Annotated in this window: 37 protein-coding genes and 1 tRNA gene; 16 read left to right on the forward strand and 22 right to left on the reverse strand. The window is 65.7% G+C overall.

Annotation, left to right across the window (positions count from 1 at the left end; all coding sequences use genetic code 11):
* Positions 1 to 129: 129 nt before the first annotated feature.
* From AC1DJN_RS03515 to AC1DJN_RS03525, 3 genes are all read right to left on the reverse strand, one after another.
* Positions 130 to 1,848 (reverse strand): thiamine pyrophosphate-dependent enzyme, encoded by a 1,719-nt coding sequence (locus AC1DJN_RS03515; RefSeq protein WP_025874311.1) that lies wholly within the window; start codon positions 1,846 to 1,848, stop codon positions 130 to 132.
* 109 nt (positions 1,849 to 1,957) lie between these two features.
* Positions 1,958 to 2,818 carry an SH3 domain-containing protein gene (locus tag AC1DJN_RS03520; RefSeq protein WP_442251802.1) on the reverse strand — a complete coding sequence of 287 codons (861 nt, stop codon included), beginning with the start codon at positions 2,816 to 2,818 and terminating at the stop codon, positions 1,958 to 1,960.
* 36 nt (positions 2,819 to 2,854) lie between these two features.
* Positions 2,855 to 3,331 carry a DUF3574 domain-containing protein gene (locus AC1DJN_RS03525; RefSeq protein WP_025874309.1) on the reverse strand — a complete coding sequence of 159 codons (477 nt, stop codon included), beginning with the start codon at positions 3,329 to 3,331 and terminating at the stop codon, positions 2,855 to 2,857.
* A gap of 238 nt (positions 3,332 to 3,569) precedes the next feature.
* On the opposite strand from AC1DJN_RS03525, the gene AC1DJN_RS03530 reads away from it, so the two are divergent.
* The 4 genes from AC1DJN_RS03530 (at position 3,570) to otsA (ending at position 10,108) form a co-directional block, all read left to right on the forward strand.
* Positions 3,570 to 6,002 (forward strand): TonB-dependent receptor plug domain-containing protein, encoded by a 2,433-nt coding sequence (locus AC1DJN_RS03530; RefSeq protein WP_478038881.1) that lies wholly within the window; start codon positions 3,570 to 3,572, stop codon positions 6,000 to 6,002.
* A 166-nt stretch (positions 6,003 to 6,168) separates the two neighbouring features.
* Complete coding sequence (gene otsB, locus AC1DJN_RS03535; RefSeq protein ID WP_032975220.1) at positions 6,169 to 6,927, forward strand: trehalose-phosphatase; 759 nt, start codon at positions 6,169 to 6,171, stop codon at positions 6,925 to 6,927.
* Between the two features lie 38 nt (positions 6,928 to 6,965).
* Entirely contained in the window at positions 6,966 to 8,747 is a 1,782-nt protein-coding gene (locus AC1DJN_RS03540) for a glycoside hydrolase family 15 protein (RefSeq protein WP_478038882.1), read from the forward strand.
* On the forward strand, positions 8,744 to 10,108 hold the full coding sequence (gene otsA, locus AC1DJN_RS03545) for an alpha,alpha-trehalose-phosphate synthase (UDP-forming) (RefSeq protein ID WP_032975160.1): 1,365 nt from the start codon (positions 8,744 to 8,746) through the stop codon (positions 10,106 to 10,108). The genes AC1DJN_RS03540 and otsA overlap by 4 nt, the downstream gene beginning before the upstream one ends.
* Positions 10,109 to 10,179: 71 nt before the next feature.
* On the opposite strand, the gene AC1DJN_RS03550 is transcribed toward otsA, so the two are convergent.
* Genes AC1DJN_RS03550 through rluD form a run of 3 tightly spaced genes read right to left on the reverse strand, consistent with a single transcriptional unit; the run spans position 10,180 to position 12,367 of the window.
* Positions 10,180 to 10,605: a thiol-disulfide oxidoreductase DCC family protein gene (locus tag AC1DJN_RS03550; protein WP_442251805.1), complete on the reverse strand. Its 426-nt coding sequence runs from the start codon at positions 10,603 to 10,605 to the stop codon at positions 10,180 to 10,182.
* Complete coding sequence (pgeF, locus tag AC1DJN_RS03555) at positions 10,605 to 11,378, reverse strand: peptidoglycan editing factor PgeF (protein ID WP_442251806.1); 774 nt, start codon at positions 11,376 to 11,378, stop codon at positions 10,605 to 10,607. Before pgeF ends, AC1DJN_RS03550 begins: the two co-directional genes overlap by 1 nt.
* Positions 11,378 to 12,367: a 23S rRNA pseudouridine(1911/1915/1917) synthase RluD gene (gene rluD / locus AC1DJN_RS03560; protein ID WP_049469884.1), complete on the reverse strand. Its 990-nt coding sequence runs from the start codon at positions 12,365 to 12,367 to the stop codon at positions 11,378 to 11,380. The genes pgeF and rluD overlap by 1 nt, the downstream gene beginning before the upstream one ends.
* 113 nt (positions 12,368 to 12,480) lie before the next feature.
* Between rluD and AC1DJN_RS03565 the strand changes: the two genes are divergently transcribed.
* Both AC1DJN_RS03565 and AC1DJN_RS03570 read left to right on the forward strand, forming a co-directional pair.
* Entirely contained in the window at positions 12,481 to 13,365 is an 885-nt protein-coding gene (locus AC1DJN_RS03565; protein WP_032975164.1) for an outer membrane protein assembly factor BamD, read from the forward strand.
* 152 nt (positions 13,366 to 13,517) lie between these two features.
* Positions 13,518 to 14,717 (forward strand): lipase family protein, encoded by a 1,200-nt coding sequence (locus AC1DJN_RS03570; protein WP_478013544.1) that lies wholly within the window; start codon positions 13,518 to 13,520, stop codon positions 14,715 to 14,717.
* Between the two features lie 110 nt (positions 14,718 to 14,827).
* Here the strand turns inward: AC1DJN_RS03570 and AC1DJN_RS03575 are convergent, their stop codons facing one another.
* The 3 genes from AC1DJN_RS03575 to sucC form a co-directional block, all read right to left on the reverse strand.
* Positions 14,828 to 16,462 carry an NAD+ synthase gene (locus tag AC1DJN_RS03575; protein WP_442251809.1) on the reverse strand — a complete coding sequence of 545 codons (1,635 nt, stop codon included), beginning with the start codon at positions 16,460 to 16,462 and terminating at the stop codon, positions 14,828 to 14,830.
* Positions 16,463 to 16,677: 215 nt separating this feature from the next.
* Positions 16,678 to 17,553 carry a succinate--CoA ligase subunit alpha gene (gene sucD, locus AC1DJN_RS03580; protein WP_478038883.1) on the reverse strand — a complete coding sequence of 292 codons (876 nt, stop codon included), beginning with the start codon at positions 17,551 to 17,553 and terminating at the stop codon, positions 16,678 to 16,680.
* A 21-nt stretch (positions 17,554 to 17,574) separates the two neighbouring features.
* Entirely contained in the window at positions 17,575 to 18,744 is a 1,170-nt protein-coding gene (gene sucC / locus AC1DJN_RS03585) for an ADP-forming succinate--CoA ligase subunit beta (RefSeq protein ID WP_025874298.1), read from the reverse strand.
* A 376-nt stretch (positions 18,745 to 19,120) separates the two neighbouring features.
* On the opposite strand from sucC, the gene AC1DJN_RS03590 reads away from it, so the two are divergent.
* Together AC1DJN_RS03590 and AC1DJN_RS03595 are read left to right on the forward strand one after the other, a co-directional pair.
* A complete protein-coding gene (locus AC1DJN_RS03590) occupies positions 19,121 to 20,734 on the forward strand; it encodes a sensor histidine kinase (protein WP_333623457.1) in 1,614 nt (537 codons plus the stop codon).
* 54 nt (positions 20,735 to 20,788) lie between these two features.
* On the forward strand, positions 20,789 to 22,162 hold the full coding sequence (locus AC1DJN_RS03595; RefSeq protein ID WP_025874296.1) for a sigma-54-dependent transcriptional regulator: 1,374 nt from the start codon (positions 20,789 to 20,791) through the stop codon (positions 22,160 to 22,162).
* A 413-nt stretch (positions 22,163 to 22,575) separates the two neighbouring features.
* Here AC1DJN_RS03595 and pilB read toward each other — a convergent pair whose 3' ends face one another.
* From pilB to AC1DJN_RS03610, 3 genes are all read right to left on the reverse strand, one after another.
* Positions 22,576 to 24,303 (reverse strand): type IV-A pilus assembly ATPase PilB, encoded by a 1,728-nt coding sequence (gene pilB, locus AC1DJN_RS03600; RefSeq protein ID WP_478038884.1) that lies wholly within the window; start codon positions 24,301 to 24,303, stop codon positions 22,576 to 22,578.
* Between the two features lie 219 nt (positions 24,304 to 24,522).
* Entirely contained in the window at positions 24,523 to 24,930 is a 408-nt protein-coding gene (locus AC1DJN_RS03605) for a pilin (RefSeq protein WP_442251811.1), read from the reverse strand.
* An 80-nt stretch (positions 24,931 to 25,010) separates the two neighbouring features.
* Positions 25,011 to 25,424, reverse strand: coding sequence for a pilin (locus AC1DJN_RS03610; RefSeq protein ID WP_442251812.1), 414 nt, complete (start codon positions 25,422 to 25,424; stop codon positions 25,011 to 25,013).
* A gap of 355 nt (positions 25,425 to 25,779) precedes the next feature.
* On the opposite strand from AC1DJN_RS03610, the gene AC1DJN_RS03615 reads away from it, so the two are divergent.
* The 4 genes from AC1DJN_RS03615 to AC1DJN_RS03630 all read left to right on the forward strand — a co-directional run bounded on the left by AC1DJN_RS03615 (position 25,780) and on the right by AC1DJN_RS03630 (position 29,494).
* A complete protein-coding gene (locus AC1DJN_RS03615; protein WP_478038885.1) occupies positions 25,780 to 27,039 on the forward strand; it encodes a type II secretion system F family protein in 1,260 nt (419 codons plus the stop codon).
* A 7-nt stretch (positions 27,040 to 27,046) separates the two neighbouring features.
* A complete protein-coding gene (locus AC1DJN_RS03620) occupies positions 27,047 to 27,910 on the forward strand; it encodes a prepilin peptidase (RefSeq protein WP_025874291.1) in 864 nt (287 codons plus the stop codon).
* Positions 27,911 to 27,921: 11 nt separating this feature from the next.
* On the forward strand, positions 27,922 to 28,533 hold the full coding sequence (coaE, locus tag AC1DJN_RS03625; RefSeq protein WP_442251814.1) for a dephospho-CoA kinase: 612 nt from the start codon (positions 27,922 to 27,924) through the stop codon (positions 28,531 to 28,533).
* Positions 28,534 to 28,969: 436 nt separating this feature from the next.
* Positions 28,970 to 29,494: a tetratricopeptide repeat protein gene (locus AC1DJN_RS03630; RefSeq protein ID WP_442251815.1), complete on the forward strand. Its 525-nt coding sequence runs from the start codon at positions 28,970 to 28,972 to the stop codon at positions 29,492 to 29,494.
* A 162-nt stretch (positions 29,495 to 29,656) separates the two neighbouring features.
* On the opposite strand, the gene AC1DJN_RS03635 is transcribed toward AC1DJN_RS03630, so the two are convergent.
* The 10 genes from AC1DJN_RS03635 to AC1DJN_RS03680 form a co-directional block, all read right to left on the reverse strand.
* Entirely contained in the window at positions 29,657 to 30,043 is a 387-nt protein-coding gene (locus AC1DJN_RS03635; protein WP_025874288.1) for a hypothetical protein, read from the reverse strand.
* 513 nt (positions 30,044 to 30,556) lie between these two features.
* Positions 30,557 to 31,927, reverse strand: a complete 1,371-nt coding sequence (locus tag AC1DJN_RS03640) for a sensor histidine kinase (RefSeq protein WP_032975180.1) — start codon at positions 31,925 to 31,927, stop codon at positions 30,557 to 30,559.
* Positions 31,890 to 32,567 carry a response regulator transcription factor gene (locus tag AC1DJN_RS03645; protein WP_478038886.1) on the reverse strand — a complete coding sequence of 226 codons (678 nt, stop codon included), beginning with the start codon at positions 32,565 to 32,567 and terminating at the stop codon, positions 31,890 to 31,892. Before AC1DJN_RS03645 ends, AC1DJN_RS03640 begins: the two co-directional genes overlap by 38 nt.
* A gap of 8 nt (positions 32,568 to 32,575) precedes the next feature.
* Entirely contained in the window at positions 32,576 to 33,049 is a 474-nt protein-coding gene (locus AC1DJN_RS03650) for a hypothetical protein (RefSeq protein ID WP_025874285.1), read from the reverse strand.
* Positions 33,050 to 33,138: 89 nt separating this feature from the next.
* Entirely contained in the window at positions 33,139 to 33,615 is a 477-nt protein-coding gene (locus tag AC1DJN_RS03655; protein ID WP_312963795.1) for a hypothetical protein, read from the reverse strand.
* 255 nt (positions 33,616 to 33,870) lie between these two features.
* Positions 33,871 to 34,749, reverse strand: a complete 879-nt coding sequence (rimK, locus tag AC1DJN_RS03660) for a 30S ribosomal protein S6--L-glutamate ligase (protein ID WP_025874283.1) — start codon at positions 34,747 to 34,749, stop codon at positions 33,871 to 33,873.
* 96 nt (positions 34,750 to 34,845) lie between these two features.
* The gene (locus AC1DJN_RS03665; protein WP_105164563.1) at positions 34,846 to 35,076 is read right to left on the reverse strand and encodes a hypothetical protein; all 231 of its coding nucleotides are present in this window, start codon (positions 35,074 to 35,076) and stop codon (positions 34,846 to 34,848) included.
* A 142-nt stretch (positions 35,077 to 35,218) separates the two neighbouring features.
* Positions 35,219 to 35,623 (reverse strand): DUF805 domain-containing protein, encoded by a 405-nt coding sequence (locus tag AC1DJN_RS03670; RefSeq protein WP_032975183.1) that lies wholly within the window; start codon positions 35,621 to 35,623, stop codon positions 35,219 to 35,221.
* A gap of 291 nt (positions 35,624 to 35,914) precedes the next feature.
* A tRNA-Gly gene (locus tag AC1DJN_RS03675) sits at positions 35,915 to 35,988 on the reverse strand.
* Between the two features lie 112 nt (positions 35,989 to 36,100).
* Positions 36,101 to 37,933, reverse strand: coding sequence for an autotransporter outer membrane beta-barrel domain-containing protein (locus tag AC1DJN_RS03680; RefSeq protein ID WP_442251816.1), 1,833 nt, complete (start codon positions 37,931 to 37,933; stop codon positions 36,101 to 36,103).
* 207 nt (positions 37,934 to 38,140) lie between these two features.
* Between AC1DJN_RS03680 and thiS the strand changes: the two genes are divergently transcribed.
* From thiS to AC1DJN_RS03700, 4 genes are read left to right on the forward strand one after another with little or no spacing between them, the layout of a single operon-like run.
* Complete coding sequence (gene thiS / locus AC1DJN_RS03685) at positions 38,141 to 38,341, forward strand: sulfur carrier protein ThiS (protein WP_033832224.1); 201 nt, start codon at positions 38,141 to 38,143, stop codon at positions 38,339 to 38,341.
* Between the two features lie 50 nt (positions 38,342 to 38,391).
* On the forward strand, positions 38,392 to 39,207 hold the full coding sequence (locus AC1DJN_RS03690; protein WP_478038888.1) for a thiazole synthase: 816 nt from the start codon (positions 38,392 to 38,394) through the stop codon (positions 39,205 to 39,207).
* Complete coding sequence (trmB, locus tag AC1DJN_RS03695) at positions 39,207 to 39,941, forward strand: tRNA (guanosine(46)-N7)-methyltransferase TrmB (protein WP_442251817.1); 735 nt, start codon at positions 39,207 to 39,209, stop codon at positions 39,939 to 39,941. The genes AC1DJN_RS03690 and trmB overlap by 1 nt, the downstream gene beginning before the upstream one ends.
* Positions 39,942 to 39,968: 27 nt before the next feature.
* The gene (locus tag AC1DJN_RS03700; RefSeq protein ID WP_478038887.1) at positions 39,969 to 41,816 is read left to right on the forward strand and encodes an SLC13 family permease; all 1,848 of its coding nucleotides are present in this window, start codon (positions 39,969 to 39,971) and stop codon (positions 41,814 to 41,816) included.
* The last annotated feature ends 170 nt before the right edge of the window (positions 41,817 to 41,986 follow it).

A 41,986-nucleotide genomic window follows, 5' to 3' on the forward strand; every position in this document is an offset into this window, starting at 1 on the left:
CCCCCCCCCCCCCCGCACCCCGCCCGGCCCCTGACAGTTTCCTGCGGACGCCAACCACGGAAGAAAGATCAAAAGTTGATTCGGCGGGTGCAGGGTGCAGGGCGCAGCCCTGCATCAAACCCCCAACCCTCACTTTTTCAGGAAGTTGTCCACCAGCAGATGCTTCACGTCGTCGATGCGACCGCTCAGTACCGCCTTGGCCGCATACAACGCCGTGCCTGCCACCTGCTTGGCCTCGATCTGCGGCGGCATCACCAGCTCCGCGCGACTGGTGTGTACATCCAGCAGCGCCGGCCCACGCTGGGCCAGGAAATCCTGCACCGCTTCTTCCAGGTCCTCGCTGCGGGTCACCGTGCGGCCATGGAAGCCGATCACCTCGGCCAACCGCCCGAAATCCGGATTCTTCAGGTCGGTGTAGTTGTCCAGCAGCCCTTCCACCTTCTGCTCCAGCTCGACGAAATTCAGCGAGCCGTTGTTGAACACCACCACCTTGATCGGAAGATTCTCCTGCACCGCGGTCAGCAGGTCGCCCAGCAACATCGCCAACCCACCATCGCCGGACAACGAAATCACCTGCCGCCCCGGGAAGGCCTTCTGCAGACCCAGCGCCTGCGGCATCGCGTTCGCCATCGTGCCGTGCAGCAGGCTGGTCAGCGTGCGGCGCCGGCCATTCACCCGGATGTGCCGCAGCACCCACACCATCGGCGAGCCACCATCCGCGGTGAACAGCGCATCGTCGGTAGCGTACTTCGACAGCAGCGCGGTCAGGTGCTGCGGATGGATCAGTTCGCCTTCGCCGGGTTGTTCCTCCTGCTCGCGCTTCTTCAGCGCCTTGTCGCGGTGCTCGATGCATTCGTCCAGGAAACTGCTGTCTTCGCGCGGGGGCAGCATCGGCAGCAGCGCGTCCAGCGTCGGTGCGATATCACCGACCACGCCCAGGTTCACCGGATGGCGGCGACCGAGGTGGCTGCCGTCGCGGTCGACCTGGATGATCGTGGCCTTGTCCGGATAGAACTGGCCCCAGGCGAAATCCGCGCCGAGCAGCAGCAGCGTGTCGCACTCCATCAACGTGTGGAACCCGGATTCGATGCCGAAGACTCCGGTCATGCCCATGTTGTACGGGTTGTCCGGTTCGACGAAGTCCTTCGCACGCGATGTGTGYGCCACCGGTGCCTGCAGGCGCCGCGCCAGTTCCAGCAGCTGCGCATGTGCCCCCTGGCAACCGGCGCCGGCATAGATGCCGATGCGCTTGCCCTGCCCCAGCAGTTCGGCGATGTGCTGCAGCTCGGCCTCGGAGGGGCGCAGCACCGGCTGGGTGTAATGCACCGAGAACGGCACATCGTGCTTCACTTCCGCTTCGCTGATGTCGGCCGGCAGGATCACCACCGCCACACCGCGGCGGCTGATCGCCGCCTGGCAGGCCAGCGCCACCACGCGCCGTGCCTGGGCCGGGCTGTGCACCTGCTCGCAGAACACGGTGCAGCTGCCGTACACCGCCTTGAAATCCACTTCCTGCGGGAACTCCATGCCCAGTTCGCTGGTGACCACCTGGCTGGCGATCAGCACCATCGGCGCGCGGTTGCGGTTGCTCTCGAAGATGCCGTTGATGAAGTGCAGACCGCCAGGACCGCACGAACCCGCGCAGGCGGTCAGCTGGCCACTGATCAATGAATCGGCACCGGCCGCGAACGCCGCGACCTCTTCATGGCGGACATGCACCCACTCGATCTCACTGCGATGCAGTGCGTCGGTGACATGGTTCAGGGTGTCGCCGACGATGCCATAACAACGGCGGACGCCCGCCTGCTGCAGGGTATCGACGACGATCTCGGCAACGCGCTTGCTCATGGGACTACAGCCTTGCAAGGGGGAACCCCGAGGCTAGTCCCGGTGAAGTGATGCTCCCGTGGGCAAGAGGCCGATCGCCTTGTCGTGCAAACTCCGGGCAGGGCTGCCGTCAATCGTTGACGTTGATCCACCCCGTCACCGCGCCGCGCTTCGGGTTGCGATAACGCAGCTTCACCCAACCATCCTGCTCATCCAGCATCTCCACGCGATCACCCTGCACCAGGTAGCGCTGCGTGCTGGACGCACCGGGATGATCGAACAGGAACAGGCGCGCAGGCAGCACGCTCGCCATCAGCCCCACCAGCGGCGCACCGCTTGCTGGTGCGCCGAGCCCGTCGCCGATGGCGCTTTCCAGCACCTTGCCGGAGGGATCGTAGGTACGCCACACCGCCAGTGGCCCCTGGTTCTCGGTCTCTTCCCAGTGCAGCGCCCGGTTCAGCGTATCGCCCAGCATCAACACGCTCTCACCGCGGTACAGATAGAGCTGCGGTCCGTTGAAGCGATACACGTCGGTGTACCACATCGGCCCGCTGCGGCAGCTGGCGGTCAGCGTGCGCGTGGCGGCGTCGGCGGTAAGGCCCATCAGGTCACCGCACTGGTCGTTTCCATGGGTCACCGCCTTCAGTGCGCGGAACTCACCGCTGCCCACGTCGAAGCGATAGACCGCAACGGCCTCATTGACCATGCCCACCGCCGCGCGCGCAACCAGCTCGGGACGCCCGTCGAAATCGAGGTCCTCTGCGCTCAGGCGCGAATGTCCCTCGGCGTCCGGCGCGCCAGGCAGGCGCTGCCGTTTCCCTGCCGGCTGCAGGAGCACGGCTAGCATGCCGTCCTCCTGTACCTCCACCGACGCCTGCACGCCCGCYGCCGGCGAAAACCGCAGCAGGCCCCGGTCCTCGTCCTGCGCCTGTGCCGCCGGCGCCAACAGACCGGCCAGCATCACCGCCATCAGCACTTCCCTGGGTGCCATCGTCATTCCCTGCAGCGCCACAGTGGCGCGTCCAGGTCAGAACGATACGTCAACCGCCTGCCGCGACCACAGCACCGACTGGTGTTTGGTCTGCTGCTTCCACGCCAGACGGATCGCTTCGATGTCGGCGCGGCGCTGCGGGCTGTCCTCGTGCAGCACCACCAGCACCTTGGTGCGCAGGCGGTTCGGGGAGGCATCGCCACGGAACAGCCACTGGCCGTAGGCATCGAACACGGTCAGGCCGTCCGGGAAGCGCGGCGTCACTTCCTTGTCCAGGAACGCGCGCCACTGCGCATCACTGATGGTGTCGGCCTGCGGGCGGTCACCGGCGCCCTGCTCTTCGCCCACGCCGAAATAAAGCTCGCTGCGCACCCAGCCGTGGCCGCTGGACGGACGCGCGGCGTCGCCCTGCAGGTCGGCGGTGGTGGCATAGGCGCTGGGCGCCTTGGAGGACAGGCTGGCGCAGCCACTGGTGGCCAGCAGCACGGCGAAGACAAGGCCAAGGTGTTTCATCGGGAACAGCACTCCGGGAAGGGAAAAAAGCACGACGAAGGGGCACGGAGGGTACACCTGCGCCTCGGTTGCGGCTGCAACCAATGCCCTCATGCCGGCAAGGCATGAAGTAATGCAATGGGAGACGGGACTTGCATCGCACCGCCTCCTCACGCCAAGATAATATATCGCTTCATCCGGATGGATGTAAGTGAAACTATCTCCCCCCCTTCCCCACGTTGTTGCTGCTGGAGTCCGCATGTCCCCCCGCCTGTCCGCGTCGCCGCTCGGCCTCGCCATCGCGCTCGCCCTGTCCCCCGCCCTGGCTTCGGCCCAGGACGCCGCCACCAACCTGGACACGGTGATCGTCACCGGCACCCGCGCCGCCGACCGCACCGTGCTTGAATCCACCTCGCCGGTGGACGTGCTGACCGCCGAGGACATCCGCAAGGCCGGCGTGGTCAATGGCGAGCTGGGCAGCGCCCTGCAGGCCCTGCTGCCCTCGTTCAACTTCCCCCGCCAGTCCAACTCCGGCGGCGCCGACCACGTGCGCGCCGCGCAGCTGCGCGGGCTGTCGCCGGACCAGGTRCTGGTGCTGGTSAACGGCAAGCGCCGCCACMRCASCGCGCTGGTCAACACCGACAGCAAGATCGGCAAGGGCACCACGCCGGTSGACTTCAACGCMATYCCGRTCAGCGCSATCAAGCGCATCGAAGTRCTGCGCGAYGGCGCCGGYGCGCTGTACGGSTCYGACGCSGTGGCCGGSGTSATCAACGTGATCCTCGACAACGGCGGCGACGGCGGCGAGATCGAAGCCAGCTACGGCGCCAACCACACCGACCTCAAGCCGATCGGCCGCACCCTCACCGACGGCCAGACGGGCAACCTCAGTGCCAAGGTCGGCACCTCGCTGGGCGAAGACGGCGGCTTCCTGCGCGTCGGCCTGGAATACAAGAAGCGCAACGGCACCAACCGCGCCGGCTTCGACCAGATTCCGCCGTGGGACCAGACCGAGGCCAATCTTGCACTGCAGGGCAAGCGCAACTACGTGCTCGGCGATGGCGCCAGCAAGGACATCAATCTGTGGCTGAACACCGAGATTCCGGTGGGCAAGACCGCGACGTTCTATGCGTTCGGTACCTTCAACCAGCGTGATACCGAAGGCGCGAACTACTTCCGCTATCCCGATGGCGATGCCAACTGGAAGGAGGTCTACCCCAATGGCTACCGGCCGATCTCCGAAGGCGAGAACCGCGATGTGCAGGCGGTGGCCGGTATCCGTGGGCAGTGGGGTGAATGGAGTTATGACGGCAGCCTGGATTACGGCCAGAACGACTTCACCTATCGTCTGCGCGATTCGCTGAATGCCTCGCTGGGCCCGACCAGCCCGACCCGCTTCAAGACCGCGGACTACGAGTACGCGCAGACCGTGGGCAACTTCGACCTGAGCCGCGTGTTCTCGCAGAGCGACAGCATCAGCCACACCCTGGGCCTGGGCGCCGAAGCCCGCCACGAGCGCTACCAGACCCGTCCAGGCGACCCGGCCAGCTACGCCGCCGGCCCGTACACCGATCGTCCGACCGGCTCGCAGGCAGGCGGTGGCCTGACTCCGCAGGACGCGGCGACCTTGTCGCGCGATGTGGCCAGCGTCTACGCCAGCCTGTCCAGCCAGTTCGGCGAAAAATTCTCCACCGACCTGGCCGCGCGCTACGAGCACAGCGATGACTTCGGCGGCGAACTGACCGGCAAGCTCGGACTGCGCTACGAGTTCACCCCGGCATTCGCCCTGCGCGGCGCGATCTCCAACAATTTCCGCGCACCGTCGCTGGCGCAGATCGGCTACGAATCCACCTCCACCGGTTACAACGCCGGCGGCCAGCTGGTGCAGGGCCGCCTGCTCTCGGTCAACAACCCCATCGCCCGTGGCCTGGGTGCGCAGGACCTGAAGCCGGAGAAGTCGCTGAACACCTCGCTCGGCTTCACCAGCCGCATCGGCGAGCACTTCGACCTGTCGCTGGACTTCTTCCAGATCGACATCGACGACCGCATCGCACTGTCCGAGAGCATCACCGGCGATGCGCTGACCGATTACGTGGCCACCAACTACGGCGTCGGCGGCCTGCAGAGCGCCAGCTTCTTCGTCAACGCCGCCGACACGCGCACCCGCGGCGCCGAGCTGGTGAGCAACTGGCGGCAGTCGCTGGGCGATGGCCAGCTGCTGTTGACCGGCACCTACGCCTACACCAAGACCACGCTGAAGAACGTGCTGGCCACACCGGCGCAGCTGCAGGCGCTGGACCCGGACTACGTGCTGTTCGGCATCGAAGAGACCAATACGCTGACCGACGCCACCCCGCGCACCCGTGGCAGTTTCTCAGCCGCTTGGAGCAACGACCACTGGTCGCTGAGCAGCCGGGTGAACCGCTACGGCAGCGCGACCCGCGTATTCAACTTCGGTGATGGCTACATTCCCCGCCAGACCTACCAGGCCGAGTGGCAGCTGGATGCGGAAGTGGAATACCGCATCACCCCGCAGTGGAGCGTGGCCATCGGTGGGCAGAACCTGACCGACAACTACCCGGATCGCTCCAACGAGGACATCCACTACTTCGGCAACCTGCCCTACGACGTGCTGTCGCCGATCGGCAGCAACGGTGCGTACTACTACGGTCGCGTGCGCTACACGTTCTGATTGCTGCGAACAACGTGCCGACCAACGGTCGGCACCCACCGGGACGCGATGGCTCGCTGCGGGTGGGTGCGCCGGCACCCATCGGGTGGGTGCGGACCGTTGGTCCGCACCAGCCGTAGCCTGACCTCGACCCCGCGTACACGCCGCCGCTGGCATGGTGGTCGCCATGGCTGAACCGCTCCCCCTGCGTCCGCCACCTCCATTGCTGGACGACGCCTGCGCGTTGTTCCTCGATGTGGATGGCACCTTGATCGAATTCGCTGCACGCCCCGACGCCGTGCAGCTTCTCCCCGATGTGCGTGAAGCCATCGGCCGCATCAGCGATCGCCTGGAAGGTGCGGTGGCACTGGTCAGTGGTCGCCCGCTTGAACAGCTGGACCAGTTGTTCGCGCCGCTCAAGCTTCCCGCTGCGGGCCTGCATGGCCACGAACTGCGTGCGCAGGACGGGCACGTGATACGCGATGAGCATGGTGACGACACCGCCGACTGGCTGCATGCGCTTCATCAACAAGCCATGCGTTTCGCCCATGGCCACCCCGGCGTGCTGGTCGAGAACAAGGGCGTAGGCCTGGCCCTGCACTGGCGTGGCGCGCCGCATGCAGCCAACGATGTGCGCGCCTTCGCCGAGCGCCATGTTCGCGGCCGTGCCAGCTATCGCCTGCAGCCGGGCGACCATGTCGTCGAATTCGTCCCGGTGGCTACCAACAAAGGCCGAGCCGTACGTCGGCTGATGCAGTACCTGCCGTTCCGTGGTCGTCTGCCGGTGTTCCTCGGCGATGACCTGACCGATGAATTCGGCTTCGATGCGGCCAATGGCCTGCATGGCTGGAGCGTGCTGATCGGCGAACGTGAACCCAGCGCGGCGGTGTTCGCGCTGCCCGACATACGCAGCGTGCACGCCTGGCTGCGTGAGAATGCGTATTGACCCCGGCCCCCACGGCCGCAACCGAGATGTACCGCGTGATGACCCAACCCGATCTTGATCTGGGCGTGGTCGGCAACGGCAGCTTCGGCGCCTTGGTCGACAAACACGCCCGTGTTGTATGGAGTTGCCTGCCGACCTTCGACGGCGACCCGACCTTCTGTGCCCTGCTCAGCCCCAACCAGCAGACCGGCGGCGACTTCGCCATCGAGCTGGAGGACTTCGCCGGCAGCGAACAGGAATACCTCACCAATACCGCGATCCTGCGCACCGTGCTGCGCGATGCGCATGGCGGCGCGCTGGAAATCCTCGATTTCGCCCCGCGCTGGCGCCAGAACGACCGTTTCTACCGGCCGGTCAGCCTCATTCGCCAGGTGCGACCGTTGTCCGGCAGCCCGCGCATCGTGATCCGCGCACGACCTCTGACCGACTGGGGCGCGCGCGTGCCCGAGTCCACCTGGGGCAGCAACCACGTGCGCTGGATCCTGCCCGAGCATGTGCTGCGCCTGACCACCGACGTTCCTGTGCGCTTCGTGCGTGATGGCCTGCCGTTCGTGCTCAACCATCCCATCCACCTGATTCTGGGCGTGGATGAATCGCTCAACCGCTCCATCAGCGGCTACGTGCAGGAAGCCTTCCAGCGCACCCGCGACTACTGGCGCGAATGGGTGCGGTACCTGTCCATCCCGCTGGAATGGCAGGACGCGGTGATCCGCAGTGCGATCACCCTCAAACTCTGCCAGTACGAGGACAGCGGCGCGATCATCGCGGCGATGACCACCTCGATTCCGGAAGCGCCCGGCAGCGTGCGCAACTGGGACTACCGCTACTGCTGGCTGYGCGATGCCGCCTTCGTGGTGCGCGCGTTGAACCGTCTGGGCGCCACCCGCACGATGGAGCAGTTCCTCGGCTACATCTTCAACCTGGCCACCACCGACGGCACCCTGCAGCCGCTGTACGGCATCGGCTTCGAAGCCAAGCTGGACGAGGACGAAGTGCCCAGCCTGTCCGGCTACCGCGGCATGGGCCCGGTGCGGCGCGGCAACCTGGCCTGGGTGCAGCGCCAGCACGATGTATACGGCAGCGTGGTGCTGGCCTCCACCCAGCTGTTCTTCGACCGTCGCCTGCAGGATCCGGGTGACAGCCACACCTTTGCCCGGCTCGAACCGCTGGGTGAACAGGCGTTCGCACTGCACGACGTGCCCGATGCCGGCCTGTGGGAATTCCGCGGCCGCACCGAAGTGCATACCTACACCAGCGCGATGTGCTGGGCGGCGTGTGATCGCCTGTGCAAGATCGCCGTGCGCCTGAAGCGTGATGACCGTGCACAGTACTGGCGCGAGCGTGCCGATACCATCCACGCACGCATCATGGAAAAAGCCTGGAGCGAGGAGCTCGGCCACTTCACCGATACCTTCGATGGCCATCGCCTTGATGCCTCGTTGCTGCTGCTGGCCGACATCGGCTTCATCGACGCCAACGACGCACGCTTCGTCGCCACCGTCGAGGCCATCGGCCGCGACCTCAAGCACGGCAACGCGCTGTACCGTTACATCGCGCCGGATGATTTCGGCGAACCGGAAACCAGCTTTACCATCTGCACGTTCTGGTACATCGATGCGCTCGCTGCAATCGGCCGCATGGATGAGGCGCGCGACATGTTCGAATCACTGTTGCAGCAACGCAACCATCTGGGCCTGTTGTCGGAGGACCTTGCCTTCGACGGTGGTGAAGCCTGGGGCAACTTCCCGCAGACCTACTCGCATGTCGGCCTGATCACTGCGGCGATGCGCCTGTCGCGGTCCTGGCAGGAGGCTTCATGAGCCGTCTTGTCATCGTATCCAACCGCGTGGCTGTGCCCGGCGAGAACCGTGCCGGTGGCCTCGCCGTGGGCCTGCTGGCGGCGCTGAAGGAACGCGGCGGATTGTGGTTCGGCTGGAGTGGCAAGAGCGTGCGCGAGGCCAGTGGCGCGCTGCACGAGCAGCGCGATGGTGACATCCAGTACGTCACCATGGACCTGGCCAAGCGCGATGTGGACGGTTACTACAACGGCTTCGCCAATCGCACGCTGTGGCCACTGCTGCACTTCCGCCTGGACCTGGTCGACTACGACCGCGGCACCCGCGAGACCTACCACAGGGTCAATGCACTGTTCGCCGACAAGCTGGCGCCGCTGCTGCGCGAAGACGACATCGTCTGGATCCACGACTATCACCTGATTCCGCTCGGCGCGATGCTGCGCGAGCGCGGCATCGGCTGCCGCATCGGCTTCTTCCTGCACATCCCGATGCCCTCGGCCGACCTGCTGCAGGCCATGCCCGACCATCTGCGGCTGTTCTCGGCGCTGTATGCCTATGACCTGGTCGGCTTCCAGACCCAGCGCGATGCCGATCGCTTCCAGACCTACCTGCGTCTGTTCGGCGGTGGCCGGGTACTGGAAAACGGCAAGCTCGAAGCGCCCGGTGGACGTCACTTCCGAGCCGCGGCGTTCCCCATCGGCATCGACACCGAGCTGATCGCCCGCCAGGCCAGCACCGCAGCCAGCAAGGCGGCCGTGAAGAACCTGCGCAGCAGCCTGCGCGACCGCCAGCTCGCCATCGGCGTGGATCGCCTGGACTATTCCAAAGGCCTGCCCGAACGGTTCCTCGGCTTCGAACGCTACCTGCAGCGCCATCCCGACCAGCGCGGCTCGCTCACGTACCTGCAGATCGCACCGGTCTCGCGCGGCGATGTCACCGAATACCGGCAACTGCGCAGCCAGCTGGAGCAGATCGCCGGCCACATCAATGGTGGCCACGCCGAGCCGGAYTGGACACCGCTGCGCTACGTCAACCAGAACTTCACCCACGCCACSCTGACCGGCTTCTAYCGTGCCGCCGCTGTCGGCCTGGTGACCCCGCTGCGCGATGGCATGAACCTGGTCGCCAAGGAATACGTTGCCTCGCAGGACCCGGAAGATCCCGGCGTGCTGGTGCTGTCCCTGCTGGCCGGCGCCGCCGATGAAATGAAGCAGGCGCTGCTGGTCAACCCGCACGATCTGGACGGCGTGGCCGATGCCATCGCCACTGCGGCGACGATGTCGCTGCACCGGCGCAAGGAACGTTGGCACGCGATGATGGAACACCTGCGCACCTACGACATCAACCACTGGCGCCGCAGCTACCTCGAAGCCTTGGAAGGTTGACCGCCCACGGGCATGGCCCGGCGCTACATTGATCCGGGCACGGGGTAGCGCCGGGCCACGCCCGGCGGCGCTTAATCGAGGAACCGCGCGGCTTGTTCCGGGGTGGGCAGGTAGCAAGTGTCATGGCGCCCGAACCAGCGATAGCGGTTGCGTGCCAATATGCGGTAGGCCCCGTCGCGCCAGCGGCGTGGCAGCACGCGCAGTACGGCCGCCAGGCGCCAGCCACCACCCAGTGCCGCCAGCACGCGCAGGATCGCATCGGTATCGGTCCACGCGCCCTGCCCGTCCAACAGCAGGAACGAGGTCGGGTCGTGCGCGTCCAGGCCATGCGCGCGCAACATCGCGCTGCCCTGCGCGCCCTGCATCGCCGCGAAGCGAAAGCGTTCCTGCCGGTCGAACCGCAGCAGGAAACGCACCCAGCGGCTGCACAACGCGCAGACGCCATCGAAGACGATCACGCCGCCAGGTTCTGCCCCCGCAGCGCGATCCCCGCGCATCAGTCCATCCACACCAGCGTCGCCATCCGGCCAGTGCGGCGGTCGCGACGGTGCGAGTACAGATCCGCATCGGCCATGGTCGAGACCGTGCCGCCGTGGATGTTGCCCAGCTCCATGCCCGCGGCCTGCAGGCGCTGTCGCGCCAGCGCGAACAGATCCACTTTCCAGTGACCGGGGCGGGTCGCCACGAAGGCCGCCGCAGCGGCCGCGTCGTGGCCGACGAAGGCGTGGTACACCTCTTCGCCGATCTCGTAGTCGGCCGGTCCCGCTGCCGGGCCCAGCCACGCGCGCAGCTGCGCCGGTGGCGTCTGCATGGCGGCCACGGTGGCCTCCAGCATGCCGTCGGCCAGGCCACGCCAACCGGCATGGGCGGCGCCCACCTCGCTGCCATCGACAGCGGCGAACACCACCGGCAGGCAGTCCGCGGTGAGGATCGCCAGCACAACGCCGGGCACCGAGGTCACCGCGGCATCGGCCACCGGTTCGCTGGCGCCCTCCACCGGCGGCGCGCCGAAACGCAGCACGGTGCTGCTGTGCACCTGGCGCAGCCAATGCGGCGCCGATGGCAGTGCCAAGCCCTGCTGCAGCAGCTGCCGGTTGTGCTCGACGTTGGCCGGGGTGTCACCGTCGGCCGCATGCCGGTTGCCCAGGTTGAACTGGGCGAACGGCGCTGGCGAGATACCCGCGCCATGCCGGCGCGTGGTCAGTGCATGCACGCCCGGGGGCGCCGGCCAATCAGCCTGCAGCAGCGGCAGCGGCAGCGCGGTAGTCATTACCAGCGGTCCCGCTCACGCTCGGCGAAGGCCGCGCTGTCTTCGCGCAGCACCTTCATCAGGTGCAGCATGTCGGCCGGCGCCGGCGCCGTGTTGCGCACCGGCTCACCACTGATCGGATGCACGAACTCCAGGGTCTCTGCATGCAGGGCCTGGCGCTTGAAGCCGCGCAGCGCGGCCACCAGCTCGTCGCTGGCCCCCTTGGGCAGCTTCAGCGCACCGCCGTACAGCTGATCGCCCACGATCGGATGACGCAGGTGCGCCATGTGCACGCGGATCTGGTGGGTACGCCCGGTTTCCAGGCGGCATTCCAGCGCGGTATGCGCACGGAAGCGCTCGCGCAGGCGGTAATGGGTCACCGCTTCCTTGCCATCCTCGCGCACGCCCATCTTCAGGCGGTCGCGCGGGTGGCGATCGATTGGCGCATCTGCGGTACCACCGGCCACCAGCGCGCCCATCACCACGGCCAGGTACTGGCGGTGCACGTCACGGGCGGCCAGCTGCTCGACCAGTGCGGTCTGCGCTTCCAGCGTGCGGGCCACGACCATCACGCCGCTGGTGTCCTTGTCCAGGCGATGCACGATGCCCGCGCGCGGCAGCACCGCCACCGACGGGTCGCGGTACAGCAGCGCATTGACCAGAGTACCGCTGTGGTTGCCGGCACCGGGGTGCACGACCAGGCCGACCGGCTTGTTGATCACCAGCAGGTGCTCGTCCTCGAACAGCACGTCCAGCGGGATGTCTTCCGGCTCGGCGCTGGTCTGGGTTTCCAGCACCACCTGCAGGGTGACCACCTCGCCGCCGCGCAGCGCGTCGCGCGGGCGTGCCTGCGCGCCGTCCAGCAGGACGTCGCCGGCCTTGATCCACTCGGTCAGGCGGGAGCGGGAGTATTCGGGGAACAGCTCGGCCACGACCGCGTCGAAACGGCGGCCGGCGGAGGTGTCGGGGACAATGGCCTGGCGGGCCGATTCGGAGGGTTGTTCAGACATGGCAGGGGGCATCTTCGAAATTTTGGGGTCCCGGCGAGCCGGTTTCAGTCGCTGGACAGGACACTAGGCTATCATCGACCCTTCGTATTCCAGCCGCGTCCCGCATTGACCCCATGATCCGACGCTCCGTCCTGCTCTCCGCGCCCGTCCGCCTGACCGCCCTCCTGCTGGTGCTGGTCATCGTCGCCACTGGCTGCAACCGCGGCACCAAGGGCGATCGCCCTGATGAAGGCACCCCGGTCGAACAGCTCTACGAAAAGAGCCACAAGCTGATGCAAGGCGGCAACTGGAGTGGCGCTGAAGCCAGCTTCCGTCGCCTGGTGGCACAGTATCCCTACGGCCCGTACACCGAGCAGGCGATGATCGAATCGGCCTATGCCCAGTACAAGGCCGGCAAGCACGATGACGCGGTGTCCAGCATCGACCGCTTCATCCGTACCTACCCGACGCACCGCAACATCGCGTACCTGTACTACCTGCGCGGCCTGGCCAACTCCAACCGCAATACGGTTTTCCTGCGTCGCGTATGGTCGTTGGACGCGAGCCGCCGCGATCTGTCCACGCCGCATCAGGCGTATTCAGACTTCAACATCGTGGTCGATCGCTACCCCAACAGCCGCTACGCCGCCGATGCGCGCCAGCGGATGCTGGTGCTGCGTGACGTATTCGCCCAGCACGAACTCGACAACGCCCTGTACTACGTGCGTCGCGGCGCCTGGGTCTCGGCTGCCGGCCGCGCCAACTACCTGCTGGAAAACTACCCGCAGAGCGCATTCCAGAACGATGCCGTGGCGGTGCTGGCCGAGTCCTACACCCACCTGGGCAACAAGACCCTGGCCGACGACGCCCGCCGCGTCCTGCAGTTGAACCAGCCGGATCACCCGTGGCTGGAAGGCAAGTGGCCGAAGTACCCGTGGATGATCCGCAAGCTGAACCCGTTTGCCGGCGAAAAGTCCGCCGCGACCGGCCAGCGCAATGCGCGACTGGAAAAGAAGTAAGAAGAAGGCCCCGCACGGGGCCTTTTTTTTGCCTGGCGTCACCGCTAGGAATGCTACGAACCGGCGATCATTGCGACTTCCATCGCAGTCGGCGCGCAGGACAGCTCCCAGAATGCGGCGCAAAGGCCATCCCGGCCTGCATGGAGCGCCACATGTCCTCATCGTCCCTGCGGTTCCGACCCCGCCCGACCCTGCTGGTCACTGCCCTGCTCGCGCTGGCCGCCAGTCCCCTTGTCGCGCTGGCGGCGGAGCCGGGTGACCTGCTCTCGGCCGCGCCCTACCGCGCCAGCTGGGTGCCCTCCAAGGCCGCGCAGGCCTACAAGCTGGCCTACCGCACCCCCGATCATCACGGACGCCTGGCCGAGGCGACCGGGCTGGTCTACCTGCCCGCCGGGCCTGCGCCGGCAGGTGGCTGGCCGGTCGTATCCTGGGCCCACGGCACCCAGGGCATCGCCGACCACTGCGCGCCTTCGGTATCCGGCCCCTATCAGCCCGAGCGCGATGGCCGCTTCCTCGACCAGTTCCTGGCACAGGGCTATGCCGTTCTCGCCGCCGATTACCAAGGCCTGGGCGGCCCGGGTGACCACGCCTACCTGCACGTGCGCACCTCCGCGCGCAACGCCATCGATCTCATCAAGGCCAGCCGCCATTTCCTCGGCAATGCCACGCTGTCACCGCGTTGGGTATCGGTGGGCCATTCGCAGGGCGGCGCTGCCGCACTCACTGCCGGCCATCTGGCACCGTCCTATGGACCCTCGCTGCAGTACCGCGGCAGCTTCACCACCGGCACACCCACGGCCGTCGAACTGACCGCGCTGGTGATGAAGCCGGACAGCCGCACGCCGAATCCGGGCGCGCTCAATGCCTATCACGCCTACCTCCTCGATGGCCTGCTGCAGGTGGAGCCGCGTATCGCACGCGTACTCAGCGATGAAGGCCATGCACGGGTCACGCTGGCGCGCCAGCAGTGCCTGGGCCCGCTGGCGGCCACCTTGGAAGGTGCGAACACGGGAGAAATGTTCAGCGCACCGTTGACCTCGGTGCCGGGCATCTGGGCGCTGCTGCATGACTATCTGGGCGTGCCACGGCGGGGCTTCAGCCAGCCGTTGATGCTGGGCCACGGCAGCGAGGATCGCGACGTGCCCTATCTCACCACCCTGCTGTATGCCGTCGGCCTGGCCCTGCGCGGCGAACCGGTGGCATTCCGCCGATACCCGGTCGACCATCGCGGCACGCTGGACGCAGCGGCGGCCGATGGCCTGGCATTCGTGCGTGCGCGGCTGGGGCACAGCCAATTTGACGAGGCCGCCGAAACCGCCGGCCTGGAGCAGCTGCTCAACGAGGCCCGGTAGATCCACGCCGTGCATCGATGGGCGGTACACCCGGTTGCCGGCCAGCGGCCGGCACTACCGATGGATCCATCGAACATCGGTAGCGCCGGGCCATGCCCGGCGACCGGTCCTCAGCTCTTGTAGCCGTTGCTGATCGGGTAGCGGCGCTCACGCCCGAACGCGCGGCGCGAGACCTTCGGGCCCGGCGCGGCCTGGTGGCGCTTCCACTCGCTGATCCGCACCAGCCGCAGCACACGATCCACCACCGCCGCGTCATAGCCTGCAGCGACGATCTCCGTGCGCGACTGCTCCTGGTCGATGTAGCGGTACAGGATGCCGTCCAGCACGTCGTAGGCCGGCAGCGAATCCTGGTCGGTCTGGTTTTCGCGCAGTTCGGCCGAGGGCGGGCGGCTGATCACCGCCGGCGGGATCACCGGCGCACCGCCAACGGTGTTGCGCCACTTGGACAGGCCGAACACCTCGGTCTTGTACAGGTCCTTCAGCGGCGCGTACCCCCCGCACATGTCGCCATAGATGGTGGCGTAGCCGACCGCGTACTCGCTCTTGTTGCCGGTGGTCAGCAGCAGGCCACCGAACTTGTTGGCCAGTGCCATCAGGATCACGCCACGGCTGCGCGACTGCAAATTCTCCTCGGTCACATCCGGCGTAGTGCCCTCGAACATCGGCGCCAGCGCCTGCATCAGGCCCTGGAACGCCGGCTCGATGGAAACGGCTTCCAGCTTCACGCCCAGCGCCTCGCACTGCTCGGCGGCCAGGTCGTTGGACATCCCGGCGGTATAGCGCGACGGCAGGCGCACCGCCGTCACGTTCTTCGCGCCCAGTGCATCGACCGCCATGGCCAGCACGATCGCCGAGTCGATGCCACCGGACAGACCCAGCCACACCTTCTTGAAACCGTTCTTGCTGCAGTAGTCCTGGATGCCGCGGGTGACCGCGCGCCAGGCCAGCGCATCCATGCTCTCGTCGCCGTCGTCCATCCATACCTGCGGCAGGAAGCGGCGGGTAGCGCCGTCGTAGTCCACCACCAGCCACTGGTCGACGAAGGCCGCCGCGGCCGGGTGCACCGTGCCATCTCCATCGGCCACCACCGATGCACCATCGAACACCAGCGCGTCCTGGCCGCCCACCACGTTGAGGTAGGCGATCGCCGCGCCGCTTTCGCGGGTACGTGCAGCCAGCACAGCGTCACGCTGGGCATGCTTGCCACGCTCGTACGGCGAGGCATTGGGCACCACCACCAGCTGCGCGCCGGCACGCACCGTATCGGCCAGCGGCTCGGCGAACCACAGGTCCTCGCAGATCAGCAGGCCGACCGGGATGCCGTCGACCTCGAACACGCAGCTGCCACCGTCCGGGTCGACATCGAAGTAGCGGCGCTCGTCGAACACCGCGTAATTGGGCAGTTCGCGCTTGCGGTACGTCTGCTCCACCAGGCCATCGCGCAGCACGCTGGCCGCGTTGTAGACCACCGCACCGGCGGCCTGTGGCCAGCCCACTACAGCGGTGATGCCACGGCACGCAGCAGCAATGCGGGTCATCGCCTGCTCGCACTCGTACAGGAAGCCCGGGCGCAGCAGCAGGTCCTCCGGCGGATAGCCGCTGACTGCCAGCTCGGGGAACATCACCAGCCCGGCGCCGTACTCATCGCGCGCCTGGCCGATCATCTCGATGATGCGCTCGGTGTTGCCGGCGACATCGCCAACCGGGAAGTCGAACTGCGCCATCGCGATGCGGATCGAAGCCATGAGGGTCCAGCCTGTGGTTGCAATACGCACATTGTAGCGCCGCGACATGCGCTCGCCGGGCATGGCCCGGCGCTACCGCGTGGACCATTCTGGTAGCGCCGGGCCATGCCCAGCGGATGCCCAGACGCAGAAAGGCCGCCCTGAGGCGGCCCTTCTGTTTCAAGCAGCCGACCAACGGCCGGCTCTACAGAATCGTCTGCCGAAGGCAGTCGATCTTATTTCACCAGCTTGGCGATGGCAGCGCCCAGGTCGCCCGGCGAACGCACGGTGACGACGCCAGCAGCTTCCATGGCAGCAAACTTGCCTTCGGCAGTGCCCTTGCCGCCCGATGCGATCGCACCGGCGTGGCCCATGCGCTTGCCGGCCGGAGCCGAAGCACCCGCGATGAAACCGACGACCGGCTTCTTCACGTGGTTCTTGATGTACTCGGCACCGGCTTCTTCAGCGTCGCCGCCGATTTCGCCGACCATGATGATGCCTTCGGTCTGCGGGTCTTCGTTGAACAGCTTCAGGCAGTCGACGAAGTTCAGGCCGTTGATCGGGTCACCACCGATGCCGATGCATGTCGACTGACCCAGGCCGACTTCGGTRGTCTGCTTSACSGCTTCATAGGTCAGSGTGCCCGAACGCGACACGATGCCGATCTKGCCYGGCTTRWRRATGTKGSCCGGCATGATGCCGATCTTSCACTCGCCYGGSGTGAYGACGCCCGGGCAGTTCGGCCCGATCAGCACGGTGTCCGGATGCGAACGGGTCAGCACGTTCTTGACGCGCAGCATGTCCAGCACCGGGATGCCTTCGGTGATGCAGACGATGACCTTGATGCCGGCAGCAGCGGCTTCCAGGATCGCGTCAGCCGCGTACGGCGGCGGCACGTAGATGACCGAAGCGTTGGCGCCGGTGCTCTGCACGGCGTCGGCAACGGTGTTGAAGACCGGCAGGTCGATATGGGTGGTGCCACCCTTGCCCGGGGTCACGCCGCCAACAACCTGGGTGCCGTACTCGATCATCTGAGTGGCGTGGAAGGTGCCCTGCTGGCCGGTGAAGCCCTGCACGATCACCTTGGTGTTCTTATTGATCAAAACTGACATTGGATTTCCTTCGGTGTCGGATCAGGCGGCGTTCTTGACAGCTTCGACGACCTTCTTGGCACCGTCGTTGATGTTGTCGGCCGGGATGATGGCCATGCCGCTGTCACGCAGCAACTGCTTGCCTTCTTCCACGTTGGTGCCTTCCAGACGCACCACGACCGGAACCTTGACGCCCACTTCCTTCACGGCGGCAATGATGCCTTCGGCAATCATGTCGCAGCGGACGATGCCGCCGAAGATGTTGACGAAGATGCCTTCGACCTTGTCCGAGGACAGGATCAGCTTGAACGCTTCGATGACGCGCTGCTTGTTGGCGCCGCCGCCCACGTCCAGGAAGTTCGCCGGCTCGCCGCCGTTGAGCTTGATGACGTCCATGGTGGCCATGGCSAGRCCKGCGCCGTTGACCATGCAGCCGATGTTGCCGTCCATGGTGACGTAGTTGATGTCCAGCTCCGAAGCGATCACTTCGGTCGGATCTTCCTGGGTCTTGTCGCGCATGGCGACCAGGGCCTTCTGGCGGAACGCGGCGTTGTCGTCGCTGTCGAACTTGCCGTCCAGCGCGTACAGGTTGCCGTCGTCCAGGATGGCCAGCGGGTTGATTTCAACCAGCGCCAGGTCCTTTTCGTTGAACAGGCGGTACAGGTTCACCATGATGTTGGCGAACTGGCCGGCCTGCTTGGCGGTCAGGCCCAGCTTGAAGCCGAAATCACGACCGTGGTAACCCTGCACGCCTTCGACGAAGTCGACGTTCAGCGAGTGGATCAGCTCCGGGGTTTCAGCGGCGACCTGCTCGATCTCCACGCCGCCTTCCGAAGAAGCGATGTAGGTGATGGTCTTGGTGCCACGGTCAACCAGCACCGACAGGTACAGTTCCTTGACGATCTCGCCAGCGGTGGTCACCAGCACCAGGTTGACCGGCAGTTCAACGCCAGCGGTCTGGTAGGTGGCCATCTTGGTGCCGAGCATCTTGGCCGCAGCGGCCTTCACGTCGTCGGTGGTCTTGCAGAACTTGACGCCGCCAGCCTTGCCGCGGCCGCCAGCGTGGATCTGCGCCTTGACCATCCAGGGGCCCTGGCCCAGGGAGTTGGCAGCGGCAACAGCTTCGTCCGGGGTCGCAGCGACCTTGCCGGCCGGGACCGGGATGCCGTACTCGGCAAGCAGTTGTTTTGACTGGTATTCGTGGAAATTCATGCGTCACCGTGGGAATAGGAACGACCGCACGCAATTCCTCAGGGCCCCGGCGGGGCGCCGGCATGGACCGCGGCGGGCCCACTATTGTGGCCGAGCCGGCGCCGGGGCGCAAAGAAGTATGGACAAAAGGCCCGAACCGGCCAGATTTCCATGGTCATTCAGGCAGTTGCGGCACGGCCTGGATCACACCGCAAACGCCCGCCCGGGCCGACTGCGCAGCCCAGCCCGGTACAGGCGCCCTATACTGGCCCCATAAATTCGACCCACGGTGCCGGCAACCGGGCAGCGAGCAGATCCGACGATCGGGGGACGTCGGGCAGGTTCGGCCCACCGCCGTCATGACCCAGTTCCAGGCAGCCAGAAGGGGAGTTCCGGCGTGTCACCCAGTGCTTCATTGATCGACCGCATCGAATCGATACCGCGGCGCGAGCTGTATTTCTTCGCCCTGTACCGGGTGCTGATCGCCTCGGTCATCGCCGCCCTGCTGTACAGCCCGTTGTCGGCCATGGTCGGCGAAGCGCATCACCCGCGCCTGGCCTATTCGGTCGGCGCCGCCTATCTGCTGCTGTCCCTGTTGTGGCTGGTGATCGGCCGCAACGAACGCTGGCTGCGGCCGATCGTGGTTGGCGGCGTGCTGCTGGACATCGTCGCCGCCAGCCTGCTGGCGCACGCCCTGCCCGGCGCCAGCGCCGGCATCTCGATGTCGCTGCTGTTCAACATCGCCGCCGCCGCCACCCTGCTGCCGCTCAGCTGGGGCCTGGTGCTGGCGCTGGCCGCCAGCGTCGCCACCGCCGCCGAATACCTGTGGAAAGTGTTGGAAGGCGGCGATCCCACCCGCACCCTGGCCGAACTGGCGATGTTCGCCACCAGCTACCTGGCGCTGGCCTTCATCAGCTACCAGGTCGGCAACCGTGCACGCCGCAACCAGCAGCTGGCCAACCAGCGTGGCGACGAAGTGGCCAACCTGTTCCAGATCAACGAACTGATCATCCGCCGCATGCGCACCGGCGTGGTGGTGGTGGATGCCGACAACCGCATCACCCTGGCCAACGAAGCTGCCTCGATCCTGCTGGGCGACCGCGATGGCAACAGTGATTCGGGCCGCCTCGACCTGGCCAGTGTCGCCCCCGAACTTGCCCGGCGCCTGCAACGCTGGCGCAACGGCTGGGCACAGGATGAAATGCCGCTGCAACTCAACCCCGACCAGCCGGAAGTGCAGCCACGCTTCGCCCGCCTGCTGGCCGGCAGCGACCTGGTGCTGGTGTTCCTGGACGACTCCAGCGTGGTCTCGCGCCGCGCCGAATCGCTCACCCTGTCGGCGATGGGGCGCTTCTCGGCCAGCCTCGCGCACGAGATCCGCAACCCGCTGGCGGCCATCAACTACGCCGTGCAGCTGCTGGAGGAAGGCACCGGCTTCAACGAAAGCGACCGCCGCCTGCTGCAGATCATCCACCAGCAGTGCCAGCGCACCAACGGCATCGTTGAAAGCGTGCTGGGCCTGGCCCGGCGCGAACGCGCCAACCCGGAAAATGTCGACCTGGCCGCCTTCGTGCGCCGCTTCGTGCTGGAGTACAAGCAGGGCCAGACGCTGGAAACCGACAGCATCGAACCGATCATCAACGACACCTCTGTGCCGGCCCAGGTCGACCCGCGCCACCTGTACCAGGTGCTGACCGTGCTGGTGCACAACGCCCTCAAGTACGGCCGCATCGGCGAGCAGCCCGCGCGCGTGCGGCTGCGCGTGGCCCAGCACGAGCGAAGTGCGGTGATCGACGTGATGGACCGTGGCCCCGGCATCCCCGAGACCGTCGCCGCGCAACTGTTCCGCCCCTTCTTCACCACCTCCGAGCACGGCACCGGCCTGGGCCTTTATATCGCCCGCGAGCTGTGCAGGGCCAACCAGGCGCGGCTGGATTACATCCCCGTCCCCGCCGGCGGCTCCTGCTTCCGCCTGGTACTGCCCGGCCCGCACACCCTGCTTCCGCACTGATTCGGTGCGTCAAACATTTGTCGCCTTCCACACCCTCGGCTATCTTTCCCACCCATGAACGAAACCCGCAGCGCCCTCGTCGTCGACGATGAACGCGATATCCGCGAACTGCTGGTGTTGACCCTCGGCCGCATGGGCCTGCGCATCAGCACCGCCGCCAACCTCGCCGAAGCCCGCGAACTGCTGGCCAGCAATCCCTATGACCTGTGCATAACCGACATGCGCCTGCCCGATGGCAATGGCATCGAACTGGTCAGCGAGATCGCCCAGCACTATCCGCGCACGCCAGTGGCGATGATCACCGCCTTCGGCAGCATGGACCTGGCCGTGGAAGCGCTGAAAGCCGGTGCCTTCGATTTCGTCAGCAAGCCGGTGGACATCACCGTGCTCCGCGGCCTGGTCAAGCATGCGCTGGAACTCAACAACAGCGAACGCCCGGTTGCCGGTCCCGCCGCCGAACAGGCCGCACGTCTGCTCGGCGAATCGCCGGCGATGGACGTGCTGCGCGCCACCATCGGCAAGGTTGCGCGCAGCCAGGCACCGGTCTACATCCTGGGCGAATCCGGGGTGGGCAAGGAACTGGTTGCACGCACCATCCATGCTCAGGGTGCACGCGCCGCTGGGCCGTTCGTGCCGGTCAACTGTGGCGCCATTCCCACCGAGTTGATGGAGAGCGAGTTCTTCGGCCACCGCAAGGGCAGCTTCACCGGCGCCCATGCCGACAAGCCGGGACTGTTCCAGGCCGCACACGGCGGCACCCTGTTCCTGGATGAAGTGGCCGAGCTGCCGCTGCAGATGCAGGTGAAGCTGCTGCGTGCGATCCAGGAAAAATCGGTGCGCGCGGTGGGCGCCCCCAGCGAAGAACCGGTGGACGTGCGCATCCTCTCGGCCACCCACAAGGATCTGGCCGAGCTGGTCGAAGACGGGCGCTTCCGCCACGACCTCTACTACCGCATCAACGTCATCGAACTGCGCGTACCGCCGCTGCGCGAGCGTCGCCAGGACCTGCCCGCGCTGGCCGCGTCGATCCTGGCGCGGCTGGCCCGCAGCCACGGCCGCGCCACCCCGCTGCTGGCGCCGTCGGCGCTGGACGCGTTGGCCCAGTACGGCTTCCCCGGCAACGTGCGCGAGCTGGAGAACATCCTCGAACGCGCGCTGGCACTGGCCGAGGAAGACCGTATCGGCGCCGACGACCTGCGCCTGCCGCAGCATGCGCCTCGCTCACCCGGCAGCGCTGCGCACGCTGAAGCCGTTGTGGATCTGCATCCAGGCAGTGCCGCCCTACCCTCGTATATCGAGCAGCTCGAGCGCAGTGCGATCCAGCGCGCGCTGGAAGAAAACCGCTGGAACAAGACCCGCACTGCCGCGCAGCTGGGCATCACCTTCCGTGCGCTGCGCTACAAGCTGAAGAAGCTGGGGATGGAATAGGTAGTGCCGGCCGCKGGCCGGCAACCCCGTGCACCGACCATCCACGCATGGCGTGGATCTACTGGTTGCCCATCCACGCATGGCGTGGATCAACCGGCCGTTCTGCGTCGGAATGGTGATGCCGGCCGCTGGCCGGCAACCCCGTGCATCGCCCATCCACGCATGGCGTGGATTTACTGGTTGCCCATCCACGCATGGTGTGGATCAACCGCCCGTTCTGCGTCGGAATGGTAGTGCCGGCCGCTGGCCGGCAACCTCATGTACCGCGTCATCCACGCAGGGCGTGGATCTACTGGTTACCCCATCCACGCATGGCGTGGATCAACCGCCCGTTCTGCGTCGAAATGGTAGTGCCGGCCGCTGGCCGGCAACCCCGTGCACCGCCCATCCACGCATGGCGTGGATCTACGGCATCAATCCTTGGTGACGCGATTGATCTCGGCCAGGCTGGTCACGCCCGCGGCCGCCTTCTTCAACGCCGACTGCCGCAGGTCATTCACGCCGATCGCCTGCGCAGCCTCGGCAATCTGCAGCGCGTTGCCGCCCGCCAGCACGATGGTCGCGATCTCGTCGGTCATCGGCATCACCTGGTAGAGGCCGGTACGGCCCTTGTAGCCCTCGGTGCATTCGTCGCAGCCCACCGCCTCATACAGTTCGATGCCCGCATCCAGCTGCGCCTGGGTGAAGCCCTCGGCCAGCAGCGCATGCTCCGGCAGATTGGCCGGGCGCTTGCAGTTCGAACACAGGCGGCGCGCCAGGCGCTGGGCAATCACCAGCGTCACCGAGCTGGTGATGTTGTACGGCGCGATACCCATGTTCATCAGGCGCGCGATGGTCTGCGGCGCATCGTTGGTATGCAGCGTGGACAGCACCATGTGACCGGTCTGCGCAGCCTTGATCGCAATTTCCGCCGTTTCCAGATCGCGGATTTCGCCGACCATGATGATGTCCGGATCCTGTCGCAGGAACGAACGCAGCGCCGCGGCAAAGGTCATGCCGCGCTTGTTGTTCTGCTGCACCTGGTTCACGCCCGGCAGGCGGATTTCCACCGGATCTTCCGCGGTGGAGATGTTGCGGGTCTCGTCGTTGAGGATGCCCAGCGCGGTATACAGCGACACCGTCTTGCCCGAACCGGTCGGACCGGTCACCAGCACCATGCCGTACGGCTTGTGGATCGCCTCCAGGAACAGCTTCTGCTGGTCCGGCTCGTAACCCAGCTTGTCGATGCCCAGCTTGGCCGCGCTGCCATCGAGGATACGCAGCACCACCTTCTCACCGAACAGCGTAGGCAGCGTGCTGACGCGGAAGTCGATCTGCCGGGTCTTGGACAGGTTGAGCTTGATGCGCCCGTCCTGCGGCACGCGCTTTTCGGCGATATCCAGCTGCGCCATCACCTTCAGGCGCGCGGCGATGCGCTGGTTGAGCTTGTTCGGCGCGCGCGCGACCATCTTCAGCAGGCCGTCGATGCGCAGACGCACGCGGTAGTCGTCTTCGTAGGGCTCGAAGTGGATGTCCGACGCGCCCTTGCGGATAGCGTCGACCAATACCTTATTCACGAACTTGACCACCGGGGTGTCGTCGCCCTTGGCGTCGATACCGCTGTCGGTGCTGGCCATGTCGTCGTCGCCACCGCCAACATCGAGGTTGGCCATGCCGTCATCGTCGCCACCTAGCGCATCCCCCATCGTGTCGTGGCTGGCATGCCACTGCTCCAGCGTGCGACGAATCTGGTCCTCGTCCACCAGGATCGGCTCAACCACCAGATTGGTGTGGAACTTGATCTCATCCAGCGAATGGGTGGGGTTGCTGGTGCCGACGAACAGCTTGCCGCCGCGTTTGAACAGCGGCAGCACGTTGTGCTTGCGCAGCAGCTCTTCGCTGACAAGGCTCATCGCGTTCTGGCTGCTGTCGAACGTGGACAYGTCGAACAGCGGCATGCCGAATTCGACCGCGTTGGCGGCGGCGAGCTGCGAGGCGCTGACCAGCTTGTTCTGCGCGAACCACGTCGGCAGCGGCTGGCGAGCGGCGGCCGCCTTGGCCATGGCATCGCGGGCAGCGACTTCGTCCAGCGCGCCGTCCTGGACGAGGCGGCGGGCCAGGCCGGTGATGCCGACGAGATTGGCGGTGGTAACGGCGTTCATAGAAATCCTTGGCTCATGGGTCTGGCAATGCGGTGCGCCCTCCAGGGGCACCACACAGGGCAGCAGAACCTGCCGCGAGCATCGGCCAGCGGCATCGCCAATCCATGAGCAACGCTGCCTTGCCCGGCGTTGCCGGCCCGGCAGGCTCGATCCTGACTCCCCCGGGGATGATAGCCCCGTCAAGGGTCGCCCAACATCCCATTGCCGGCTGAAATGTGATCAGCAGCCCGTTGGACGATAGCGTGCTTCAAAGGCGCTGCCGTCGCAGCTCCAAGTACCGTCGGCTGCCCGGCGTAGGATCAAATTCTTGCCTAAAACGGGTGCGCCACCAACTAAGGTGCAGGTTATGCTGCCCACACCCGTGGCGGCCAGTTCCGCCGAAACCGCAGAGCATCTCGTACTTGGCTTAAGCCCAATGTACTCCGCGTTGACCAGAGCCGCGTTCTGGTTGTCTTGTGCAACGGACTCCATCGTCGTCTTGCCCGGCCGGATATCCGACAGGGCAGCCGCCAGATCGGCCTTGGCTACGTAATTTTGATACATCGGCAACGCGATAGCGGCGAGGATGGCGATGATGGAGACCACGATCATCAGCTCGATCAGCGTGAAACCTCTAGTTCGATTCATGGCTCCCCCAGCTCATGAGTGAATTACCGTCCCTGCAAACGAAAGAAGCCCCGCTTTCGCGGGGCTTCTTCCGGAGCGTATTAGGCGCCGGTGCAGCCCGTCGGGGAGTACTTCTTCAGCACGGTCGTGGCACAGGTCCAAGTACCGTCCGCAGTGGCGCGGGTCAGGGTGATGGTCTTGTCCTTCACCTGCGAGTTGCCGGCCAGGGTGCAAGCGATCGAAGCCGCACCGGACGAGGCGGTGCCCTTCACGGTGACGGTCGGGCAGCGGGTCGAAACCTTCAGACCGATGTCGGCGGGATCAGCGAAGTCCTTGCCCTCGTTGAGTGCAACTTCAGCGGCGGTCTTGCCGCTGGTGACTTCGGCCAGGCCCGCAGCGGTCTGCGACTTGGCCACGTAGTCCTGGTACATCGGCAGGGCGATTGCGGCCAGGATGGCGATGATCGCAACGACGATCATCAGTTCGATAAGGGTGAAGCCCTTCTGGTTCTTCATTTGGTACGTCCCCAAGATAGTAGTGGTTGATGTTCAGAGCACAGGATCGATCCGGCCGTGGCCGGTTGAGCGGGCTCCTGTCCCCTGCGGGTGGATCAACGCAGGTTGCGTGCCAACCCCGGCACGCCTCCCCCTGGATTTCCCCACGCCCATGATGGCAGCTATTTCACGGATGGGAACCCCCGGAGTACGAATCTGCGATGGACGCGGYAATGTGACGCAGTGCGTCACCTTTGGTCGGCACCCGGCACGAATTCGCATGATGGGCCCTCCGGCAACTGCCCAGACGGGCATGAACCCGCTACCATCGACGGCTAGATGCCCGCCTGGGGATGGTGGGTCTTGGGGAGCCGATATGTCTGTCAGTCGCAGTGCGATCAAGAAGGGGCCCGTGGCGCGTAGCACCATGGAGCTGCAGCCGTTTGTCTGGGAGGGGACCGACAAGCGGGGCGTGAAGATGAAGGGAGAGCAGGCCGCGAAGAATGCGAACCTGCTGCGGGCCGAGTTGCGCCGTCAGGGCATAAATCCCGGTATGGTCAAACTTAAGCCCAAGCCTCTATTTGGCGCGGCCGGGAGCAAGATCACGCCGAAGGAAATTGCCTTCTTCAGTCGGCAGATGGCCACCATGATGAAGTCGGGCGTACCCATTGTAGGCTCGCTGGACATCATCGCGAACGGGCACAAGAACCCGCGCATGAAGAAGATGGTGGMTGGCCTGCGCACCGATATTGAAGGCGGCTCGTCGCTCTATGAGGCTGTCAGCAAGTACCCGGTACAGTTCGACGAGCTCTACCGCAACCTGGTACGGGCTGGTGAAGGCGCCGGCGTTCTGGAGACAGTACTGGACACTGTCGCCAACTATAAAGAGAACATTGAGGCCCTGAAGGGCAAGATCAAGAAAGCGATGTTCTACCCGGCCATGGTGCTTGCGGTTGCCCTGCTGGTCAGCGGCATCCTGTTGGTCTGGGTAGTACCTCAGTTTGAGGACGTGTTTAAAGGCTTCGGCGCGGACCTCCCCGCCTTTACCCAGTTCATCGTCAACCTGTCCCGGTTCATGGTCTCGTGGTGGTGGTTGATTCTGCTGCTCATCATCGGTTCGATAGTCGGCTTCATCGCCGCCTATAAGCGCTCACCGAAGCTACAACACAGTATCGACCGACTTGTTCTGAAGCTGCCGGTAATCRGGCAGATCATGCACAACAGTTCGATTGCGCGCTTTGCCCGCACCACCGCCGTGACCTTCAAGGCCGGCGTACCGCTGGTAGAGGCACTAAGCATCGTGGCCGGCGCGACCGGCAATACGGTTTACGAGCATGCCGTATTGAGAATGCGCGACGACGTGTCTGTCGGTTACCCGGTCAACGTTTCCATGAAACAGACCAACCTGTTCCCGCACATGGTCATCCAGATGACCGGCATCGGCGAAGAGGCGGGCGCCTTGGATGCCATGCTGTTCAAGGTGGCCGAGTACTATGAGCAGGAGGTCAACAATGCCGTTGACGCCCTGAGCAGCCTGCTGGAACCGGTCATTATGGTGATCATTGGTACCATCGTCGGCGGCATGGTCATCGGCATGTACCTGCCGATTTTCAAGCTCGCTTCCGTCGTCGGATAAAACATACATGGCATTTCTCGACCAGCATCCCGGCCTCGGCTATCCCGCCGCGGCCGGCCTGGGACTGCTTCTGGGCAGCTTCCTGAACGTCGTCATCCTGCGCCTGCCCAAGCGGCTGGAATGGCAGTGGAAGCGCGATGCGCGCGAGGTTCTGGAGGAGCCGGACTTCTACGAACCGCCCCCGCCGGGCATCGTGGTGGAGCCTTCGCACTGCCCGCACTGCAAGCACAAGCTGGCCTGGTACGAGAACATCCCGCTGTTCAGCTGGATGATCCAGGGCGGCAAGTGCCGCCACTGCAAGGCGCCCATCTCCATCCAGTACCCGCTGGTGGAGGCCCTGACCGCGGTGATGGTGCTGGCCTGTGTGTGGCAGTTCGGCTTCGGCTGGCAGGGCTTCGGTGCGATCGTGCTGACCTGCTTCCTGATCGCCCTGTCCGGCATCGACCTGCGCACCCAGCTGCTACCGGATCAATTGACCCTGCCGCTGATGTGGCTGGGGTTGATCGGCAGCATCGACAACCTGTACATGCCCGCCAAACCGGCCCTGCTCGGCGCCCTGCTGGGCTACCTGTCGCTGTGGTCGGTGTGGTGGCTGTTCAAGCAGCTGACCGGCAAGGAAGGCATGGGCCACGGCGACTTCAAGCTGCTGGCCGCACTGGGCGCGTGGTGCGGGATGAAGGGCATCCTGCCGATCATCCTTATGTCGTCGGTGCTGGGCGCCCTCATCGGCTCGATCTGGCTGTACAGCCGCGGCCGTGACCGGGCGACACCGATTCCGTTCGGCCCCTACCTGGCACTGGCCGGCTGGCTGTTCTTCATGTGGGGCGAGCCCCTGCTGAACCAGTATCTGGTGATGAGCGGGCTGCGCTGAGGGGAGTCCCCATGAGCCAGTATGTGGTGGGCCTGACCGGCGGCATCGCCTCGGGCAAGAGTGAAGTAACCCGGCGCTTCGAGGCGCTGGGGATTGTCGTGGCCGACGCCGACCTGGCCGCACGTGCGGTGGTGGCGGTGGGCAGCCCTGCCCTCGCCCTGATTGCCGTGCGCTTCGGTGCAGACATGCTGCTCGCCGACGGCGCCCTGGACCGGGCGCGCCTGCGCGCCCACATCTTTGCCGACCCGGCCGAGCGGACGGCGCTGGAAGCGATCACCCACCCGGCCATCCGCCGGCTGATGCAGCAGCAGTGCGAACAGGCCGCCAGCCCCTATGCGCTGGCGGCGATCCCGCTGCTGACCGAAGTGGGCGGTCGCCAGGCCTATCCGTGGCTGGACCGGGTGCTGCTGGTGGATGCCCCGGAAGCCGTGCAGCACGCCCGGCTGATGCAGCGCGACGGCATCGACGCCGCGCTGGCCGACCAGATGATCGCCGCCCAAGCCACCCGCGCACAGCGCTTGGCGCTGGCCGATGACGTGTTGGTCAATGATGGCCATCCGGATGACCTGCAGGCGCAGGTCGAGCGGTTGCATCTGCGGTATCTGGGGTTGGCTCCCGGGTAAGGGCGGGCTTCACCCTGCATGGCTGATGTCGCCTCCTGGGTGATCTGCATCGCGCGCAGGGGGATGTCCCGGCCGGGGCAATTCACACCCCCGAGGCAATCAGCGACCTTGAATGCCCCGGCGGATTGCCAGATCCACACACAGGACTGCGACAAAAAAGAAGATCATCGCAACACCCCATTGATACGCCAACGGCCCGAAGAGATGCTTGACCATCGTGCCCACGCCACAGAACACGCGGCACCGACCGGACAGTTCGCTGACTTCATAGTGYAGCACTGCCCAACCGCTCAAAGCCGAGCAGGCGGCGAGGGCCAGACCGAACAGTATGACAAGGGGCCTACGTTTTGATCTACGTTTTGATCTACGTTTTGATTCACGTTTTGATCTACGCCTCGACATGCCTCGCCCTTGTGTCGACGTTTCCCGGAAATCCTTGGGCAACCGTCCTTTTGCCTACGATACCCGCCGGTTCGCCATGAAGCTGCCGACACAAATAACAACAGTCTTTGAAAGACTATTGAATGACGGCCAGATCACGGCCGCATTGGAGCACATCCGCGCCCATTTGGACTCGGATGGTGGCGAGGCTGTTTTTCTCGCCGCCCATCTGAGCATATCCGGCGAAACGTCCGAAGTGTTTGAGGAGCGCTCCATCCGTCAGCTCCGCGCCGCAGCCGCGAAGAACTATGCCCCGGCGATTTTGCAACTCGGCATGCGCCATCTGTTCGGCGACTCAGTGGAAATCGATGTTGCGCGCGCGGCCACCTGCTTCAAATCGGCAGCCGAGGCAGGTTATCCCCCGGCGATGTACGAGTACGGCCTTGCTTTGCTCCATGGCAAGGGAGTGAAGCAGGCCAGGACAGAGGCCCTTGCCTGGATCAGGCGGGCCGCTGAAGGTGGGGACGAGACTGCGCAGGAGTTCGTGCTTGCGCACGGGCTCATGCACGCCGATGACTGACACACTGTCACGATCCGAATTGGAGCCTGCGGCGTGACGGGCGTCGTGCTTGCTCGACTGCCGGTCTGATCTGGTAACAACCGCCGGGCGTGGCCCGGCGCTATTGAATGCCCATGGAACAGGCGCGCGGTGCGGGGATGAGCATCCACGCATGGCGTGGATCTACTCCAGCTGCTGGCGGGCGTAGCGGGCCAGTTCGCGGGCGGCCAGCAACAGACCTTCCACTACATCCGGCGGCAGTTGCTGGCCCGCGCTGCCCTGCACGCGTGCCGCTTCGGCGGCGTGCAGCATCTGGATCAGCGCATTGAGACCGGCTAGGGTACGGCTGAGGCTGGCCAGGGTTACGGCCTGCGACGGACTGAGACCGGTGCCCTTCCGGGTCTGGCCATCGGCGTTGTCGCGGCCATCCATGCGTGCCATCAGCGCGGGCAGCAGGTCGCTGGGTTCGGCCAGTACATCTTCGATGCGTTCGGCGATGTCGGCCGGCAACTGATCGGCGGATTCGCCAACCAGGCGGCGCAGGTTCGGATAGGTAGTGCGTGCAGACATGGCAATGCTCCTCGCAGACGGCAAGGCCACCCGCGGATGCGGGGTGGCGGACGGTGCGGGTTGGCGTACCGGAGACCCAACAACTCGAAAGCAAGGAAAAAGACTCCAGCGGACTCTTGCGAGTCCCCACGCACCGCCCGCCGAAGCAGAAGGCATGCGATGCATTTTCCACGATGGCCAAAGCGCATCTGGAGCTTTCAAGTTGTCGGGTTTATTCAGGACGCCAATCCCGGCCGGGGCGATGACCCCGACCGTGCCATCTCGCCAGCTGCATGCATTGCGGTCATGAGGCGAAAACGCCATGCGGCCCAACCGTCTGCGGAACCGTGCGTTGTGACACGCGCAGGGCGCGGAATGCATCACGCAGGTGTCGTGCTGGACCAGAAGCGCCGCGCCTTCGCGGAAGCTGAATTGGCGTTGCATGCGACATTTCGCGCCGAGTGGGAGATTTTGGCGACGGATGGATTCGTGCCGACCAAGGTCGGCCCCCAGCAAAGCAGCAGCCAGAATGGGTTACAGCGGCTTCGGCGAGAACGTCAGCGTGGCGATCACGCCGCGGGCGCCGCCCGGGCGCACGCTTACCTGCCAGCCGTACAGATCGCACAGGCGGCTGACGATCGACAGGCCAATGCCACCGCCCTGCGAGTGGCCGGCATGGGTACCGCGGTAGCCGCGCTGGAACAGCTTGGCGGCATCTTCCTCGCTCAGGCCCGGCCCGCTGTCGGTCACCGACACGGCGTTGGCGCCCACATGCACGCGCACCTCGCCATCCTGCGAATACTTCACCGCATTGCCGATCAGGTTGCCCAGCGCCACCGACAGCGCCGCTTCGGGGGCATCGATGACCAGATCGCGTTCGCCATCCAGGTGCAGCTCCAGCGGCTTGCCACCCAACTGGGCGCGGTGCGCGTCCAGCAGCTGTTCGGCCACCCGGGCCACATTGCTGCTGCCCTGCCCGCGTTCGTTGCGCGACAGCAGCAGCAGCGCGCCGATCAGATCGCTGCACTGCTGCTCGGCACGCTGGATGCGCTGCAGGCGCTGCAGCACCTTTTCGTCCAGGCCGGGGCGGGTCAGCAGAAGCTCAGTGGCGCCACGGATCACCGCCAACGGCGTGCGCAGCTCGTGGCTGACATCGGCATTGAACTCACGGTCGCGCTGCACCACTTCGGTCAGCCGCGAGGAATAGTCATCCAACGCCTGTGCCAACTGGCCCACTTCGTCATCCGGGAAGCGCGGCGCCAACGGCTCGGGCTCACTGGTACCGCCACGGTACGCACGCAGGCGCGCGGCCAGATCCGAGACCGGCTTCATCACCTTGGAGGCCGACCACCAGCCCAGCACCAGCGACAGCAGGCTGAATACCAGCACCGACAGGAACAGCGCGCGGTTGAGCTGCTGCCCACCGCGGACGCTGTCGGTCATGTCGTAGGCCAGGAACGCCCAAGCATCGGGAGTCTTGCGCACGGCCAGCTTGTAGGAATAGCGCTCGCCGCGCTCGTCCACACCGCCCATGTTGTACAGGCCGTCCTTGAACTCGTACCAGTCCGGCTCCTCCTCGCGCAGGGCTTCGAACTTGTCCGGCTTGATCAGGCGCGCGCGCATCTGCTGCACCGGCAGGTCGGGGTTGCGGTCCGGGCTTTCGTAATAACGCCGCACGTACTCGCTGATGTTGCGGTTCATCACGTCTTCCACCAGCTGGTTTTCCACCCGCATGCGGGCCCAGTTGGTGGCGAACGCGAACAGTGTCGTCAGGCAGAAGCCCAACAACACGAACGAGACGATGATGCGGCTGCGCAGGCGCCGCCGATAAGGCGTGCGCCGGCGCTCCCCCTTGCTTGCCACAGAATCAGGCTTCCGGCGTAGCGATGCGGTATCCGATGCCATGGCGGGTCTGGATCATCGGCACTTCAAAGGGCTTGTCCACCACGGCGCGCAGGCCGTGGATGTGCACGCGCAGCGAATCAGAGTCCGGCAGCTCTTCGCCCCAGACACGGGTTTCCAGCTCCTGSCGGGTGACSACGGCCGGGGMSGCYTCCATCAGCGCCTGCAGGATCTTCARTGCGGTCGGGTTGAGCTGCAGCAGCTTGCCYTGGCGGCGCACTTCCAGCGTGTCSAGGTTGTATTCCAGGTCTCCGGTTTCCAGCACGCGGGTCTGCACGCCCTTGCCGCGACGCGACAGGGCGTTCAGACGCACTTCCACTTCCTGCAGCGCGAACGGCTTGATCAGGTAGTCGTCAGCACCGGAATCGAAGCCGGCGAGCTTGTTGTCCAGCGAATCGCGCGCGGTCAACATCAGCACCGGGGTCTGCTTGCGCGCTTCGTTGCGAAGCTTGCGGCAGACCTCGATACCGTCCATGCCCGGCAGGTTGAGGTCCAGGACAATCGCGTCGAACTCGTGCACGACAGCCAGATGCAACCCGGTCACTCCGTCGGCAGCGAAGTCCACGGTGTGGCCCCGGTCCTCCAGGTAGTCGCCCAGATTGGCCGCAATGTCGCTGTTGTCYTCGATTACCAGGATTCTCACTGTCACCTCTAATTGACGAATTTACCGACGCGCTGGGCCTGGCCCATGTCGCGCTGTGCCTTGTCCTTCTGCCGAGCACGCTCGGCGACGGTCATGCATTGCGTGGACGACATGTTGGAACCAATGGTCTTCTCACGTCGGCATATTAGACGACTATCTTCACGCGCCTGTGTCAAAACGGTGTTCACGACCTGCTGATCGTTGAAGACCTCAGTTCGTACCGATTCAGGCATCGCGTCCTTGGTCGGGTACTGCTCGGCGGCGGCACGGATGCGAACCAGGGTCTCGCGGACCTTGCCGCGCTCTTCCTGACGCAGCTCGGAATAGGTTTCGCCATCGTTGAGCTCGATCTCGATGCGCTCTACCTGCTGCAGCAGCGGCTTGCCCGGCAGGAATACCTCTTCGGCACTCTTGGCCCCTGCCGAGGCAGCGACCAGGGCCAACGCCGAAACCAGAACCGCTGATATCACTGGATGCTTCATGACAAACGAATCCCTGTCTGAGGTGAACGCCGACTGTATGCGGATGCCCGCTCTGCCAGCAAGTGCTGGCCGGCAGGGTGCAGGCGGCCTTAAAGCTTGGAGTCCGGGTTCAAGTTGCTGTAGGTGCGCTGGTCGTTGAGCAGGGCCTTGCCCTTCTCTTCGATGCGGCGCCGTTCGGCCACGGTCAGGCAACGGCTCTTGGGCATGTTGCTGCCCGTAGTGCGCTGGTACGAGCAGATCTGGCGGCTGTCGTCGTGGGCGCGCGTCAGGATGCTGTTGACCCGCTCCTGATCGTTGAAGACGTCGTTCTGCACCTGCGGTGGCAGCTCCTGGACGGTCTGCCGTTCGCCCATCCGCTGGGTGATCCGCGCCAATGCCTGCTGGACCTGACTGCGGTCCTCGGCGGAGATTTCGTTGTAGTCGCCCTGCTGCAGGGCTTTTTCGACCTGGCGGACCTGCTCGGCCACCGGGGTCTGGCGGTCCATCTGCACAGCCGCCTTTTCCGGCTTGGCCAGTGCAACGCCAGGCAGGCACAGCAACAGCACGATCATCGTGGTGCGGTACATCGCCAACCTCCCGATCCTTCGGAACGAAGGCCCAACTCTACGAGTGTCCCCACGTGCCCACAAGGGCCCCTTGGCAGGGGGACACAGGGCATAAAAAAGACCCAGGCGGTGCACCCGCCTGGGCCTGAAGTTGTATCCCGATACCGATCCTGCTGAGAGGCAGAGCTGCGGTTCGTTGAAGGCTACGCCCGGGGCGATTAAAGCAGCGTTAAACCCGCCAACCTCGCCTGAATTTAATTTCAAGCCACTGAAATATCAGGATTTTTTGATCTTCTCGACATGTTCGATGATGCGTGCGGCCACATCCACCCCGCAGGCGGCCTCGATCCCTTCCAGGCCCGGGGTGGAGTTCACCTCCAGCACCAGCGGGCCGCGCTCGGAGCGGATCAGGTCCACCCCGCAGACGCCCAGCCCCAGCGCCTTGGCCGAACGCACCGCCACCTGCTGTTCGGCCCGGCTGGCCTTGGACGCCACCGCCGTGCCGCCGGCATGCAGGTTCGAGCGGAAATCCCCCTCCGGCGCCTGGCGCTGCATCGACGCCACCACCTGGTCGCCGACCACGAAGCAACGCAGGTCGGCGCCCTTGGCCTCGCCGATGAACTCCTGCATCAGGAAGTTGGCATACAGGCCACGCAGGGCTTCGACGATGCCGCGCGAGGCGCTGGCCTTCTCGGTGAGGATCACGCCACGGCCCTGGGTGCCTTCATTGAGCTTCACCACATGCGGCGGCGGGCCGAGCATGGACAACAGGTCGACGGTGTCATCCGGGTTGTCACCAAAGACGGTGACCGGCATGTCGATGCCCTTGGCCGCCAGCAACTGGTGCGCCCGCAGCTTGTCGCGCGAGCGCAGGATCGCGTCGGACGGATTGGGCGTGCGTGCGCCCATCAGTTCGAACTGGCGCAGCACGGCGGTGCCATAGCGGGTGACCGAAGCACCGATGCGCGGGATGACCGCATCCACGCCGGTCATCGGCCGGCCCTTGTAGTGCATGGAAAAGCCGTCCGCGGCGATGCGCATGTAGCAGCGCAGGGGGTCCAGGATGCGCACGGTATGGCCGCGCGCGCGCGCGGCCTCGACCAGCCGACGGGTGGAGTACAGCCGGGTGTTGCGGGACAGGATGGCGAGCTTCATCGCAGTGGGATCGGTCGGCAGGCGCGAAGCATAGCGTGGCAGCGTTGCGACCGGATGATGTTGCCTGGCGGCACCACCGCGTGCCGGGCTTCCCCTTCATTCCGCCGCTGGATAGCCGCGTGCGGCCTCGCCCAGAGCGGCGATGCACGCCATCTGGACGGTCGACCCGCCGAAGGCATCCTTGTAAATCTCCACGATGCGCTGCGCGGCCTCCGGCCCACCTGCCCTGCCCAGGGCGCGCACCGCTTCAACCTGTTTGGCCGAGCCAATTCCCGCGGAAAGGAATATCTGATGCAGTGCGTTGACCAGGTCGTTCCTGCGTTGCATGCCGGCGCGCTCCTTGAAATGAGGGCAACACGCTAGCGGAGGGCAAGTCGGGGGGACATACGGATTTGGAATCTGCCTTGCACGCTCGGACGCGAAGTCCGCACTCTCAAGCAGGCACCGGCAAACGCTGCGCCAGATACTTTCAGCCCCCCGACAATCCCTGCGTCCCGCCAAATCGATTCTCTTCCTCGCTACCGGGCAGCAGCATGACCGGAAACAGAACGAACACCCCCAAAGGAACGAAGGCAATGACAACAAACCATCCCGACTCATCAATGTCGTGCAACCTGCGCACGGTCAGTGCGAGCATGGGCGGGAGGAAAGATACCAGCGCGACCGTTGCCAGGCCCTGCCCCACGCTATTGAGACGCAAGCCCAGTTCCCAATTGTAGAACCGTGTGCCGATCAGCCAGTAGCCAGCTTCCATCAAGCTGTAGCTCAGCGCGGCCAAGAAAGCGGCAAGCAGGAAGAACGACCAGAACTCTGTCCGGTTGGATCGTCCCGAAAAATCAAAGCATCGCCTGATGGGCACAAGTGCAGCGATCATTCACGCTCCGGACAACGAACGATTGATACCAATTGTTGACGGATTTCTAGCATGTCCGATCCCAGCAACAACTGAACCTGTCCGTGTGACTGGATCGAGCAGACCGCAAGGTCGCAGAGGAGGCTTTCCAGCGCTAAGGACGGTCGCGCGGCGCTGAGCCAAGGAAAACTCACCTGGCAGCATGCCCGCGATCACTGTGCGGCAAAGCGGATCGAAGTGCCCGAGCCGAGGCGCTGTCGCGCTGGCTGGGTAGCGCGGAGCGGCTGACACGCCGCAAACCGCTGGAAGACATGGAGCGGGCGAAGGGAATCGAACCCTCGTCAGTAGCTTGGGAAGCTACAGCTCTACCATTGAGCTACGCCCGCGTTGCCCGACAAGTCTATGCGGGGCACGTGTTCAAACGCAACGGGCAGGCCCTTGCAGCTTGCCCGTGACGGTGACGGTGACGGCAGGCCCGCAGGCCTGCCGTCGTGTGCATCAGAAGCTGCCGCTGAAGCTGGCAAACAGCGTCGCGTCCTGCGCACGCTTCTGCAGGGTGGTGGCGCTCAGGCCGATGTTGCTCTGCAGGCCGAACAGCTCCATGCGCGCGCCCAGGATGGCGGTCGCATAGTTCTTGTCGAAGTCCATGCCCGGCACGCGGTACATGCCGACGTCCGGCAGGCTCTGCACCCAGGCGCTGGCCTGCTTGGTGTCTTCGAACTCGTGATCGTAGGTCACCTGCACGTACGGCTTGACGGTGCCGCCGTCGAAGCGGGCCTGCCAACCGATACGGCCGACGGTGGAATCGACATCCTGCTTGCCGTAACCCAGCGCGGTGGCCAGGGTGCCGGCATCGGCGCTTTCGGTGTAACCGTCGATCTTGACCTGCTGCCAGATCACCGAGGCGATCGGGCCGTGGCGGAAGCCACCTTCGGTGCCGAACTCGTAACCGGCGTTCAGGGCGGCGGTCAGGTTGCTGCCGTCCGGCGAGCCACCGTGTTCGCGGGTGGCCGGGCCGAGCTGGACCTTGCGGTTCACGTCATAGGACAGCCAGGTGTAGCTGACCTGGCCATTGACCCAGATGCGGTCGCCGTACCAGCCGGCGAACAGACCGGCCGTGGTGTCCTTCTGGGTGAAATCGCCACGGCTGTTGCCGAAGTCGGCATTCAGGCGGCCAAAGCCGGCGAAGCCGCCGAAGACCATGCCGTCACGTGCCCAGTCGACACCGAACAGGCCGGCCGGGGCCAGGCCGTCGTACAGATCGGCGTGGTCGTAGCGCTGCATGTCACCGCGCACGCCGCCCCACCAGGACATCCCGTCGGCCGGACGGCCGGCTTGGTGCAGACTGACCTGGTCGGCGCGCGAACGGCCGATGGTCTGCGCCGAGTGGCTCAGCACCTGCTGCAGGCGCGGGCCTTCCAGGATCGAGATGGCGTACTGGCCCAGCATCTGGTGCGCGGCCGAGGTCGGATGCACGTCATCGGCGAAGAGATAGCTGCTGGCCGCGTCCGGGCGGGCGTAGGCCAGCGGGCTGCAGGTCAGTGACGAAGCCACCAGGCAGGCGCGGCCGGTGACGTTGCTGAAACCATACATGCCCGGATTGGCGATGATTTCATGCAGCAGGGTGTAGGTATCGAGCGGGATGAAGTCGATACCGGCCTGCTTCAGGCCACTGTACAGCGCAGTGTTGTACGCGGTGGACAGGGCCGTACCCTGCGCTTGACCCGCCGCACCCCGGTCGATGAACCCGGGGGTGATACCGACGTCGGGCAGGTTCGGCACCAGCACATACTGCGCGCCAGCCTGCTTGAGGCTGGCCACGATGCCGATCTGGTCGGTCACCGCTGCGCCAATCACGGCCGGGGCCTGGGCCGGAGCGGTGATCGAGAACAGGTCGTTGGCGCCCCCCCACACGGTGTACAGCGCATTCGGGTCCGCCTTGCCACCGTTGGCGGCGAGATACCTGGCCATCTGCGTCTTCAGCGACGGCACCGGCACGTTGCCGAAGGCCGGCTGGGTCAGGTCGGTACCCACGCGGGCACCGCCGACAGCGTAGTTGTCACCGGTCTGGCCGTTGCCGTTGGGGGACGCATTGGTGCCGTAGTAATCGGCGACGAACTGCGCCCACTCCCAACCGGGGTTGGTGGTGAACTGGCCGGCGACCGGACGCGCCTCCGCCGGCAGCAGGGGACGGTAGTAGCCGCTGTCGGTGAGGCTGTCACCGAAGAACACGGTACGGGTGAACGGGGATTCGCCTGCCATGGCCGGCAGCGCGGCCAGCGCGATCGCGGCCGCCATGAGGGAGCGGATCGGGCGTTTGCTGAGCAGCATGTAAAAACTCCTGTGGGGATATCGTTTGAGGATCCGACGCACGTACGCCGGCGCACGGTGAATGGTTTCACTGCGCCGCCAATTGCTCACGCTGCGCCGCCGCATGGATTGTCGCTCGAGCCAGGCCCGGCGGGCTTTGCCGGTGCGGGCGTAGCGCACAACTTGCAACGGTTCCGATGCGAACCGGCAATCAGCGACAATGGCCCCATGAACATCCAGCTCAATGGCGAACCCCGCACCTTGCCCGCTTCAGCGACCCTCCTGGACCTGCTTGCGGCCGAGCAGCTGTTGCAACGCCGGGTGGCGGTTGAGGTGAACGGCGAGATCGTCAGCCGCAGCCGTCATGCCGAGCATGTGCTGGACGAGGGCGATGTGGTGGAGATCGTGCATGCCCTCGGCGGCGGCTGAGGCATCCCGCGCTCCGCGCTCGCCGGGCATGGCCCGGCGCTACCCTGCGCATCCGTTCCGGTAGCGCCGGGCCATGCCCTCATGTCTCCCCCGATTCGCTGGTGATCGCCGGCAAGACCTACAGCTCGCGGCTGCTTACCGGCACCGGCAAGTTCAAGGATCTGGAAGAAACCCGCCTGGCCACCGAGGCCGCGGGCGCCCGGATCGTCACCGTGGCCATCCGCCGTACCAACATCGGCCAGAACCCGGGCGAACCGAACCTGCTCGACGTGCTGCCGCCGGACCGTTACACCATCCTGCCCAACACCGCCGGCTGCTACACCGCCGAGGATGCCGTGCGCACCTGCCGCCTGGCCCGCGAACTGCTGGACGGCCACAACCTGACCAAGCTGGAAGTACTGGGCGACCAGAAGTCGCTGTACCCGGACGTGGTGCAGACCCTCAAGGCCGCCGAGCAGCTGGTCAAGGACGGTTTCGAGGTGATGGTCTATACCTCCGACGACCCGATCCTGGCCAAGCGCCTGGAAGAGATCGGCTGCGCTGCGGTGATGCCGCTGGCCGCGCCGATCGGCTCGGGCCTGGGCATCCAGAACAAGTACAACCTGCTGCAGATCATCGAAGACGCCAAGGTGCCGATCATCGTCGACGCCGGCGTGGGCACCGCGTCGGATGCGGCGATCGCGATGGAGCTGGGCTGCGACGGCGTGCTGATGAACACCGCCATCGCCGGCGCGCGCAACCCGGTGTTGATGGCCAGCGCCATGCGCAAGGCCGTGGAAGCCGGCCGCGAGGCGTTCCTGGCCGGCCGCATTCCGCGCAAGCGCTATGCCAGTGCGTCCTCGCCGATCGATGGGTTGATCGGCTGATGACCAATCCATTCGACAGCGCCGGTTCGAAGGCACCGCCCAAGCCGTTCACGGTCAACGAAGGCCGCCGTGAAGTGCGCAGCTTCGTGCTGCGCCAGGGCCGTTTCACCCCGGCCCAGCAGCGCGCGTTCGACGAGCGCTGGCCGCGTTTCGGCCTGGATTTCAGCGGTGAACCGCGTGATCTGGATGCCACCTTCGGCCGCGATGCGCACAAGGTGCTGGAAATCGGCTTCGGCAACGGCGCCGCGCTGCGCTTCGCCGCGCAGCAGGACCTCAGCCGCGACTACATCGGCCTGGAAGTGCACGCGCCCGGCGTGGGCCGCCTGCTGAACGCGCTGGCCGACGACAACGCCGACCACGTGCGCCTGTACCACCACGACGCGGTGGAAGTGCTGGAAAAGGAAATCGCCGATGGCGCGCTGGACGAAGTGCGCATCTACTTCCCCGACCCGTGGCACAAGAAGCGCCACAACAAGCGTCGCCTGATCCAGCCGGGCTTTGCCGAGCTGCTGGTGCGCAAGCTGCGCCCCGGTGGCCGCCTGCACTGTGCCACCGACTGGGAGGATTACGCCGAGCAGATGTGGGACGTGCTCGATGCCACCCCCGGCCTGGTCAACCGTGCCGGTCCGCGTGGCAGCGTGCCGCGCCCGGACTGGCGCCCGCAGACCCACTTCGAGACCCGCGGCCAGAAGCTCGGCCATGGCGTCTGGGACCTGTTGTACGACCGCACCTGATGAACGCCTGAGGACGCCGCGCCCCACATGGATACCGCGCTGACGCTGACCACTGACATGAAGCTCGTGCTCGGGCTGGTCGGCTTCACAATGGCGATGTTCCTGTTCGAGCGCATCCGCGCCGACGTGGTCGCGCTGGTGGTGCTGGTGGTGCTGGGCGTGACCGGCCTGATCGCGCCGGAGGAGATCTTCGGCGGCTTCTCCGGCAACGCGGTGATGAGCATCATCGCCACCACCATCCTCGGCGCGGGCCTGGACCGCACCGGTGCGTTGAACCGGCTCGCGGCCTGGCTGCTGCGGCGCGGCCATGGCGTGGAGCAGCGGCTGCTGATGATGACCACGGCCATCGCCGGCCTGAACTCGTCCTTCATGCAGAACCCGTCGGTGATGGCGTTGTACCTGCCGGTTGCCTCGCGCCTGGCCGCGCGCACCGGGCTGACCATGCAACGCCTGCTGCTGCCGATCTCGGCGGCGATCGTGATGGGTGGCGCGCTGACCATGGTCGGCAACTCGCCGCTGATCCTGCTGAACGATCTGCTGGCCTCGGCCAATAACAACCTGCCCTCCGGCCTGGCCACCATCGAGCCGCTGCGCATGTTCGCGCCGCTGCCGATCGGCATCGCCCTGCTGATCGCCTCGCTGCTGTATTTCCGCTACTACGGCGACCGCAAGCTGGTGGAAGAGGAAAGCCWGGTCAACGACGGCACCACGCCGGCCCGCACCGAGAGCTACTTCGCCAAGACCTACGGCATCGAAGGCGACGTGTTCGAGCTGGTGGTCACCGCCGAGAGCCCGCTGGTCGGCATGACCCTGGGCGAGGCCGAGAACCTGCATGACGCGCCGCTGCTGCTGGCACTGAAGACCGGCAATGACACCCGCCTGGCACCGCCGGCGGAAATGCGCATCTGGGTGGGCAGCGTGCTCGGCGCGATGGGACCGCGCCAGCAGATCCACGATTTCGCGCAGAACCAGTTCCTGCGCATGTCCTCGCGCCTGAAACACCTGGGCGACTTGTTCAATCCCAGCCGCGCTGGCATTTCCGAGGCGGTGGTGCCGCCGACCTCCGGCGTCATCGGCAAGACCGCAGGCGAGCTGCGCCTGCGCAAGGAACGCGGCATCAGCCTGCTGGCGATCAACCGCGACAAGCAGGTGATCCGCGAGGATGTACGCGATGTGCAGCTGCGCGCCGGCGACATGCTGGTCTTCCACAGCATCTGGACCGACCTCGCGCAGGCCGCCAAGAGCCGCGACTTCGTGGTGGTCACCGATTACCCCACCGGCGAGCAGCGCCCGCACAAGTTCAAGATCGCCATGGCGATCTTCGCCCTGACCATCCTGATCGCGCTGACCAGCAAACTGCCGGTGGCGCTGACCCTGATGACCGGCGTGGCCGGGATGCTGTTGACCGGCGTGCTGCGCATGGACGAGGCCTATGCCTCGATCAACTGGAAGACGGTGTTCATGATGGCCGGGCTGATTCCGCTTGGCTGGGCGATGGATTCCAGCGGCGCAGCGGCATGGGTGGCCGGCCATACCATCGACAAGCTGCCCACCGGCATTCCGATCTGGGTGCTGGAACTGGCGCTGGCGCTTCTGACCACGGTGTTCTCGCTGGTGATCAGCCATGTGGGCGCGACCATCGTGATGGTGCCGATCGCGGTGAACCTGGCGCTGGCGGCCGGCGGCAATCCCACGGCGTTCGCGCTGATCGTGGCGCTGTCGGCGTCCAACAACCTGATGACGGCGTCGAACCCGGTGATTTCGATGATCACCGGCCCGGCCAACTACACCCCGCGCGAGATGTGGCGGGTCGGCGGCCCGCTGTCGCTGATCTACACCTGCGTGGTGGTGGTGATGATCAACCTGATGTTCTGAAGGTTGGGTTTGTTGGCAGGGCTGCGCCCTGCACCCGCAGAGGCAACGACAACGGCAACGGTCTGCATTCCTTGGGATGGCGGGGTGGGTCCGGTTGCGGGGGACGCCGTAAACCCCCAGACCGGCCCAGCCGCTGGCGGCTGTGCGTTCGGGCGCTTGCGAAGCAGTGC

The organism is Stenotrophomonas sp. 05L414_2 (genome assembly GCF_056397905.1).

Coding starts and splice junctions, on each gene's coding strand:
- AC1DJN_RS03525 (WP_025874309.1), bottom strand. CDS start 3,331: ATGAAACACCTTGGCCTTGTCTTCGCCGTGCTGCTGGCCACCAGTGGC.
- otsB (WP_032975220.1), top strand. CDS start 6,169: ATGGCTGAACCGCTCCCCCTGCGTCCGCCACCTCCATTGCTGGACGAC.
- AC1DJN_RS03550 (WP_442251805.1), bottom strand. CDS start 10,605: ATGCGCGGGGATCGCGCTGCGGGGGCAGAACCTGGCGGCGTGATCGTC.
- pgeF (WP_442251806.1), bottom strand. CDS start 11,378: ATGACTACCGCGCTGCCGCTGCCGCTGCTGCAGGCTGATTGGCCGGCG.
- rluD (WP_049469884.1), bottom strand. CDS start 12,367: ATGTCTGAACAACCCTCCGAATCGGCCCGCCAGGCCATTGTCCCCGAC.
- AC1DJN_RS03565 (WP_032975164.1), top strand. CDS start 12,481: ATGATCCGACGCTCCGTCCTGCTCTCCGCGCCCGTCCGCCTGACCGCC.
- AC1DJN_RS03570 (WP_478013544.1), top strand. CDS start 13,518: ATGTCCTCATCGTCCCTGCGGTTCCGACCCCGCCCGACCCTGCTGGTC.
- AC1DJN_RS03575 (WP_442251809.1), bottom strand. CDS start 16,462: ATGGCTTCGATCCGCATCGCGATGGCGCAGTTCGACTTCCCGGTTGGC.
- AC1DJN_RS03595 (WP_025874296.1), top strand. CDS start 20,789: ATGAACGAAACCCGCAGCGCCCTCGTCGTCGACGATGAACGCGATATC.
- AC1DJN_RS03605 (WP_442251811.1), bottom strand. CDS start 24,930: ATGAATCGAACTAGAGGTTTCACGCTGATCGAGCTGATGATCGTGGTC.
- AC1DJN_RS03610 (WP_442251812.1), bottom strand. CDS start 25,424: ATGAAGAACCAGAAGGGCTTCACCCTTATCGAACTGATGATCGTCGTT.
- AC1DJN_RS03620 (WP_025874291.1), top strand. CDS start 27,047: ATGGCATTTCTCGACCAGCATCCCGGCCTCGGCTATCCCGCCGCGGCC.
- coaE (WP_442251814.1), top strand. CDS start 27,922: ATGAGCCAGTATGTGGTGGGCCTGACCGGCGGCATCGCCTCGGGCAAG.
- AC1DJN_RS03635 (WP_025874288.1), bottom strand. CDS start 30,043: ATGTCTGCACGCACTACCTATCCGAACCTGCGCCGCCTGGTTGGCGAA.
- AC1DJN_RS03640 (WP_032975180.1), bottom strand. CDS start 31,927: ATGGCATCGGATACCGCATCGCTACGCCGGAAGCCTGATTCTGTGGCA.
- AC1DJN_RS03650 (WP_025874285.1), bottom strand. CDS start 33,049: ATGAAGCATCCAGTGATATCAGCGGTTCTGGTTTCGGCGTTGGCCCTG.
- AC1DJN_RS03655 (WP_312963795.1), bottom strand. CDS start 33,615: ATGTACCGCACCACGATGATCGTGCTGTTGCTGTGCCTGCCTGGCGTT.
- rimK (WP_025874283.1), bottom strand. CDS start 34,749: ATGAAGCTCGCCATCCTGTCCCGCAACACCCGGCTGTACTCCACCCGT.
- AC1DJN_RS03665 (WP_105164563.1), bottom strand. CDS start 35,076: ATGCAACGCAGGAACGACCTGGTCAACGCACTGCATCAGATATTCCTT.
- AC1DJN_RS03670 (WP_032975183.1), bottom strand. CDS start 35,623: ATGATCGCTGCACTTGTGCCCATCAGGCGATGCTTTGATTTTTCGGGA.
- AC1DJN_RS03680 (WP_442251816.1), bottom strand. CDS start 37,933: ATGCTGCTCAGCAAACGCCCGATCCGCTCCCTCATGGCGGCCGCGATC.
- thiS (WP_033832224.1), top strand. CDS start 38,141: ATGAACATCCAGCTCAATGGCGAACCCCGCACCTTGCCCGCTTCAGCG.
- trmB (WP_442251817.1), top strand. CDS start 39,207: ATGACCAATCCATTCGACAGCGCCGGTTCGAAGGCACCGCCCAAGCCG.